We start from the raw sequence: 57,671 nt of genomic DNA on the forward strand, positions 1-57,671 counted from the left end.
TGCAAACTCCACCATAACGATGAACCCGGTGGCCACCAGCGACGCCGCATTCCGGGGTGGGGCATGCCCCACCCCGGAATACACCATCGCCTACACCGGAAATTACACCACGAGCGCGGACGCTAACACTATGTTTTGCAGGGGAACAATGGGAACATGGGAACAAGCTATCTCAAACAGACAGAAAGCCTTGTGTCCTGAGGTCGCCAGCCTGTTCCCAAGCCGTCTGGCCGGTCTGGGAACATGGGAACAGAATTGGCCGATCCCGATGCAGGAAAATCCGCGCGCGTGTGGCTACCCCCTGCCCCCTCCAGCCGGGGAGCGGCGGTAATGGCGGACGATTCCCAGCCTGATACGGAGGTCGGGCGGAAGCCTTGGGATGCTGATGATCCGGCAGAGACAGTGCGGCTGGCAATCGGTGTGCTGGCCAAGGGGCTTGGTGAATACGGCCTAGGGATGTCGGGCCAGTTGTCGGCAGCACAGTCGGCCGACGCGCTTGATGCTGCCAGCTCGCTCTTGGGCGGCATCGCGGCGGCGTTGCGGGAGCGGGCGGCAGAGGAACAGGCGGAAGCCGGTGACGACGCGCCAGAGCTGTTATCGCCCGCGATCCGGCAGGCATTCGCCAGGGGCTGCGCGCCTGCCTCGCCCGATGGGCTGGAAAGAGCAATCTGCGATTATCGCCTGGCGCACGTAGTCGTGCCGCAAATCGGCGCGCCACTGGTTGTTTGGGATGATCCTGCGGCGGGCACCCCTCCACCGTCCGCAGCCGTCCGCGCCGACATTGCGCGTGTTCTCAAGGCCGCCCAAGCATTGCGTGAGACCATGGCGGGCGTTTCAGGCGAGGCGCTTGGGCGAATTAGCGTCGTGGCCTACGAGGCCGGGAAGGGGGCGGGCTTTGCCAGCGCCGCATTCGATCTCACAGGCGAGTTGATAGGCCATGCCGAAGCGGCGCTGGACGAGTTGGGCGACAACGCCAGCCCTGGCCGCACAGTTTCCCCCAAGACACGACTGGCCCTGTGGCTGGGCGACTTTCTGGAGGACAGCGGGGTTCCGGTTGTGGTTGACGGCAGGCCCTCTGCCCAATGGGCTTTGGCCTATGATTTGGCGCTAGAGGCGGCTGGCGGTGGTCCCTGCCAACATGCCCGCAAGACGCTGCAAAACGCGATTGCCCTGCGCCGGAAGGAAAGAATGCCCCCAGCCGCCTAGGATTGTTCACACGCTCTTGTAGCGCCCAACACAACAGGATGTACATGAATGGCCCCCAGTGAAAACTGGGAGCCTATGAAATGAACGACACACTATCGGGCGCGCCTCTCGCCTATTCGATCAAAGAGGCCAGCCGCGCCACGTCGCTGGGGCGGACGCGGCTCTATCAGTTGATTGCCGCCGGGCGGCTGGAGGCCGTCAAGATCGGCAGCCGGACGTTGATCCCCGCCGATGCCCTGCGCAAGCTGCTGGCGGGCGACCGATGAACGGCGATAGCGGTGCCGTGCGATCCGGCAGGATTGACTTTGAGCGGGTCAATCGTTCGGCGTTGGCCCTCGCTGCGGCGATCGTGCGGGGCTTGCTGCCCGAAGGGCGGCTGGAGGGGCACGAATACGTTGCCCGCAACCCGCGCCGCCCTGACAAGCGGCTGGGCAGCTTCAAGGTCAATATCTCCACCGGGCGATGGGCGGACTTCGCCACGGGCGACGGCGGCGGCGATCTGGTGAGCCTTGCCGCCTTCGTTTCGGGCCTTCCCCAGCGCGAAGCCGCCATTCGGCTGGCGGAATCCATGGGGGTTTCCCCATGGGCGTGAACGACAGGCCGGATGATCCCTTTGCCAACGTCTCCAAGTCCATTGCCGCAGCTGACGACTCGCCAGCCGGGGATGTGCCAGAGACGAAACGCCCGGGCGCGCCCAAGCCCAAGGGCGACTGGGTGTCCCCGGTGCCCGCCGATGCGCCGGCCGCGCGGACCTCGCACAATCACCATGGCAAGCCCTCTGCATCTTGGGCCTATCGCGATGCGGCGGGCAGGACGATCCACTGGGTTTGCCGTTTCGACAAGCCGGACGGGTCCAAGGAAATCCTGCCGCAAACGCTGTGGCGTGAAGGCGGCCGGTTGGGCTGGCGCTGGGGTGCGCCGCCGGTCCCTCGCCCGCTCTACGGGCTGGACCGGCTGGCCTTGGCTCCAGCCGCGCCCGTGCTGATCGTGGAGGGCGAAAAGACAGCGGACGCGGCGACAGGTCTGTTTCCGGGGTTCGCGGTGGCGTCATGGTCCGGCGGGTCAAAGTCAGTCAGCAAAGCCGATTGGGCCGCGCTGGCGCGCCGCAGGGTGGCCATCCTGCCCGACGCCGACACGCCGGGGCGCGAGGCCGCGCAAGCCGTCCGCAAGGCCGCGCTGGCGGCTAGCGCAGAGGGGGCGGCTATTGTCCAGCTCCCCGCCTCGCTGCCAGCCGCATGGGATTGTGCCGATCCGTTCCCGCCGGGCTTCGCCCAATCGGACCTGCTGGGGTTGATCGGCGCGGCGCTGGAGGCCGCCAGCACCGGGCGGCTGAAAATGCCGCCGGGCTATACGCTCGATAACGATGGCCTCTATTGGCTGGAGCCGGGCAAGGATGGCGCGGACGCACGGGCTGTGCGGCTGTCCGATCCATTCGATATCATGGGCGAGGCGCGAGACGGCGATGGTGGCGATTGGGGCCTGTTGATTCGGTTCCGGGACCGCGACGGGGTGGAAAAGCGCAAGACCGTGAAGCGGGCGGCGCTGGCGTCCGATGCGGGCGCGGTGCGAGCCGAGCTTGCGGGAGCGGGAATGCTGATCCTCTCCGCGCCGGGCCAGAGAGATCGGTTCATTCGCTTCCTTCGGGAGGTGACGCATAGTGCTCGCCTCACCTTGGCGGAAAGGACCGGTTGGGTTGATACCAGCCGCTTTGTTCTGCCCCATGCAGTGATAGCGCCGCCTGGCGCGGAGCCGGTGCATTTCGACGGGGCGGCGTCTGCGCTGCACTATCGGGAAAAGGGCAGTCTGGACGGCTGGAAGCGCGCCCTGGCGGCGCTCGCACCGGGCAACAGCCGGCTCACCTTTGCCATATCTCTGGCCTTTGTCGGACCAATCATGCGCTGGCTCGATATGGAGGGCGGCGGCTTTCACTTTCGCGGGTCGTCCAGCACCGGCAAAACGTCGCTCGCCATGGCGGCTGGCAGTGTGTGGGGCGGGGGCGGCGCGCTGGGCTTCGCGTCGAGCTGGCGGGCAACTGGCAACGCCCTGGAGGGCGTCGCTCACGGTCATACCGAAACGCTGCTGATCCTTGACGAGCTGGCGCTTGTTGATCCCCAAGAGGCGGGCAATGCCGCCTACGCGCTCGCCAGCGGCCAAGGCAAGGCACGGGCCGGACAGACCGGGGCCTTGCGCCGCCGGGCAGAATGGCGGGTCATGGTGTGCAGCACCGGGGAAATCGGCCTTGCCGACCACATGAGAACCGCGAAGCGAGGCGAGCGGACGATGGCCGGGCAAGAGTTGCGCTTGCTCGATCTGCCGGCCGACGCTGGGGCCGGTTTCGGGGCATGGGAAGCGCTGCACAACATGGCCAGTCCAGCCGCCTTTTCCGATGCGATCAAGGCGGCCTGCGCCGCCCATTATGGCTATGCTGGGCCTGCCTTCGTGCGCGGCCTTGTTGCTGATCCTGCCCATTGGGAGCGTGAGGCCAAGCGGCTGGCCGAAGCGTTCGTGGGGAAGGCCAGGCAAGATGGGGATAGCGGGCAGGTGCATCGCGGTGCCTTGCGGTTCGCTGCCGTCGCGGCGGCTGGCGAGATGGCCATTGCGCTTGGCGTTGTGCCGTGGCGAGCTGGGGAGGCAGAGACGGCGGCGCTTGCTTGCTTCAATGCCTGGGCGGCAGGGTTTGGACGCGCTGGCCTGCGAGAGCATCGGCAGATTCTGGAGCGGGTGCGCAACGCCATACAATCCGGGCAGTCCCGCTTTGCCAGTGTGCCAAAGGCCAAGCGGCAATCGTTCTATGGCGACGATTCGGACGACAGTAACGGGGCGGCGAGCAATCGAGAGGGGGAAGCCCGCTCGCTTTCCACGTGGGGCTATCTGCACGACATTGAGCCGGGCAAGTCCTGCTATCTGTTCCACGATAGCGGCTGGAACGAAATCCTTGCCGGTTTCGCTCCGGCGGAAGCGGCAACGGTGCTGCAAGAACATGGGTTTCTGGTGCCCGGCGACGGCGGCCGGCTCAAGCGCAAGCAACGTGTCGGGAATCAAAGCCTGCGCTTATACACGGTGCGGGATACCATTCTGGAATGGGATGCAAGCGATCTGGCCAAAGCCGTCCCTTCGCCTGCCGACGCTCCAGCCGGGCCGGTAGACTGGCCAATGGATGGTCCAGCCGCGCCGGGTGCGGATGATTACGACTACGGCGGAGATCCCTTCGCCGATGATCTGGACGGCTGGTGATGGCCGTCCCGGATAGCCCGCCGCAATTCGATCTGTTCGAGGCGCTGTCCACTAAGGTGCACCCATAGGGAACGTGCACATACATCCTCAAAGATGTTCACTTAGGGTCAAAATGGAATTTAGTTGACACTTGCGAGAGAGGGTCTTAGACCTTAGTGCACACCGCGAACAGGGATGCACTTCAATGAGCATGATCGGATATGCCCGTGTGTCGACCGCGAGCCAGTCGACCGACATTCAGGTCGAGAAGCTGAAAGAGGCCGGTTGCAGCGTGATCCGTATGGAGAAGGTTTCCGGTCGCAGCCGCGAAGGTCGGAGTGAGCTGGAAACGGTAATGGACTTCATCCAAGCCGGCGACACTCTGGTCGTCGCCAAGCTCGACCGCCTCGGACGCTCTACTCGGGACGTGCTCAACCTGGTGCACGAACTGGAGCAGCGCGGAGCCGCCTTGCGCGTGCTCGAACCCGCCATCGATACCAATGGCCCTATGGGGAAGGTCGTGCTTACCGTCCTTGGCATGGTTTCAGAAATGGAGCTGGGCTTCATTCGCGAACGGCAGAAAGACGGTATTGAGAAGGCAAAGGCAGAAGGCCGTTACAATGGCCGGCCGGCAACGCTGGACGTTGGTGCAATTCAGAGCATGAAAGCTGGCGGGCTGGGCGCTACAGAGATCGCCCGCCGCCTGAACTGTTCGCGCAGCGCGGTCTACAAGATTTTGAATGCTACCCCTGCATAGGGGTGTTGGCCGCCAAACCTGCGTTGAGGGTGTAAGGCTGTTCCCAAGTGTTTAGGCCGGGAACAGCCTTCCTCATTCTCGGGAACACGGTTTCACTTATAAAACCAATACGTTGCCGGTTGTGTTCCCATTTTCCCGCTGTTCCCGACATTTGGAGAGCAACCCAACGACCTAGCGTGCCAGCCGAACCCGGATCGCTCTACAGGTGGGGTTGGTGCGGCAGCGCTGCCCATAGCTCCCAGTCTACCGTCACTCGAAACATTTGGGGGTATCTTTGGGGGTATGTACAAAAGGATGCGCGAGGGGAGTGGCTGAAATTAGCTATTATCATGGCGCTTTACGATTCCCATCACCTCCAGCCGCTTCCTTCCCCCCTGCCTGTGCGCCCGACCCGTTGGCCCACCGTGATCGTGACGACGACATGGGTGGCGGAGAATGTGGTGTGCTGCTTGACGTGGCGCAATCGGTCCGGCGAGCGACCGCGATAGGATGCCCTCATGAACGCCGGCCCTGAGCGCCTGCCCGCCCCGCCGGGCGGACGCGACGGCTGACGCCAAGGAAGGAGCTGCCCATGACCCGCATGATGAAGGCCGCCATCTTTGCCGAACCCGGCCGGATCGTGCTCGATGACAAGCCCGTGCCCGATGTCGGCCCGCTCGACGCGCTGGTTCGGATCACCACCACCACCATTTGCGGTACCGACGTGCACATCCTCAAGGGCGAGTATCCCGTGGCCCGGGGGTTGACCATTGGCCATGAGCCGGTGGGGGTGATCGAGAAGCTGGGGTCCGCCGTGGTCGGATATCAGGAAGGTCAGCGGGTGATCGCCGGCGCGATCACTCCCAGCGGCCACAGTGCCGCCTGCCTGTGTGGCTGTCACTCGCAGGACGGCGCGGGCACCCGCCACGGCTTCAAAGCCCTGGGCGGCTGGCGCTTCGGCAACACCATCGACGGGGCACAGGCGGAATATCTGCTGGTGCCCGACGCGATGACCAACCTGGCGCCGATTCCCGACGCACTGAGCGATGAGCAGGTGCTGATGTGCCCCGACATCATGTCCACCGGCTTTTCCGGCGCCGAGAGCGGGCAGGTGAAGATCGGCGACACCGTGGCCGTTTTCGCCCAGGGGCCGATCGGTCTTTGTGCCACTGCCGGCGCCCGGCTGATGGGCGCCACCCGTATCATCGTGGTCGATGCCGTACCGGCCCGGCTGGCCATCGCCAGGCAGATGGGCGCCGACGAGACGGTGGATTTCAGTCGTGTCGACGTGGTCGACGAGATCATGCGTCTGACAGACGGACGCGGTGTCGACGTCGCCATCGAGGCGTTGGGACGTCAGGCGACCTTCGAGGCAGCGCTGCGGGTGTTGCGGCCCGGCGGCACGCTGTCCTCGCTGGGCGTCTATTCCAGCGATCTGACCATCCCGCTCGATGCCTTCCGGGCGGGGCTGGGCGACAACAAGATCGTCACCACCCTGTGTCCTGGCGGCAAGGAGCGGATGCGCCGTCTGATGGCGGTGATCGCCGCCGAGCGTCTCGACACCCGCCCGCTGGTGACGCATCGCTTCAAGCTCGACGACATCGAGGTCGCCTACGACCTGTTCGCCCATCAGCGCGACGGCGTGTTGAAGATCGCCATCACACCGTGACGCCGCCGCCGCGCAAAACGACAACGGCGCCGACGCGGGCTTGCGTCGACGCCGTTGCGATCGCGGCGGCAGGAGGGGGTCAGGCCGCCGCGGCTTCCACCGGCGCCAGGCGGATCAGGTAATCGAAGGCCGACAGCGCCGCCTTCGAGCCTTCGCCCATGGCGATGATGATCTGCTTGTAGGGCACGGTCGTCGCGTCACCGGCGGCGAACACGCCCGGCAGCGAGGTCTGGCCCCTGGCGTCGATCTCGATCTCGCCACGCGGCGACAGCGCCAGCGTGCCTTTCAGCCACTCGGTGTTGGGCACCAGGCCGATCTGCACGAAGATGCCTTCCAGCTCGACCCGGTGCAGGCTGTCGTCGGTACGGTTCTTGTAGCTCAGCCCGGTCACCTTGCTGCCGTCGCCGTGCACCTCGGTGGTCAGCGCCGAGGTGATGACAGTGACGTTGGGCAGGCTGAACAGCTTGCGCTGCAGCACTGCGTCGGCGCGCAGCTGGGCGTCGAACTCGATCAGCGTGACGTGGGCGACGATGCCGGCAAGATCGATCGCCGCCTCGACACCGGAATTGCCGCCGCCGATCACCGCCACCCGCTTGCCCTTGAACAGCGGGCCATCGCAATGCGGGCAGTAGGCGACGCCCTTGTTGCGATACTCGTTCTCGCCCGGCACGTTCATCTGCCGCCAGCGCGCGCCAGTGGCCAGGATGACGCTCTTGGTCTTCAGCGAGGCGCCGCTTTCCAGCTTGACCTCGATCAGCCCGTCGGCGCCGGCCGGCACCAGCCCGCTGGCCTTCTGCAGGTTCATGATGTCGACGTCGTAATCCTTGACGTGCGTCTCCAGCGCCGTGGCGAGCTTCGGCCCTTCGGTGTGCGGCACCGAGATGAAGTTCTCGATCGCCATGGTGTCGAGCACCTGGCCGCCGAAGCGCTCGGCCGCCACGCCGGTGCGGATGCCCTTGCGCGCGGCATAGATCGCCGCGGCAGCGCCCGCCGGGCCACCGCCGACCACCAGTACGTCGAAGGCCTCCTTGGCCTTGATCTTCTCGGCGGCGCGCGCAACCGCGCCGGTGTCGATTTTCGCGAGAATTTCCTCGATGCCCATGCGGCCCTGCGCGAACGGCTCGCCGTTCAGCAGCACCGTCGGCACCGCCATCACCTTGCGCGCCTCGACCTCCGCCTGGAACAGCGCGCCATCGATGGCGACGTGGCGGATACGCGGGTTGATGCTGCTCATGGTGTTGAGCGCCTGCACCACGTCCGGGCAGTTCTGGCAGGACAGCGAGAAATAGGTCTCGAACAGATAGTCGCCGTCGAGCGCCTTGATCTGCTCGATGATTTCCGGCTCCACCTTGGGCGGGTGGCCGCCGACATGCAGCAGTGCGAGCACCAGCGAGGTGAATTCGTGGCCCAGCGGAATGCCGGCGAAGCGGACACCGATGTCGGTGCCGACGCGGTTGATCGCGAAGCTGGGCTTGCGGGCGTCGTCGTCGCGACGGGCGACGGACACCTTGTCCGATTGGGCGGCGATATCCTCCAGCAGGCCGAACAGCTCCTGGGACTTGGCGCTGTCGTCGAGCGAGGCCACCAGCTCGATGGGCTGCCGCAGATGGCCCAGATAGGCCTTCAGTTGGTCCTTCAGACTAGCGTCCAGCATGATACGCTCCAATCGGTACAGAATTTCGGGGGGCGAGACCGCCGCCGGGGCCAGGCCCGGCGGCGGATGCCCTTGATGGTCAGGCTTAGATCTTGCCAACCAGGTCGAGCGACGGCGCCAGGGTCTTGTCGCCTTCTTCCCACTTGGCCGGGCAGACTTCGCCCGGGTGGCTCGCCCAGTACTGCGCGGCCTTCACCTTGCGCAGCAGCTCGGTGGCGTTGCGGCCAACGCCTTCCGGGGTGATCTCGACGATCTGGATCACGCCGTTGGGGTCAACCACGAAGGTGCCGCGGTCGGCAAGGCCGACGCCGGCGCGCAGGATCTCGAAGTTGTTCGAGAGGTTGTGGTTCTGGTCGCCGAGCATGAAGTACTTGATCTTGCCGATGGCCGGCGAGGTGTCGTGCCAGGCCTTGTGGCAGAAATGGGTGTCGGTCGACACGCCGTAGATCTCGACGCCCAGCTTCTGGAACTCGGCGTAGTTGTCGGCGAGGTCTTCCAGCTCGGTCGGGCAGACGAAGGTGAAGTCGGCCGGGTAGAAGAAGAAGATCGACCACTTGCCCTTCACGTCGGCGTCGGTGACGTCGAGGAACTTGCCTTCCTTGAAGGCGGTCGCTTTGAACGGCTTAATTTCGGTATTGATCAAGGACATCGTTATCTCCTGGCCTTGGGTTGAACGCAGGGTCTCTCTAGCGGCTTGACGCTTGTTAAAGAAATTGATTTTTACGCCTATATACAGCGGTAAAATCGATTAGTTGCATCGGGCCGCGCAACGCCGCGCTGCTGCGCGCCTCCCGCTCGTGGTGGAGGCGCGCGGCGATGGCAAGCCACCCCGACACTGCGACGTTCGGTCGCAGTGTCGGGGCGGTGCGTGACTTGGGTTTTATTCCGCCGGGTTGGCGGCCGGCCGGCCGGCACCCACGGTCGCGGTGCGTGGCCGGTGATCGGCGGCGAGATAGGAATATACCACCGGCACGATAAACAGGGTGAACAGGGTGCCGATGGTCATGCCGCTGGCAATGACCAGGCCCATGGAAAACCGGCTGACCGCGCCGGCGCCGCCGGCCAGCAGCAGTGGCATCACGCCCGCCACCATGGCGGCGGTCGTCATGAGGATCGGCCGCAGGCGGATGGCGGCCGCCTCGACGATCGCGGCCCGCTTCTCCAGCCCGCGGGTTGCTTGCAGTTCGTTGGCGAAGGACACCATCAGGATGCCGTGTTTGGAGATCAGGCCCGCCAGAGTCAGCAGGCCGATCTGCGTGTAGATATTGATCGAGAAGCCGCTTGGCTGCGTCGGCCAGATACTGCCGATGTTGAGCACGAACAGGGCGCCGCACACCGACATCGGTACCGAAACCAGCACGATGATCGGGTCCCGGAAGCTTTCATACTGCGCTGCCAGTACCAGGAAGATGATGATGAGCGCGAAAACGAACGCTGTGGCCAGCGTCGCGCCCTCCTGCTTGAACTGGCGGCTTTCGCCCGCATAGTCGTAGGTGAAGCCCTCCGGCAGCATGGTCTTGGCCTTGGTTTCCAGGAACTCCAGCACCTCGCCCTGGGTGCGGCCGGGGAAGGGGACACCCGACAGGGTGGCGGAATTGAGCTGCTGGAAGGTCTTGAGGCCGTTGGGCTGGATCGAACGGCTGACGGTGACGAACGTCGACAGCGGGATCAGGTCGCCGCTGGCCGCGCGCACATAGTAGCTGCCCAGCAGCTCGGCATTGACGCGATAGCTGCGCGGCACCTGCGGGATGACACGATAGCTGCGGCCCTCAAGGTCGAACAGATTGACGTAGTTGCCGCCCAGCAGCGTCGACAGCGTGTTGCCGATGTCGGCCATGCTGACGCCGAGCTGGTTGGCCTTGGCGCGGTCAATGCGGATGTCGACCTGCGGCTTGTCAAAGCGCAGGTCGATGTCGGAGAAGATGAACAGCCCGCTCTTGTCGGCTTCAGCCTGCAACTGGTCCACCACCTTGGAGAGCGTGTCGTAACTCTCCAGCGTCTGGATGACGAACTGTACCGGCATGCCGCCACCGCCCGGCGTCGGCAGGGACGGAACGTTGAACACCGATGCCTGGACACCGGGCAGCTCGCGCAGCTTCGCCTGAAGCTCGGGCACAATCTCCTTGGGGCCGCGATCGCGTTCTTCCCAGGGCTTGGTCAGGAAGCCGCCGAAGCCCTGGGCGCCGCCTACGCCATTGATCATGAAGGTGGCCTGATATTCCGGGAAGGTCTTGAAGATCGGATGAAACTGCTCGGCATAGGTGTCGAGATAGTCCAGCGTCACCGATTCCGGTGCTCGCCACAGCATGAACAGGAAGCCCTGATCCTCGTCGGGCGCCAGTTCCTTGCGGGTGGCGTCGTAGAACATCACGCATCCGCCCAGCACCACCGCGCCCAGCACCAGCAGGGTGCGGCGGGCGCGCAGCGCCTGTTCCAGCACGCGGGCATAGCCGTCGTGCAATCGCTCGAAGCGTTCATCGAGCCAGCGGGCGAAACTGCCCTGGCTCGCCTGGCCGGCGTGGGGGCGCAGGATCCTGGCGCACATCATCGGCGACAGTGTCAGGGCGACGATGCCGGAGATGATCACCGCCGCCGCCAGCGTGAAGGCGAACTCCTGGAACAGAATGCCGGTCAGGCCGGAAACGAAGCCGATTGGCGCATAGACCGCGGCCAGCGTGACGGTCATGCCGATCACCGGCAGGGCGATCTCGCGGGCGCCCTGCAGGGCCGCCTTGTAGGGCGTCATCCCCTCCTCGATGTGGCGGGAGATGTTCTCGACGACGACGATGGCGTCGTCGACGACGAGGCCAATGGCTAGCACCAACGCCAGCAATGTCAGCAGGTTGATGGAGTAGCCGAGCACTTGCAGCAGGAACAGCACGCCGATCAGCGACAGCGGGATGGTGACGATCGGAATCAGCGTCGAGCGCACGTTGCCAAGGAACAGATAAACGATGACGATGACGATCAGCGCCGCTTCGGCGACGGTCTTCACCACCTCAAGAATCGCGCTGCGGATATACTCGGTGGCGTCGTAGTTGATCTCGATGTTGAGGCCCTTGGGGGCCTGCTGCTTCAGTTGCGCCACGACTTCCCGTACCTTGGGAATGACCGACAGCGCGTTGGAGGACGGCGTGTTCTGGATCTCGATGAACACCGCGCGCTCGCCGGTGGCGAACGCGGAGAAATCGTTGGACTCCGGCCCGAGGTCCAGTTCGGCGACGTCGCGCAGGCGCACCAGCGCGCCATCGCGCGATGCCACGACCAGTTGGGCGAACTCCTCGACACTCGCGAGGTCGGTCTTGGCGTCGATGGTCGCCTTGACGTACTGCCCCTTCATCTCGCCCGGCGCGGCGGTGAAGTTGTTGGCCTCCAGCGCCTGACGCACGTCGGTCGCCGTCACGCCCAGCGCCGCCATGCGGTCGGGCTTAAGCCACACACGCATGGAGAAGGTCTGGGCACCGAGAATATTGGCCTTGGCGACGCCATCGACCGTCTGCAGCGCCGGCTGCACCACCCGGGTCAGATAGTCGGTGATCTGGGCGGGGTTCAGCACCTTGCTGGAGAAGTCGATGTACATGATCCCGTTGCCCTCGCTGGACTCGCGGGTCACGGTGGGATCGAAGGCCTCGCGCGGCAGTTCGCTGCGCACCTGGTTGACCTTGGACATGGCGTCGGTCACGGCGCGATCGGCATCGGCGCCAAGGCGCAACTGGAGCGTGACTTCACTGAACCCCTGGCTGGACGACGAGCTGATGGTGTCCACGCCCTCGGTGCCGGCGACGGCCTGCTGGATCTTGGTGGTGATGAAGCTCTTGACCACCTCGGGGCTGGCACCCGTGTAAATGGTCTGGATGCGGATCTGCGAGTTCTCGACGAACGGGAACTGGCGGATCGACAGCGAGCTCAGTGCTTGCGCGCCCAGGAGCAGGATCAGCAGGCTAACGACGATCGACAGGACCGGGCGTCGAATGAACAGGTCGGTGAAGGTCACCGGGCTTCTCCTGGGGGCTTGGGCGCGAAGCCGCGCCCGGCTGGGCGTCAGTAGTTGGGCAGTTTGTCGGGGGTTGGCGTCAGCGGTATCCGGTTGCTGATCACCGCCTTGCCGCCGTCACGCAACTTGATCAGGCCGGCGGTGGCCACCAGCTCGCCGGCACGCAGACCGGACACGATGGCGACGCGACCGCCTTCGACCTCACCAGGTGTGACGGTGCGCCGTTCCACGGCATGGATCTGCCCGGCCGGTTTCTCCGACATCTGGTTGGCCAGCGGGGTCAGGACGAACACGGAGTCGCCGTAGAGGCTGTAGCTGATCGCGGTTTCCGGCACGGTGACCACGGACTCGACGCTTTGCCCGATGGCGGCGACATTGACGAACATGCCCGGCGTCAGCGCGCCATCCGGGTTGGGCAGAGTCGCCTGAACGCGGATGTTGCGGGTCGCCTCGTCGATGCGGGCGTCAATCGAGGTGATCGTGCCCCCGAACACCCGGCCGGGCGCGGCATCGGTGCGCGCCTCGATCTTCTGGCCGCCGCGCAGCGCGCGCAGCTTCTGCTCGGGCACGAAGAAGGTCACGTAGATCGGGTCCACCGCCTGCAAGGTGACGATGGCGGTGCCGGGGCTGACATATTGTCCGAGGTCTACCTGCCGGATGCCCAGCCGCCCGGCGAACGGCGCGCGGATGACCTTTTTCTGCAGGTCGGCGCGGGCGCGCTGCAGCTGTGCTTGCGCCTGATCGCGCGCGGCGATGGCATTGTCGACATTGGCCTGCGAAACGAAGCCCTTGCCCACCAGCGAGACGGCGCGGTCGAGATTCTGCTGGGCGTTCTTCAGGGTGGCCTGATACAGCCGGATGTCGGCTTCTTCCGACGTGGTGTCGAGGCGGAGGATGACCGCGCCCTTGGCCACGGCCTGGCCGGAGGCAAAAGCGATCTCGCGCACCACGCCACCGACTTCCGCCGCCACGTCGACGCCGTTGATCGCCTGCACCGAGCCGACTGCCGTAATGGCCGCGATGCGCTGTTCCGTGCGCGCGGCCTCGGCGCTGATCACCTCGGGTGGCTGTTCGGCGCCGCGGATGAACTTTTCCAGCAGCATGGGCTGGATGACGTAATTGTAGAGTCCCAGCAGGCCGAACAAGGCGGCGAGCACGATCAGGCCGATGTAGGACTTCCGCAGACGCATGGTGAGAGCCATCAATTGCAGGTGGGGGAGACGAAGAGACGCCGCGCCGGCGTGGCGCTGCACTGCAATAAAATTTCGCCGGTCGTCTGGCAACCCGGATTGCGCCCGCCGGTGACAGCGACAGGCGAACGTTCTGTGTCCGCCGCGCGCCCGGCCACGCGACGGTTTTCGCTTGCTCTCCTGCGGGCGCAATTCTATACGACGCGCCTTCGGACTCGCCGAAGGCATATGCCTGCGGTCGGAGGAGTGTAGCTCAGCTGGTAGAGCATCGGTCTCCAAAACCGAGGGCCGGGGGTTCGAGTCCCTCCACTCCTGCCATCCAATCTGATTGTGAAATCAATTGGTTGGCGGCGCGGGCGCGGCGGGCGAGTGCGGTTGGGACGGTCTGACGCCACGAAGTGAGGATGTGGCTGTTGGACTGTTTTGTTTTGCCTGAATCGTCCTTTGGGTGATTCGGGTGCGATTGATGCGGAGTGACGGCGCGATGGCGAGTGGCAGTGGGACGGAGGCCGGACGGCCGAAGGTCAGCCCTGGCGATTTCGTCCGCCAGGTGCGTCAGGAAACGCGCAAGGTTGCATGGCCGACCCGTCGGGAGACCATGGTGACCACCATCATGGTGTTCATCCTGACCACGGTGCTGGCGCTGTTTTTCCTGGGCGTTGACTGGGTGCTCGCGTCTATCGTCAAGTGGTTGGTTAATCTGGGTTAATTCGGTCAGGTGTCGCGGGGCATCCCGTGGCGTTCTAGCCAGAGCAGGACTTTCAAGGACCGAGATGACAGCGCGTTGGTACATCATTCACGCCTACTCCGGGTTCGAGAACAAGGTGCGTGACGCGATCAGGGCCGAGGCCGAGCGGCTCGGCCTGTCGGCACTCGTGCCGCAGGTGGAGGTGCCCACCGAGAAGGTGACGGAGGTGCGCCGTAACAAGAAGGTGGTGACGGACCGCACCTCCTTCCCCGGTTACGTGCTGGCCAAGATGGATATGACCGACGACGTCTATCACCTGGTGCGCAACACGCCCAAGGTGACCGGCTTCCTGGGGCCCAAGGGCAAGCCGCAGGCGATCAGCGAGGCCGAGGCCGCGCGCATCCTGCACATGCAGACCGCCGAGGCGGCGCCCAAGGCCAAGGCACGGGCCGAGTTCGAGATCGGCGATTCCGTGCGGGTGCTTGACGGTCCGTTCGCGTCGTTCAACGGCCTCGTGGAAGAGATCGATTTCGATCGCGCCAGGGTCAAGGTGTCGGTGTCGATCTTCGGTCGCGCCACCCCGGTCGAACTGGACTTCGAGCAGGTCGAGCGCGTCAAGTAAGAGCTTACCCGCCAGCCGCGCGGTTGGGCTGGCGGGCGAACGTGGGAGGCAGAGCCATCTGCCGTTATGAACCACGGCAACCGCACCTGCCGGCGGGGTTCGCCGGCGTGCAACGCCCATCGGCTCCTTGCGGGCCGGCGGGCATGGAAGGTTGGAACAATGGCCAAGAAGATTACGGGCTATATCAAGCTCCAGGTCGGCGCCGGCGCTGCCAATCCGAGCCCGCCGATCGGTCCGGCGCTCGGTCAGCGCGGTGTCAACATCATGGAGTTCTGCAAGGCGTTCAACGCCAAGACCGGCGACATGGAAAAGGGGATGCCGATTCCGGTCGTCATCACCGTCTATGCCGACCGCTCCTTCTCCTTCGAGATGAAGACGCCGCCGGCGACCTATCTGCTGTCCAAGGCTGCCAGCGTGAAGAAGGGCACGGCCACGCCGGGCCGTGGCTTCATCGGCAAGGTGACCAAATCGGACGTGCGCAAGATCGCCGAGACCAAGATGCCGGATCTGAACACGACCGACATCGAGGCCGCCATGCGCTCGATTGAAGGTTCCGCCCGGTCCATGGGCCTCGAAGTGGTGGAGGGCTAAACCATGGCCAAGTTGACCAAGCGCATGCAGAAGCTGGTTCCGACCGTTGATCGGAAGAAGCTCTACTCGATCGACGAGGCGATCTCGATCGTCAAGACCAACGCGGTCGCCAAGTTTGATGAGACCATCGAGGTCGCCATCAACCTGAATGTTGATCCGCGTCACGCCGACCAGATGGTCCGCGGCGTCACCACCCTGCCCAAGGGCACCGGCAAGACCGTTCGCGTCGCCGTGTTCGCCAAGGAAGGCAAGGCGGATGAAGCCAAGGCCGCCGGTGCCGATGTCGTCGGCGCGGAGGAGCTGGTGGACGCGGTGTCGAAGGGTGAAATCAACTTCGATCGCTGCATTGCCACGCCGGACATGATGGCGCTGCTGGGCCGCGTCGCCAAGATCCTCGGCCCCAAGGGCCTGATGCCGAACCCGAAGCTCGGCACCGTGACTCCCAACGTCGCCGACGCCGTCAAGGCGGCCAAGGGCGGTCAGGTGGAGTTCCGCGTCGAGAAGGCGGGCATCATCCACGCCCGCCTCGGCAAGGCGAGCTTCGCGGCGGAAGATCTGCGCGCGAACTTCGATGCCTTCGTCGATGCCATCATCAAGGCCAAGCCGTCGGGCGCCAAGGGTAAGTATCTTGAGAAGATCGCCCTGTCGTCCAGCATGGGCCCGGGCGTGAAGGTGGATATCGCCAACGTCAGCGGCGCCATCTGACGCTGACATGAACCGAATTCCCGCCGCGCGAGCGGCGGGAGGACGGCCGGTGCCGCCTCGCCAGAGGATCACCGGCCATCCGTCCGAGACTGCAGGCGCACGCCTTTCCCGGGAGTGCTTAAACGCCAAGCCTGCATAGACGGGGAAACGAGACTTTACGGCTCCGCGCGTGCGATGCGGGGCCGACCGCAAGAAGGCCATACGGCTCTTCGACCGGGTGTCGGGACTGACCCCACGGACGGGCAACGGGGCTCGGAGATTATTTCCGGGTTCCAGCTCAACCGGCTGTTGGGTCTTCCGATAGCCAAACAGGAGAAGAGCATGGACAGAGTCCAGAAAAAGGAGATGGTCTCCTCGCTCAACGCAACCTTCTCCGAGACGTCGGTGGTGGTGGTCGCCCGTAACAAGGGTCTGACCGTCTCCCAGGTGAACGATCTCCGGAGAAAGATGCGGGCAGCGGGCGCCAGCTTCAAAGTGGCGAAGAACAAGCTCGCTCGCCTGGCGCTTGAGGGCACGGACTACACCGGTATCAGCGACATGCTGACCGGTCCGACCGCGCTCGGCACCTCCAAGGATCCCGTGGCCGCGGCCAAGGTGATCGTCGCTTTCGCCAAGGATAACGAGAAGCTCGAAATCGTTGGTGGCGCGATGGGGGCGACCGTCCTCGACGTCAATGGCGTGAAGGCGCTGGCCGAACTGCCGTCGCTCGATGAACTCCGGGCCAAGCTGCTCGGCCTCATCAATGCGCCGGCGACCAAGGTCGTCCGCGTCGTCAGCGAACCGGCGGCGAAGCTCGCCCGCGTGTTCGCCGCCTATGGCGATAAAGCTGCTTAACCTTAGAAAACTTTTTGCGGCGCCGCTGTGCGCCCATTTGGAGATGAACAATGGCTGATCTTGCGAAACTGGTTGATGATCTGTCGGCGCTGACCGTGCTGGAAGCCGCCGAACTGGCGAAGATGCTCGAAGAGAAGTGGGGCGTTTCCGCCGCCGCTGCCGTCGCGGTTGCCGCGCCGGCCGCTGGTGGCGCCGCTGCGCCGGCCGCTGAAGAGAAGACCGAGTTCGACGTCGTTCTGGTGTCGGACAACGGCAAGAAGATCAACGTGATCAAGGAAGTCCGCGCGATCACCAACCTCGGTCTGACCGAAGCGAAGGCCCTCGTCGAGGGCGCGCCGAAGGCGATCAAGGAAGGCGTCAGCAAGGACGAGGCCGAGAAGATCAAGAAGCAGCTTGAGGAAGCCGGCGCGACCGTCGAACTCAAGTAAGCTTGCGCCTTCACGGCAAGTTACGGGCAAGGGCGGCGCCTCCGGGGGCCGCCCTTTCTCTTTGGCGCCCGGTGCTGATCGCGCCGGAGCGTTTGACATGCGGAATGCGGCCCCCTATACCGCCCGCACACCCGGAGTCGATCGGGACATGGCGCGCCGTTGCGCAGCGCGCTGAACGCATGGATCGGCCCGGAACCGAAGACGCGGCAAAGCGGCGGCCTCCCGCTAGGGAGGCTTGCGGCTTTTTTCCGCGTCCGCGCCTGTTGAGACAGTGACGAGCGAGGACGAACACACCCATGGCCACCCAGGCGACGTCGTTCACCGGACGCAAGCGTATCCGCAAGACCTTCGGACATATCCGCGAGGTCGTGGAGATGCCCAACCTCATTGAAGTGCAGCGGGAATCCTACGAGCAGTTCCTGCGTTCGCGCCCCGACTACGTGTCGGGTCTGGAAAAGACCCTGCGGTCGGTGTTCCCGATCCGTGATTTCGCCGGCACCGCCGAGCTGGACTTCGTCCGCTACGAGCTGGAAGACCCGAAGTACGACGTCGACGAGTGCCGCCAGCGCGGCATGACCTACGCCGCGCCGATGCGCGTCACCCTGCGGCTGATCGTGTTTGAAGTCGATCAGGACACTGGTGCCCGCTCCGTGCTCGATATCAAGGAGCAGGACGTCTACATGGGCGACATGCCGCTCATGACCGAGAACGGCACCTTCATCATCAACGGCACCGAGCGCGTCATCGTCTCCCAGATGCACCGCAGCCCGGGCGTGTTCTTCGACCACGACAAGGGCAAGACCCACTCGTCGGGCAAGTACCTGTTCGCCGCGCGGGTCATTCCGTATCGCGGTTCGTGGCTGGACTTCGAGTTCGACGCCAAGGACATCGTCAATGTCCGCATCGACCGCAAGCGCAAGCTGCCGGTGACGACGCTGCTCTATGCGCTGGGCCTGCACTCGGAAGAGATCCTCAACCATTTCTACGGCCGCGTGACCTGGGTGCGCGACCAGAATGGCTGGAAGACCCCCTACGTCGCCGACCAGTGGCGCGGCATCAAGCCGGCCTACGACGTGCTCGACGCCGCCACCGGCGAGGTGGTGTTCAAGGCGGGGGGCAAGATCACCCCGCGCGCGGCGCGCAAGGCCGCCAACGACGGCCTGAAGGAGCTGCTGATCCCCACCGAGGAGATCTACGGCCGCTACGCCGCGTTCGACATGATCAACGAGAAGACCGGCGAGATCTACATCGAGGCCGGTGACGAGGTGAACAAGGACAACCTCGCCAAGCTCGACAAGGTCGGCTTCGACCAGCTCGACGTGCTCGACATCGATCACGTCAACATCGGTCCGTGGATCCGCAACACCCTGATGGCCGACAAGGTCGAGGAGCGCGACCACGCGCTGGCCGAGATCTATCGCGTCATGCGCCCCGGCGAGCCGCCGACCCGCGAGACCGCCGAAGGCCTGTTCCACGGCCTGTTCTTCGACCCCGAGCGCTACGATCTGTCGGCCGTCGGCCGCGTCAAGATGAACATGCGCCTGGACCTCGACTGCGCCGACGACATCGTCGTGCTGCGCAAGGAAGACATCCTCACCGTCATCAAGACGCTGGTCGACCTGAAGGACGGCAAGGGCGAGATCGACGACATCGACAACCTCGGCAACCGCCGCGTGCGTTCGGTGGGCGAGCTGCTGGAAAACCAGTACCGCGTCGGCCTGCTGCGCATGGAGCGCGCGGTGAAGGAACGCATGTCCTCGGTCGACATCGACACGGTCATGCCCAACGACCTGATCAACGCCAAGCCGGCGGTGGCGGCGGTGCGCGAGTTCTTCGGTTCCTCGCAGCTGTCGCAGTTCATGGACCAGACCAACCCTCTGTCGGAAGTCACCCACAAGCGTCGCGTCTCGGCGCTGGGCCCGGGCGGCCTCACCCGCGAGCGCGCGGGCTTCGAGGTCCGCGACGTTCACCCGACCCACTATGGACGTATCTGCCCGATCGAAACGCCGGAAGGGCCGAACATTGGTCTGATCAACAGCCTTGCGACCTACAGCCGCGTCAACAAGTACGGCTTCATCGAGACGCCGTACCGCCGTGTCGTCGACTGCAAGGTAACCGACGAGGTGATCTATCTGTCGGCGATGGAAGAGGCCAAGCATACCATTGCCCAGGCCAACTCGCCGACCGACGCCGAGGGGCGGCTGATCGACGAGCTGGTGTCTGCCCGCGAGGCCGGCGAGTTCCTCGTGGCGCCGCGCGAGCAGATCACGCTGATGGACGTCAGCCCGAAGCAGCTGGTGTCGGTGGCGGCCTCGCTCATTCCGTTCCTGGAGAATGACGACGCCAACCGCGCGCTGATGGGCTCGAACATGCAGCGTCAGGCCGTGCCGCTGGTGCGCGCGGAAGCGCCGTTCGTCGGCACCGGCATGGAAGCGACGGTCGCCCGTGACTCCGGCGCCGCCATCGCCGCCCGCCGCGCCGGCATCGTCGACCAGGTCGACGCCACCCGCATCGTCGTGCGCGCGACTCAGGAGGTCGAGGCCGGCAAGTCGGGCGTCGACATCTACAATCTGCTGAAGTTCCAGCGCTCCAACCAGAACACCTGCATCAACCAGCGGCCGCTGGTGAAAGTGGGTGACGTGGTGGCCAAGGGTGACATCATCGCCGACGGTCCGTCGACCCAGCTCGGCGAGCTGGCGCTGGGCCGCAACGCGCTGGTCGCCTTCATGCCGTGGAACGGCTACAACTTCGAGGACTCGATCCTGATCTCGGAGCGGATCGTCAAGGAAGACATCTTCACCTCGATCCACATCGAGGAATTCGAGGTGATGGCCCGCGACACCAAGCTCGGGCCGGAGGACATCACCCGCGACATCCCCAACGTCGGCGAGGAGGCGCTGCGCAACCTCGACGAGGCGGGCATCACCTACATCGGCGCCGAAGTGAATCCAGGCGACATCCTGGTCGGCAAGATCACGCCGAAGGGCGAGAGTCCGATGACGCCGGAAGAGAAGCTGCTGCGGGCGATCTTCGGCGAGAAGGCGTCGGATGTGCGCGACACGTCGCTGCGGCTGCCGCCGGGCGTTTCCGGAACCGTCGTCGAGGTGCGGGTGTTCAACCGCCACGGCGTCGAGAAGGACGAGCGCGCGCTCGCCATCGAGCGCGAGGAGATCGAGCGCCTGACCAAGGACCGCGAGGACGAACGGGCGATTCTCGACCGCTCGACCTACGCGCGTCTGAAGGACATGCTGGTCGGCCAGGTCGCTGCGTCGGGCCCCAAGGGTTTCAAGAAGGGCAGCGAGATCACTGACGCGGTGCTGGCGGAAACCCCACGCCACGAGTGGTGGAAGTTCGCGGTCTCCGATGATGTCCGTCAGGCTGATATCGAGGCGGTCAAGGGTCAGTGGGAGGAATCCCGCAAGGGCCTGGAGAAGCGCTTCGAGGAGAAGGTCGAGAAGCTTCAGCGCGGCGACGAGCTGCCGCCGGGCGTGCTGAAGATGGTCAAGGTGTTCGTCGCGGTGAAGCGTAAGCTGCAGCCGGGCGACAAGATGGCCGGCCGTCACGGCAACAAGGGTATCATCAGCCGCGTACTGCCGAGCGAGGACATGCCGTTCCTCGAAGACGGCACCCCGGTTGACATGGTGCTGAACCCGCTGGGCGTGCCCAGCCGCATGAACGTCGGTCAGATCTTCGAAACCCACCTTGGTCTGGCGGCGCGCGGTCTTGGTCAGCAGATCGAGGCGGCGCTCCAGCAGTGGCGCGACGCCAATCCCGATCCGGTGGCGGCGCCACCGCCCCAGGCTGTCGTCGAGCGGTTGAAGGACATCTACGGCGAACGCTACCACGAGGAGATCGAAAGCCGTTCGGCCGACGAAGTCGTCGAACTGGCGGAGAATCTCCGACCGGGCGTGCCGATGGGGACGCCGGTGTTCGACGGTGCGCGCGAGGCAGATGTCTCCGCGATGCTGGCGAAGGCGGGCTACGACACCAGCGGCCAGGTCACGCTCTACGACGGGCGTACCGGCGAGGCGTTCGATCGCAAGGTGACCGTGGGCTACATGTACATGCTCAAGCTGCATCACCTGGTCGACGACAAGATCCACGCCCGCTCGATCGGCCCGTACAGCCTGGTGACCCAGCAGCCGCTGGGTGGCAAGGCGCAGTTCGGCGGTCAGCGCTTCGGTGAAATGGAAGTCTGGGCACTGCAGGCCTATGGCGCGGCATACACGCTCCAGGAAATGCTGACGGTGAAGTCCGACGACGTGGTCGGCCGCACCAAGGTCTACGAAGCGATCGTCAAGGGCGACGATACCTTCGAGGCCGGCATCCCCGAAAGCTTCAACGTGCTGGTCAAGGAAATGCGGTCGCTCGGCCTGAATGTCGAGCTGCAGACCAGCGACGAGGAGTAGGTGACGCGCCCCGTTGCGTCGTCCCGACGCGGATGACGGAGCGGGGCCTGCTCACCCTGCTGATATTTCGGCCCTGAAGCCAAGGAACAGGCGCATGAACCAGGAACTGGTGAATTTCTTCAACCCGGCCCAGAAGCCGGAGACGTTCGACAAGATCAAGATTTCGATTGCCTCGCCCGAGCGCATCAAGTCCTGGTCGTTCGGTGAGATCAAGAAGCCGGAAACCATCAACTACCGCACCTTCAAGCCGGAACGGGACGGTCTGTTCTGCGCCCGTATCTTCGGCCCGATCAAGGACTATGAGTGCTTGTGCGGCAAGTACAAGCGCATGAAGTACAAGGGTATCACCTGCGAGAAGTGCGGCGTTGAAGTCACCGTCTCGAAGGTGCGTCGCGAACGCATGGGGCATATCGACCTCGCCGCGCCGGTCGCGCACATCTGGTTCCTGAAGTCGCTGCCCAGCCGTATCGGCCTGCTGCTCGACATGCCGCTCAAGGATCTCGAGCGGGTGCTGTACTTCGAATATTACATCGTCGTCGAGCCGGGCCTGACGCCGATGAAGAAGTATCAGCTGCTGTCGGAAGATCAGCTGCTGGAAGCCCAGGACGAATATGGCGAGGACGCCTTCACCGCCGGCATCGGCGCGGAAGCGATCCGCGAGCTGCTGATCGCGCTCGACCTTGAGGCCGAGCGCCTGCGCCTGCGCGAGGAACTGGAGCAGACCAAGTCCGAGCTGAAGCCGAAAAAGATCATCAAGCGGCTCAACGTGATCGACAGCTTCATCGAGTCCGGCAACAAGCCGGAATGGATGATCCTGACCGTCGTGCCGGTGATCCCGCCTGAACTGCGTCCGCTTGTGCCGCTCGACGGTGGCCGCTTCGCGACCTCGGACCTGAACGACCTCTATCGTCGCGTCATCAACCGCAACAATCGCCTGAAGCGGCTGATCGAGCTGCGCGCGCCGGATATCATCGTGCGCAACGAGAAGCGCATGCTGCAGGAAGCCGTTGACGCGCTGTTCGATAACGGCCGGCGTGGCCGCACCATCACCGGCGCCAACAAGCGGCCGCTGAAGTCGCTGTCCGACATGCTCAAGGGCAAGCAGGGCCGTTTCCGTCAGAACCTGCTCGGCAAGCGCGTCGACTATTCGGGTCGTTCGGTCATCGTGACCGGTCCGGAACTCAAGCTGCACCAGTGCGGCCTGCCGAAGAAGATGGCGCTGGAGCTGTTCAAGCCGTTCATCTACTCGCGCCTCGACGCCAAGGGTCTGTCGATGACCCTGAAGCAGGCCAAGAAGTGGGTGGAGAAGGAGCGCAAGGAAGTCTGGGACATCCTGGACGAGGTGATCCGCGAACATCCGGTGATGCTCAACCGCGCGCCGACGCTGCACCGCCTGGGCATTCAGGCGTTCGAGCCGGTGCTGATCGAGGGCAAGGCGATCCAGCTGCATCCGCTGGTCTGCGCCGCGTTCAACGCTGACTTCGACGGCGACCAGATGGCCGTCCATGTGCCGCTGTCGCTTGAGGCGCAGCTGGAAGCGCGCGTGCTGATGATGTCGACGAACAACATCCTCAGCCCCGCCAACGGCAAGCCGATCATCGTGCCGTCGCAGGACATCGTGCTCGGCATCTATTACCTGTCGATGGAGCGCAAGGGCAGCGTCGGCGAAGGTATGCTGCTGGCCGACATGAAGGAGGTGCACCAGGCGCTCAACGCCAAGGCGGTGACGCTGCACTCCAAGATCACCAGCCGTGTCGAGCAGGTCGACGAGAGCGGCAACGTCTACATCAAGCGCGTCGTCACCACGCCGGGCCGGATGCTGATTGGCGAATGTCTGCCCAAGTCGCACAAGGTTCCGTTCGAGACCATCAACCGCCTGCTGACCAAGAAGGAGATCGGCGACGTCATCGACACCGTCTATCGCCACTGCGGCCAGAAGGAGACGGTGCTGTTCGCCGACGCCATCATGGCGCTGGGTTTCCGCCATGCCTGCATGGCCGGCATTTCCTTCGGCAAGGATGACATGGTCATCCCCGCCGAAAAGGAGCAGCTGGTTGCCGAGACCAAGGCGCTGGTGAAGGAATATGAGCAGCAGTACCAGGACGGCCTGATCACCCAGGGCGAGAAGTACAACAAGGTCGTCGACGCCTGGGCCCAGTGCGGCGACAAGGTCGCCGAAGCGATGATGAAGCGCATTTCGGCGATGCCGGTGTCGTCGGAAGGCCGCGAGCTCGACATCAACTCGGTGTACATGATGGCTCACTCCGGCGCCCGCGGCAGCCAGGCACAGATGAAGCAGCTCGCCGGCATGCGCGGCCTGATGGCCAAGCCGTCGGGCGAGATCATCGAAACGCCGATCATCTCGAACTTCAAGGAAGGCCTGACCGTCCTTGAGTACTTCAACTCGACCCACGGCGCCCGCAAGGGTCTGGCCGACACCGCGCTCAAGACCGCGAACTCGGGTTACCTCACCCGTCGTCTGGTCGACGTCAGTCAGGACTGCGTCATCACCGAGGACGACTGCGGCACCGAGAACGGCCTGGAGATGGCGGCGATCGTCGAGGGCGGTCAGGTCATCGTCAGCCTGGCCGAGCGCATCCTTGGCCGTACCGCGGCACTGGACGTGCTTGATCCCAAGACCGGCGACGTCATCGTGCCGGCCGGCACGCTGCTGAGCGAGGCTGAAGTGGACCTGATCGCCAAGGCCGGCGTTCAGTCCATCAAGATCCGGTCGGTGCTGACCTGCGAGACCGAGCAGGGCGTTTGCGGCAAGTGCTACGGCCGTGACCTCGCGCGCGGTACGCCGGTCAACATCGGCGAGGCGGTGGGCGTGATCGCTGCCCAGTCGATCGGCGAACCGGGTACCCAGCTCACCATGCGCACCTTCCACATCGGTGGTGCGGCGCAGGTGTCTGAGCAGTCATCGCTGGAAGCGTCGGCTGACGCGACCGTCGTGCTGAAGAACGAGCATGTGGTTGAAGACAGCCGCGGTCGTCTGATCGTCATGAGCCGCACGCTCGAACTGGCGCTCGTCGACGGCGAGGGTCGCGAGCGGGCCAGCCACCGCGTGCCGTTCGGCGCCCGCCTGCTCAAGAAGGCCGGCGACAAGGTGACCAAGGGCGAGCGTCTGGCGGAGTGGGATCCCTACACCCGGCCAATCATCACCGAAAAGGGTGGTGTGGTGAAGTACCAGGACCTCATCGAGGGCGTGTCGCTGAAGGAGGAAACGGACGAAGCCACGGGCATCACCAACAAGGTGGTGAGCGACTGGAAGTCCCAGCCGAAGTCCGGCGACCTGCGGCCGCGCATCACCCTGCTCGACGAGAAGGATGGCACGGCGGAGGCCGCCCGCTACTTCCTGGCGGTGGACGCGATTCTGTCGGTCAACGACGGCGACAAGGTGCACAGCGGTGACGTGATCGCGCGTATTCCGCTGGAAGCCGCCAAGACCCGCGACATCACCGGCGGTCTGCCGCGTGTCGCCGAACTGTTCGAGGCGCGCAAGCCGAAGGACCACGGCATCATCGCCCAGGCCACCGGCCGGGTCGAGTTCGGCAAGGACTACAAGACCAAGCGTCGCATCATCATCCGTCCGGAAGATGGCGCGGAGCCGGTCGAGTATCTGATCCCAAAGGGCAAGCACGTCTCGGTGCAGGAAGGCGACTTCATCCAGCGCGGCGAGTATCTGCTCGACGGCAACCCGGATCCGCACGACATTCTGGACGTGCTGGGCGTCGAGGCGCTGGCCGCCTACCTCGTCAACGAGATCCAGGAGGTCTATCGCCTGCAGGGCGTGAAGATCAACGACAAGCACATCGAGGTCATCGTGCGCCAGATGCTGCAGAAGGTGGAGATCACCAAGTCCGGTGACACCACGCTGCTGCCGGGCGAGCAGGTCGACCGCGAGGAGATGGACGAGATCAACGCCAAGGTGCTGAAGGAAGGTCGCGAACCCGCCGAGGGTAAGCCGATCCTGCTTGGCATCACCAAGGCGTCCCTGCAGACCCGCTCGTTCATCTCGGCGGCCTCCTTCCAGGAGACCACCCGTGTGCTGACCGAGGCTTCGGTGCAGGGCAAGATCGACCGGTTGAACGGTCTCAAGGAGAACGTGATCGTTGGTCGCCTGATCCCGGCTGGTACTGGTGCTGGTGTCAACCGTGTCCGTGTCGCGGCGAATGCCCGCGATGTTGCGTTGCGCGCCAGCCAACAGGCCAAGGGGCTGCCCTCGCCGGAGGGCGAGGCGGCCTGAGGCACGCCGAACGGCATTGGCCCGAGAAAGCCGCCCGGTCCCGCCGGGCGGCTTTTCTCATGAAGTGTCGGTGTTCGTTTGTCACTGGTCCGACTGTTTCTTTCGTTTGGTCGAGGTTCCGTCCATGTCCGTTGTTGCCATCCTCGCTTCCGGCGACATGATGCCGGGTGCTGCCGATCGCAGGGTGGATGCCTGGGAAGGCGACGCGCAGGTGGCCGTGGTGGCCGCTGCGTTGGCCCGCCATGGCTACGCCACCGAACTGCGACGCTGGGATGACGCCGAGGCCGATTGGTCAGCCTATGCGGCCGCCATCGTCTCGGTGACCTGGGATTACGCGGCCCGTCCCGACGCCTTTTTAGCCGCGCTGGAGCGCATCGCCGCCGCGACGCGGCTGGTCAATCCGCTCGAAGTCATCCGCTGGAACATGCGCAAGACCTATTTGCGCGACATGGAGGCGCGCGGCGTCACCGTGGTGCCGACGGTATGGGTGGACGCGGCGACGCCGGCACAGGCCGCCCGTGCCTTTGCTGATTTTGCCACCGACCGACTGGTGATCAAGCCGCAGGTCGGCGCCGGCGCCTGGCGCCAGGTGCGGCTGGGCGCGGGCGATCCCTGGCCGGCGGCCGAGGCGCTGCCGCCCGGTCCGGCGATGATCCAGCCTTATCTCGCCTCGGTGGCGGCGGAGGGGGAGTACAGCTTCCTCTACTTCGGCGGCCGTTTCAGCCATGGCGTGGTCAAGCGGGCGGCGCCCGGCGACTACCGCATCCAGTCGAGCTTCGGCGGTACGACGCAGGTCTATCACCCCAGCGCCGAGGAACTGGCGGTTGGCGTGGCGGCGCTGGCGGCGGTCTCGGCGCCCTTGTTTCATGCCCGCGTCGACCTGGTGCGGCTGGACGATGGCCGGCTGGCGCTGATCGAGCTGGAGCTCATCGAGCCCTATCTCTATGTGGTCGGCGTCGCGGGTCTGGAGGATGTGCTGGCGGACGCCTGGGCGGGGCTGATCGAGACTTTCACCCCGTCCGCGATGCCCGTATAAGCGGCGGCTGTTTCAGGAGTTCAAGCCGATGTCGAAACTTCAGCCGGTGCGCGGCACGCGGGATCTGTTCGGGGAAGACGCCGAGCGTTTCGCCCATGTGGTGGCGACGTTCGAGCGGCTGGCTCGTGCCTATGGCTTCCGCGGCGTCGACACGCCGATTTTCGAGTTCACCGAACTGTTCGCGCGCGGCATTGGCGAGACTACCGACATCGTGTCGAAGGAAATGTACACGTTCGAGGATCGCGGCGGCGAATCACTGACGCTGCGCCCGGAATTCACCGCCGGGCTGTGCCGGGCCTATCTGTCGAACGGCTGGCAGCAGCTCAGCCCGCTGAAGCTCGCCGCCCACGGCCCGGTGTTCCGCTACGAGCGGCCGCAAAAGGGGCGCTACCGCCAGTTCCACCAGATCGACGCCGAAATCATGGGGGTGGCCGAGCCGCAGGCGGATATCGAGCTGCTGGCGCTGGCGGCGCACCTGCTGGACGAGCTGGGGCTGGCCGGCAAGGTCCAGCTGGAGATCAACACGCTGGGCGACACGCCGAGCCGGCTGGCCTGGCGCGAGGCGCTGGTGGGCTATTTCGGGCGCCATGAGGCGGCGCTGTCGGAGGACAGCAAGACCCGGCTGCACAAGAACCCCATGCGCATTCTCGATTCCAAGGACGAGGGCGATCGTGCGCTGGTGGCCGATGCGCCGCTGCTCGACCGCTTTCTCTCCGCCGAGGCCGGCGCGTTTTTCGAAACGGTGCTCAAAGGCCTGGAGTCGGTGGGCGTGCCCTATGTCGTCCAGCCCCGGCTGGTGCGCGGGCTGGATTATTACTGCCACACCGCCTTCGAGTTCACGACCACCCACCTGGGCGCCCAGGGCACGGTGCTGGCCGGTGGTCGCTACGATGGTCTGATCGAACAGCTCGGCGGCCCGGCGACGCCGGCGATCGGCTGGGCCGGCGGCATCGAGCGGCTGGGCATGCTGGTCGACCTGCCGGCGGCTCCGCGCGGACCGATCACCGTGGTGCCGATGGGCGAGGCGTCCCAGCTGGCGGCGGTCGGGCTCACGGCCCGGCTGCGGCGGGCGGGCTTCGTGGTCGAGCAGGCGTTTCGTGGCAACCTGAAGAAGCGGCTGTCGCGGGCTAGTGACATGGGTGCGCCGGCGGTGTTGATTCTCGGCGAGGACGAGCTGGCGCGCGGCGAGGTGATACTGAAGGATCTGGCGACCGGCGCCCAGCAGGCGGTGGCGCTGGACCAGGTCGAGACGGCGCTGGCCGTCTACCGGGACTGAGCGATGGTCGGCATCCCACTGGCCAAGCTGGAGCGCATTCGCGCCCGTCATGCCGAGCTGTCGCATACCATGGCCGACCCTGGTCTGGCCGCCGACCGGTTCGTCAAGCTGTCGCGCGAATACGCCGAGCTGGCGCCGGTGGTGGAGGCCGCCAACGCATTGACGCGGCTGGCCGATGATATCCGGGAGGCGGAGCAGATTCTCGCCGATCCCGGCGCCGATGCCGACATGAAGGAACTGGCGCGCGACGAACTGGACGCGGTCAAGGACCGGTTGCCGGAGGCCGAGCGCCAGCTCAAGATCATGCTGCTGCCCAAGGACGTGGCGGACGAGAAATCGGCGATCCTCGAAATCCGCGCCGGCACCGGTGGCGATGAGGCGGCACTGTTCGCCGGTGACCTGTTCCGCATGTATTCGCGCTATGCGGAAACCCAGGGCTGGCGGGTGGAGCCGATTTCCGCCTCGCCGTCCGACATGGGCGGCTACAAGGAAGTGGTGGCCTCCATCACCGGCCAGGGGGTGTTCGCCAAGCTGAAGTTCGAATCCGGCGTGCATCGGGTGCAGCGGGTGCCGGTGACGGAGTCAGGCGGGCGCATCCACACCTCGGCGGCCACCGTCGCCGTGCTGCCTGAAGCGGAGGATGTCGACATCCAGATCGACGACAAGGATCTGCGCATCGACGTGTTCCGCTCGTCCGGGCCCGGCGGCCAGTCGGTCAACACCACCGATTCGGCGGTGCGCATCACACACCTGCCCACGGGGCTGGTGGTCAGCCAGCAGGATGAGAAGAGTCAGCACAAGAACAAGGCCAAGGCGCTGAAAATCCTGCGTGCCCGGCTGTACGAGATGGAACGCGAGAAAGTGGCGGCGGCGCGTGCCGACGCGCGCAAGAGCCAGGTCGGCTCCGGCGACCGTTCCGAGCGCATCCGCACCTATAATTTCCCGCAAGGGCGCGTCACCGATCACCGCATCAACCTGACGCTGCACAAGCTCGATGCGGTGCTCCAGGGCGAGGCGCTGGAGGAGCTGGTGCAGGCACTGATCGCCGAGGATCAGGCGGAGAAGCTTGCGTCGCTGGACGAGCAGGGCTGAATGGGCGAGGGCGCGACCCGCAGGGCGGTTGTCCTGCGCGCGGCGGCGACGCTGGCGGCGGCCGGTATCGACCAGCCCCGGCTGGATGCCGAGGTGCTGCTGGCGGAGGCGCTGGGCCTGCCCCGCCTCGCCATGCTGGTGGACCTTGACGCGCCGGTGCCCGATGACGTGCGCGCTCGTGTCGAGGCATGGGTCGCCCGCCGGACCATGGCCGAGCCCGTCGCCTATATTGTTGGTCATCGCGAGTTCTGGTCGCTTGATTTCACGGTCACGCCGGCGACGCTGATTCCCCGCCCCGACAGCGAGACGCTGGTGCAGGCGGCGGTGGCCGCCTGGCCGCGCCAGACGCCACTGCGCGTGCTCGATCTGGGCACGGGCAGCGGCTGCCTGCTGCTGGCGGTGCTGCATGAGTTCCCGCGTGCGACCGGACTGGGTGTCGATCGCAGCGCCGCGGCGTTGGCGGTCGCCGCCGGCAATGCCAGGGTGCTGGAACTTGAGGATCGGGCGACGTTCGTTACGGGTGACTGGGGGTCGGCGATCGCCGGGCCGTTTGACTGCATCCTCGCCAACCCGCCCTACATCGCCACCGGCGAGGTTCTGGCACGCGATGTGGCGGCCCACGAGCCGGCGACTGCCTTGTTCGCCGGCCCGGACGGGCTGGACGATTACCGGCGGATCATCCCGGACCTGCCGCGCCTGCTGGCGCCGGCGGGGCGGGCGTTTGTCGAGGTCGGCGCTACCCAGGCGGCGGCGGTGTCGGCACTGGCGCGGTCGGCCGGCCTGACGGCGGTCACGCATCCCGATCTGGCGGGGCACCCGCGCTGCGTCGAACTGAGCGGGCCGCAGAATCCCCTTGGAATGGTCGCACGAAGCGATTAGAGACAAAGGCGGACGGGGTCGATGGTCTCCCCCCTCCACCTGATTTCCGATATGGACGGATCGCAGGGAAAGGCGACGCCACTGGCGCGCCGGTAACGGGGCGAACAGCCTGAGGGCGACAGAAGAAGAACGGAATTGATGAGAAACGGTCAAGGCGGGCGTCGCAGAGGTCGCGGCGGTGGCAGCGGGCGTCAGGTCCAGACGGGCGGGCGTCCCATGGAATCCGGTGGACGCAATGACGCCCGGGTGCGTGGCAACGCCCAGCAACTGCTGGAGAAGTACAAAGGCCTGGCGCGTGACGCGGCGTCGGCCGGGGATCGTATCCTGGCCGAATATTACATGCAGCATGCCGACCATTACCATCGTGTCCTGGCGGAGTTCCGCTCCCGGTTCGAGGACAGCCGGCCGCAGCGCGAGCGCGACGGTCAGGAAGGCGATGCCGGACCGGAACCTGATCCGATTGACATCCAGCCCCAGGGATTTGCTGCTTCCGCCTCGGTGCAGACCTTCGGTGTCGAGGGTCCGGCCGCTGAGTCGGCGCCGCCCCCGGCTGAGCCCGAAGCCGGCGAGACCGAGGTCGCCGAGGTGACGCCGGCAGCCGAGGCCGACGCAGGCGAGGAGCCGCGCCGTCGCCGTCGCGGACGACCGCGCAAGACGGCAGAGCCTGCCGACGCCTGAGCCTGCCAGCCTCAGGGCAGGCGTTGAGACATGACAATCCCCGGCCTCTCATTCGAGGGGCCGGGGATTGTCATGTCGGGGTCTTGTCAGCCGGCTACAATGCCGGCGGACAATCGGTAATTGGGCGTTTTCCACTGTTGTGTGGGGTCGGACGGCCGGAAAGGTGACCGGCAGTCATCATTCTGCAATATTTTTGCAGTTTAACCGTCACCACATCCTCATTAGCCAGATGGTAAACAGATGCCGCGCACACAGTCATTCATGATCAGCCGTCCACTCTCGCGTGGACTCATGCTCGCGGCCGTGGCCGGCATCGTGCCGCTGGCGACGCCGGCGCTGGCGCAGGACATCTCGGAGGCCGATGCGGAGCGGGCGATGCTGCAGGCGCAGCTCGACGCCCTGCAGGAGCAGATCAAGGACCTCAGTGCCCGGCTGGCCAAGGCCGAGAAGGCCACCAGCTGGAAGGGCGCGCCGCAGCAAGCCGGCGGCGGGTTCGATTTCAAGATGCGCGGTCGCATACAATATGACATGGGCACGGCGAGCAGCGGCGCCCAGGGTGACGATAAGCTCCCGGCCGCCGACCAGCCGGCGTTCAACAGCGATTTCCGCCGTCTGATCTTCGGCGCCGCCGGCAGTCTGCCGGGTGGCTTCAAGTACAAGGCGGACTTCGATTTCGCCGGCAGCAAGGTGAATTACGAGGATGTCATCCTCACCTGGGCGCCGGCTGACTCGCCGTTCAGCGTCACGCTGGGCAACCATTACAGCTTTTCCGGCCTGGAGACGATGACCAGCTCCGGCGCCATTACCTTCATCGAACGCAGCCAGGCCAACGAGGCGTTCAATCACAGCCGGCGGCTGGGCGTCTCGGCGGGCTTCGCCCAGGGCGATTTCATGGTCAATGCCGGCGTGTTCCCGGATTGGACCGGATCTTCGACGCCCAATGGCGCGATCCCCGGTGTGGCTGACGACTCGCTGGTGATCGGCGCCCGCGCCGTTTACTCGCCGAAGCTCGGTGAGAACCAGCTCCACGTCGGTGTGAACTATCAGCACCGCGAGAACGACGACACCAAGCATACCAATCAATACAAGACCCGGCCGTTCACCCGTGTCACCGATACCCGGCTGGCCGACACCGGCGGTCTCACCGCCGATGGCGATGCGGTATACGGCGCTGAGCTGGCGGGTGTGTTCGGGCCTCTCTATGCGGCCGGCGAGTATCAGCGGCTGACGGTCAGTGGCTCCAATCTCGCCAACAGGCCGTCGTTCAGCAGCTGGTACGTCGAAGGCGGCTACGTGCTGACCGGCGAGTCCCGTGGCTACAAGAACGGAGCCTGGCTGGCGCCCAAGGTCGCCAATCCGTTCGACAAGGGCGGGCCCGGCGCGATCCTGGTCTCCGCCCGCATCGACCAGCTGGACCTCAATGACGGCACGGTGCTCGGCGGCAAGCAGACCGGCTATGGCCTGTCGATGACCTGGCTGCCGATCGACTATGTCAAGTTCCTGGCCCAGTATGTCCGGGTCGAGGCAACGAAGAACAGCGTCGACACCGACGCCGACATCTTCGGCCTGCGGGCGCAGGTCGAATGGTAGCGCGCGGGGCTGATCCGGCTGGAAGATATCGGGCTCGAACGACAGGGGTCTGACAGGAGTTCAGGGGGCGACGCCAGCGTGGCGCCGCCCCTTGTCGTGCGTGCGGGCTGTCCGGTGGTTTCAGAGGTCGCCGGGCGCCAGATCGGGCCGGTCGACCGGGCGCGGGCGCTGGTTCTTGTCCAGTGCCACGAAGGTGAACACCCCCTCGGTGACCTTGAGTTCTTCCGGCGCCGAACGCCGTCGCGCCCAGACGTCGATCTGCACCGCCAGCGAGGTCCGGCCGACCCGGATGACCTTGGCGTAGAGCGACAGCACGTCGCCCAGCAGAATCGGCTTGTGGAAGGTCATGCTCTCGATGGCGACGGTCGCCACCGGCCCCTGGGCGTGGGTATGAGCGGTCATGCCGCCGGCGATGTCCATCTGCGACAGAATCCAGCCGCCGAAGATATGGCCGTTCATGTTGATGTCGGCAGGGCGGGGGACCACCCGCAACACGGGATCACGCACTTCCATGGTTTGATGACCTCTCCTTGTCACGCCCCGGGTCCGCGCCGGGGGTCGGCGCGATTCGCGGGCCACTGATATGCACCCTTTCCTTTTGTCCCGCGAATCGTGATCATCGCAAGATCAGTCGTGGTGTGGCGTAACCGTGGGCGAAACAAGCACAAGGAGAGGAGCCATGACCATTGCGGCCATTCTGGCCCAGAAAGGCGGAGACGTTATCCTGGTATCCGAGGAGGCGGCGGTCAGCGCCGTGGTGGAAGTGCTGCACGCCCGGCGGATCGGCGCGGTCCTGGCGGTCGACGCCAACGACGATGTGACGGGCGTGGTTTCGGAACGCGACGTCATCCGTGGCCTCGCCACCCATGGCGCTTCGGTGTTGCAGCAGCCGGCACGCACCATCATGAGTTCGCCCGTCATCACCTGCCATCCGCGTGACCGGGTGCAGGACGCCATGGCGCTGATGACCAGCCGCCGCTTCCGCCACCTGCCGGTGGTGGCCGACGGCCAGTTGCTGGGCATCGTCTCCATCGGGGATCTGGTGAAGCGGCGGATCGAGGATGCCGAGCACGAGGCCGAGGCGCTGAAGATCTACATCACCAGCTGACGGGGCGGTGTACTAATCGGCCGGCGCGCCCTTGCGCCGCAGTGCCTTCACTGTGCCGCGCCGGGCCTTGTCATCGACGCGGCGGCGCTGGGAGGCACGCGTGGGCTTGGTCTCGCGCCGGACGGTCGGACGGTGGCTGGCCTCCTGTATCATTGCCAGTAGCCGGGCCAGGGCATCCTCGCGGTTGCGTTCCTGGCTGCGGAAGCGCTGGGCCGTGATGACGATGACGCCGTCGTGTGTCATCCGCCGGCCGGCGATGGTGCGCAGCCGGTGAAACACGTCGTCGGGCAGATTGGGGGAGCGCGCGGCGTCGAAGCGGATCTGCACCGCGGTCGCCACCTTGTTGACGTTCTGGCCGCCTGGTCCCGAGGCGCGGATGAACGACTCCTCGATCTCGGCGTCGTCGATCCGGATGTGGCGTGTCACCTGCAGCATGAACGTTCCAGACTCCGGCAATATCGGACAGTGGCCATGTGCGCCATGGACATCGTTCGCTCAACCCTTAGGGTTGTGCCATGAGCGCACCGCTTGATCCATCCGCCTTCAAGGAAACCCTGATCGTACTCGGAGGGGCGGGGATCGTCATTCCCGTCTTCTACAAGCTCAAGATCAGTCCGGTGCTGGGCTTCATCCTGATCGGCATGGTGGTCGGGCCTTTCGGGCTTGGCGCCCTGGCGCACAGCATACCCTGGCTGGCCGCCGTCACCATCATCGACCGCTCGGAGATCGAGGCGGTGGCCGAACTGGGTGTGGTGCTGCTGCTGTTCATGATCGGGCTGGAGCTGTCGTTCGACCGCCTGATGGCGATGCGTCGGCTGGTGTTCGGCATGGGCCTGTCCCAGGTACTGCTCAGCGCCGCGATCATCGCCGGAATCACCGTGCTGTTCGGTCAGGCGTTTCGCACGGCGGTGGTGATCGGTCTGGCGCTGGCGGTGTCCTCGACCGCGATCATCGTTCAGGTATTGTCCGAGGAGAAGGCGCTGACCTCGGCCGTCGGTCGTTCCAGCTTCGCGGTGCTGCTGTTCCAGGACGTCGCGGTGGTGCCTATCCTGTTCGCGGTCAGCGTGCTGGCCAAGGGCAATAGCGGTTCCGCCATGGGCGAGCTGGGCGTGGCACTGGCCCAGGCGGCGATTGCCGTCGCCGTGCTGGTGCTGATCGGTCGCCGTCTGCTGCGCCCCCTCTATCGCATGGTGGCGGCGACCCGCAGCGAGGATCTGTTCATGGCCGCTTGCCTGCTGGTGGTGCTGGCGGCCAGCCTCACCACCGCGCTGGCCGGGCTGTCGATGGCGATGGGGGCGCTGATCGCCGGTCTGATGCTGGCGGAGACCGAGTATCGCCGGCAGGTCGAGGTCACCATCGAGCCGTTCAAGGGGCTGATGCTGGGTGTGTTCCTGATCTCCATCGGCATGAGCATCGATCTGGGCCGGGTGGTCGCCCAGCCGCTGGCGGTCGGCGGCGCGGTACTGGGTCTGCTGGTGGTCAAGGGCGGCGTGGTCTTCGGCCTCGGTCGCCTGTTCCGGCTCGGCCGGCTGACCAGTCTGCGGGCGGGCCTGCTACTGGCACCGGGCGGCGAGTTCACGGTGGTGATCATCGGTCTGGCGACCACGCTGGGCCTGATCTCGCGCAAGGTCTCGGATTTCGTACTGATCATTGCCGTGTTGACCATGACGCTGATTCCCTTGCTGTTCCGGGCTGGCCGGCGGCTGGAGAAGCGGGCGGCGCCGGCGGTTGGCGCCAGTGATGAAACGCAGTTGCCGGAACCTGCCGCCGACGCGGCACGGGTCATTCTGGCCGGTTTCGGTCGCGTCGGCCGGGTCGTGGCGACGATGCTGGATGCCCATGACATTCCCTATATCGCCATCGACGCCGACGCCGAACTGGTGGCGCGCCAGCGCCGCGCCGGCCGCCACGTCTACTATGGCGACATCACCCGGCCGGATTTTCTCCGCCGGGCCGACCTCGCCCATACGCCGGCGCTGGTGGTGACAATGGATGACTCCGCCGCGGCTGACCGCATGGTGGCCATGGCGCGCGCCGAGCGACCAGACCTGCTGATCGTGGCGCGCGCGCGCAACGCCGATCACGCGGCCCACCTCTACCGGCTGGGGGTGACCGAGGCGGTGCCGGAGACGGTGGAGTCCAGCCTGCAGCTGTCGGAGACGCTGCTGGTCGAGCTGGGCGTACCGATGGGGCCGGTGATCGCCTCGATTCATGAGCGCCGCGCCCAGTTCCGTGCCGATATCCAGGCTTCCGCGCCGGATGCCGTCGTGCGCTTGCGGTCGCGCAGCCGGCTGCGTGACTATCAGGCGATGGCCGCCGGCGAGGAGTGAACCAGGCCTGTCGCGCGGGCGGTCCCGGTCGGCTCAGCGGCAGCGCAGATCAGGCGCGGTGCCTTCCAGACGCAGCCGCTCGGTGATGGCGTCGAGCGCCACCACTTCCTGCTTCTCGTCCGAGCCCAGCCGGCGCACGGCGACCGTGCGTTCCTCGGCCTCGCGCTTGCCCACCACCAGCAGGTAGGGGACCTTGGCCAGGCTGTGCTCACGGACCTTGTAGTTGATCTTCTCGTTACGCACGTCCAGCTCTGCGCGCAGGCCGGCGGCCCTGAGTGCCGCCACCACGTCGGCGGCATAGGCGTCGGCGTCGGAGACGATGGTGGCGACCACCACCTGCACCGGCGCCAGCCACAGCGGGAAGCGGCCGGCATGGTGCTCGATCAGAATCCCGATGAAACGCTCGAACGTGCCCAGAATGGCCCGGTGCAACAACACCGGACGGTGACGTTCGCCGTCCTCGCCGATGTAGGACGCGTCCAGCCGCTCCGGCAGCACGGTGTCGGCCTGGATGGTGCCCACCTGCCAGGTGCGGCCGATGGCGTCGGTGAGGTGGAACTCAAGCTTGGGCGCGTAGAAGGCGCCTTCGCCCGGCAGTTCCTCCCAGCCATAAGCTGGCGTGTCGCGGCCGGCGGCACGCACGGCGTCGCGCAGCGTCTGCTCCGCTTTGTCCCACATGGCGTCGTCGCCGAAGCGCTTTTCCGGCCGCAGCGCCAGCTTGATGGCGTAGTGCTCGAAACCCAGGTCCTTGTAGACCGAGTCCAGCAGGTCGCAGAAGTCGCGGATCTCGTCGATCAGCTGATCCTCGCGGACGAAGATGTGGGCGTCGTCCTGGGTGAACTGGCGTACCCGCATGATGCCGTGCAGCGCGCCATGGGGCTCGTTGCGGTGGCAGCAGCCGAATTCGGCCAGACGCAGCGGCAGGTCGCGGTAGCTCTTGATGCCCTGGCGGAAGATCAGCACGTGCGCCGGGCAGTTCATCGGCTTCAGGGCCATCAGGTCGGCGGCACCGGAGAGTACGGGCGCATCCTCCTCGGTGCCGGGGATCTCGTCGGGCACCACGAACATGTTCTCACGGTATTTGCCCCAGTGACCGGACTGTTCCCACTGGCGGGCGTCCATCAGCTGCGGCGTCTTGACCTCGACATAGCCGGCGGCATCCTGCCGGCGGCGCATATAGGCCTCCAGCTGCCGCCACAGGATATAGCCCTTGGGGTGCCAGAACACCGAGCCCTGTGCCTCCGACTGGAGGTGAAACAGGTTCATCTCCTGGCCGATCTTGCGGTGGTCGCGCTTGGCGGCCTCCTCCAGCCGGGTGAGGTGCTCGTCGAGCTGCTTCTTGGTCAGCCAGCCGGTGCCGTAGATGCGGCTGAGCATGGCGTTGTTCTGGTCGCCGCGCCAGTAGGCGCCGGAAACGCGGGTCAGCTTGAAGGCGTCGACCGGCACCTTGGCCGTCGAGGCCAGGTGCGGCCCGCGGCACATGTCCAGCCAGTCGTCGCCCGACCAGTAGACGGTGAGTTCGTCGCCATCCGGCAGTTCGGCGGCCCATTGCGCCTTGAACGTCTCGCCCTGCTCCTGCCAGCGGCGGATCAGGTCCTCGCGGCGCCACACCTCGCGCCGGAGCGGCTTGTCGGCGCGGATGATGCGGCGCATCTCCTCCTCGATCGCCGGCAGATCCTCCTCGGTGAAGGCACGATCGCGCGGCGCGAAGTCGTAGTAGAAGCCGTCGTCGGTGGCCGGCCCGAAGGTGATCTGGGTGCCGGGGAACAGGCTTTGCACGGCTTCCGCCAGAATGTGCGCATAGTCGTGGCGCACCAGCTCCAGCGCGTCCTTCTCGTCGCGGGCGGTGACGATGGCCAGCTGGACGTCACGCTCCAGCGGCCGGTTGATGTCCCACAGCGTGCCGTCGACGCGGGCGGCCAGCGCCGCCTTGGCGAGGCCGGCGCCGATGCTGGCCGCGACGTCGGCCGCCGTCGTCCCGCGCGGCAGCTCTCGCTGCGAGCCATCGGGGAGCGTTACGCGGATCATCTCGGGCATCGGGGCCATCCTAAAGTTCAACGGGCCGGCACCCTATAGCAGCCTGGTCGTTTGCGAGGGAAGCCGGGAAGCGGCCTCGCGGGCGTGAATCAGGCTGCCAGTTCTGGCCTGGTCGTTTGCGAGGGAAGCCGGGAAGCGGCCTCGCGGGCGTGAATCAGGCTGCCAGTTCTGGCCTGGTCGTTTGCGAGGGAAGCCGGGAAGCGGCCTCGCGGGCGTGAATCAGGCTGCCCGCTCAGGATTTGCGGCTCAGTAGTTGTAAACCACCGAGAAGCGCGTCGTGGTGTCCGTGCGGGCGAGATCCGCGATCGGGTCCGACTCGTGGATCACGTCGTAGGACAGCCGGGCCGACACCGCGCCGATCAGTTTGCTCGTCAGTGATGATGTGGCGGTATAGGTGTTGGAGCCGTCGAGCACCAGGGCCGCCACCTGGGCGAATTCCACCGCCGGGTGGATCTGCCAGCGGTAGGACAGCGCGCCGCGACCGGCGATCTCGTTTTCGCGGCTGCCATCGACGAAGCGGATCTGACGGAAGGCAGGACCGGCGGTCAGGTTGAGTGTCATTGTCTCCCGGTCGAGCGGGCGATAGCCGACGCCGACGGACTCGGTGAAACGCCGGCTGTAACCGGCGAAACGGTCCCGCTCCCAGCCCACCAGGCCGTACAGCGACAGGGGGCCGTCGAATTTGTAATCGAACTGCAAGTCGGCCAGCGTGCGGGCTCGGGTGAGTTCGCCGTCGCTCTTCTTGCGATCGAGCAGGGCGTTGAGCTTGTGCCGCCAGCGGTCGCTTTCGCGGCTGGCGGTGCCCTTCAGCAGCAGGCCGACGTCCTTGCTGTTACCGGTGGAGCGGCTGGCCCCTGCCTCCAGGGTGCCGGTCCAGTCGGCCAGCCAGCCACGATCCGGAGCCGGTTCCGGCGCTTGCGGGGCCTCGTCGGCCGTGGCGACCACGACGGGCGTTGACTGCGCCCTCACGCCGGCGAGGCTGGCGACCAGCGTGTCGATCTCCGCCAGCGACCGCGGGTTGGTGGCGCGGGCCACCGACGTCACGACGTCGAGCTTGGCGGCGTCGCCGCTGGCCGCGCGGATCATCGCCGCCACTGGCTCCGGCAACGGGTCGGCGTGTGCCGGCGTCGTGCAGATCGCGGCCACGAGGCTGGCGGCGATGCCGGTGCCGCACAGGGATTGGAAGAGATGCGGGCCGGGCGTAACGCGGCGCATGGCGATATCCTTGACTTCTCGGGGAGCGGTACCCGATTGCGCGGGGCGCTGCGTGATTGCCAAGTCTAGGCGGAGCAGGTGGCCCAGGGCAAGGTCATCACGGTGGGCTGGCTATGCAGCCGCTCCCATCTGGTGCCCGGTCCGTCGTGTCACTATCGTCATCGACCTTGGTTACTTGCCGGCTGGCGCCGGCATGATGGACGGGAGCGACAAGTGATGATGCGCGATCCGGCGACGGCTGACATCCAGCGGCTCGACCGCGGCGACGGCGTGGCGCTGGCCTACCGCCGCCAGCCCGGCGACGGCCCGACGGTGGTGTTCCTGCACGGCTTCATGTCGGACATGGGCGGCGGCAAGGCCGAGGCGCTGGCGGGCCATCTGGCGGCACGCGGCCAGGCCTATGTCCGGCTCGACTGCTCCGGCCATGGCGCCTCCGGCGGCGCCTTCACCGACGGCACCATCGGCCGCTGGCGCGACGACGTGCTGGCGGTGCTGGACGCGGCCACCACCGGGCCGCTGCTGCTGGTGGGGTCCAGCATGGGTGGCTGGCTGGCGCTGCTGGTGGCGCTGGCCCGACCGGAGCGGGTGGCGGGCCTGGTGCTGCTGGCGGCGGCGCCGGACTTCACCGACTGGGGACTGTTCGCCTCGCTCGACGAGGCGCAGCAGGCGCGGCTGGCCCGCGATGGCCAGGTGGCGGTACCCAGCGCCTATGGCCCCGACCCCTATGTCTATACCCGCGCCCTGTTCGAGGATGGCGCCCGCCACCGGCTGCTCGACAAGCCGATCCCCTTTGCCGGCCCGGTGCGGCTGTTGCAGGGCCAGCGCGACCCGGACGTGCCATGGCGGCTGGCGCTCGACATCGCCGACCGGCTGACCAGCGACGACGTGCGCATCCAGCTGCTCAAGGATGGTGACCACCGGCTGTCGCGCGAGGCCGATCTCGCCCTGCTGTGCGCCACCGTCGACGAGCTGACGGCGACTCTGCGCGGCTGACCTGCTACACCGGCGGCATGACCAGATGTCCGCCGTTGCCCGCCCTGCTGGCGCTTGCCGCTGTCCTCGCCACCGCCCTTGGCACCGCGACGCCCGCCGTCGCGGCGGCCGCGGCGATGGAAGCCGCCAGTCCGGCCGCCCGTCGCTACGCGGCCTGTCTGGCCCAGGCGCGCACCGACCCCGCCCAGGCGATCGCCGCCGCCAGTCGCTGGCGCGACGAGGGCGGCGGGGTGGCCGCCAAGCACTGCCTGGCGCTGGCGTTGCTGGCGCAGGGGCAGCCCAAACGGGCGGCGGCGGCGCTGGAGCAGGCGGCCCAGGACATGGAGGCCGGCCGGGGCCTGCCCGAGGGCATGGCGCGCGGCGCGGTCACGTCGGCCGATCTCTACGGCCAGGCCGGCAACGCCGCGCTGCTGGCCGGTGATGGCGCCCGGGCCTACGAGCTGCTCAGCCGGGCGGTGACGCAGGCCGAGGCCCGCCCGGGCCTGCAGGGCGACCTGCTGATCGACCGGGCCCGCGCGGCGGCGGCGATGAGCGACTTCGCGGCGGCGACCAAGGATCTCGACCGGGCGGTGGGGCTGCTGCCGGGCCGGCCGGACGCCTGGCTGCTGCGGGCGACCGCGCGGCGCAAGACCGGCGATCTCGCCGGCGCCCGCACCGACATCGACGCGGCGGTGCAGCTGGCGCCGGACGAACCGCTGGCCTATCTCGAACGGGCGACCATCGCGGCGCTGGGGCAGGACATGGCCACCGCCCGCGCCGACTGGACCCGGGTGATCGCGCTGGCGCCCGACGGCCCGGAAGCGGCGATCGCGCGGGAGAATCTCGTCAACGCCGGCCCGGCCGAGGCAGCGGCTCCCGCCGGCGTGTCAGCGACACCGGGCGCTACCCCGCCGCAACCCTGATCCGTCATGCGCGGGCTTGACCCGCGCATCCACGCGAACACCGCCGGCGCCGACGCGAACGCCGCCAGTCGTGGATGGCCGGGACACGCCCGGCCATGACGTTGGTGGTGGCGCCGCAGGATATATCCTTGGGCTGAGCCGCGAAAGCTGTCTCCCCTCGCGGCTGAGCCGCGAAAGTTGTCTCCCCGCGGCTCAGCCGCGAAATGAATCTTTTGCCGCGCGCCGGAGGGCGAACTCGTCAACGGTGCGGGCGGTCAGGAACGGGTTGGTCGCCTTGTCCAGTCCGAGCGGGAACGGCACCGTCGGCCGTCCCTGGTCGCGCAGGCGGACGATCTCGGCCATGCGGGCCTGTAGCGCGGCGTTGCCCTCGTCGACGGCCAGCGCGAAGCGGCCGTTGCTCTGGGTGTATTCGTGCGCGCAGTAGACCGTGGTGTCGTCGGGCAAGGCGCGGATCTTGGCCAACGAATCCCACATCTGCGCCGGCGAGCCCTCGAACAGCCGGCCGCAGCCCAGCGCGAACAGCGTGTCACCGGAGAACAGCACGCCGGCCTCGGCGAAATAATAGACCACGTGGCCGCCGGTGTGGCCCGGCACGTCCATCACCACGGCTTCCGATTTGCCGATGCGGACGCGGTCTCCTTCCCCGACCGCCCGGTCGAGGCCGGGAATCCTGTCGCCTTCCGCGCGCGGGCCAATGATCTGGCAGCCGGTTGCATCCTTGATCGCCTGGTTGCCGCCCACATGGTCGGGGTGCCAGTGGGTGTTCAGGATATGGGTAATGCGCCAGCCGCGACGATTGGCCTCCTCCAGCACCGGTACCGAGACGGCCGGGTCGATGACCGCGCAGGCGCCGCTGGCGGCATCGTGGGCGAGATAGACATAGTTGTCATCCAGCACCGGAAGCTGGGCGATGGTGAGCGTTGCCGTGGCGGTACTCATGGGTCATCCTCATGCGGCTGCCGAAGACGAGGAACGTGGCCACCCGTTTGCCGGGGGGTGAACCATCAATGTTATGCCCGCGCGACCGGAAGTCCAGCCGGCGTTACCAGCTGCCGGTATTGGGCATTGATGCCCACGGCTCGGCCGGCGGCAGCGCCTTGCCCGCCTGCAGCAGTTCCACCGAGATGCCGTCGGGCGAACGCACGAACGCCATGTGGCCATCACGCGGCGGCCGGTTGATGGTGACGCCGCCGTCCATCAGCCGCTGGCAGGCGGCGTAGATGTCGTCCACCTCATAGGCCAGGTGGCCGAAGTTGCGGCCGCCGTCATAGCCCTGCTGGTCCCAGTTGTAGGTCAGCTCCACCTGCGCCAGCTCGTTGCCGGGGGCGGCGAGGAAGATCAGGGTGAAGCGGCCGGCCTCGTTTTCCATCCGCCGCAGTTCGCGCAGGCCCAGCAGGTCGCAGTAGAAGCGCAGCGAGGCATCGACGTCCGACACGCGGACCATGGTGTGCAGGTATCTCATGCGGAAAACTCCATCTGGCGCAGGGTACGGCCCTCGAACTGCTCGATGCGGGCGACCACCCAGTCGGGAATCGGCTGTGAGGTGCTGTAGTCGGGGCTGACATGGACGTGGATCATCTCGCCGCTCGCCCGCAGGTCTTCTCCGCCGGGGCCGTGAATCTCGTAGGTGGTGTGGATGCTCGAACGGCCGATGCGGCTGGTGCGCATGCAGATGGCGATCACTTCGTCGAAGACGATCGATCTCTTGTACTCGACCACCGCCTTGACCACCTGGAAGTCGACCATGTCCGGGCCGGGCAGGGTATGGATGCCCATCTCGCGCCAGTATTCGGTGAGCCCGATGTCGACATAGTCAAGATAGCGGGCGTTGAAGACCACCGCCTGGGCGTCGATCTCGGCGTAACGCACCCGCTTGTCGTAGGAGAACCTGAAATCGCCCCGTGCCACGCTGGCTCCTTTCCGGCGTCACTTGCTGTATGTCCGGCGAACGACCCGCTCGTTGACGGAAAATGATCCGCACGCCGACAGGCAGGTCTAGCCATGGCGGGGATGACTGGAAAGAGGCAACAGAGCACTGCTGCGTCGTCACCGTCGCGACAATCGCCTTGACGGCGGGCGGCGTGCTTGGCGGCGGGGCGCACGGACTAACCGTAGAGCTGTTCCAGCCGGGTACCGTAGGCGCGCTTGATGACATGGCGGCGGATCTTCAGCGTCGGCGTCATCTGCTCGTTCTCGACAGAGAAGGGCGCATCGGCGATCGCGATGCGCCGGACCCGCTCGATCACCGACAGCCGGGCGTTGACCCGGTCGACCGCCGCCGCCAGCGCCCGCTTGAAATCCGTATCCGCATGCAGGGCCTGCAGGTCGCTCGTCTTGCCATGGGCAGGAGCCCAGTCACGCGCCCAGTCGGGGTCGGGCACCACCAGACCGACGAGATGCGGGCGCTTGTCGCCATACACCATCGCCTGCAGGATTTCCGGCTCCAGCGTCAGCATCCCCTCGACCCGCTGCGGCGAGACATTGTCGCCCTTGTCGTTGACAATGATGTCCTTCTTGCGGTCGGTGATCACGATGTGGCCGGCCTCGTCTATATGGCCGATATCGCCGGTATGCAGCCAGCCATCCACCAGCACCCGCGCGGTCTCCTCGGGGTTCTGCCAGTAGCCCTGGGTGACCAGCTCGCCGCGTACCAGGATTTCGCCATCCTCGGCGATCCTGACCTCGACCCCGGTCATCGGCGGGCCGACGCTGTGCATCCGCACCCCCCGCGACGGCCGGTTGCAGGAGATGATCGGCGCGGCCTCGGTCTGGCCATAGCCTTGCAGCAGCGGCAGTCCGATGGCGAAGAAAAAGATGCCGACATCGGGCGTCAGCGGCGCGCCGCCGGACACCATCGCTTTCAGCCGGCCGCCGAAGCGGGCCTGGGCGCGCTTGCGGATGGTGCGGTCAAGCAGCCGGTCAAGCCAGCCCTCCCACCAGGCCAGCGGCTCGCCGGCGTAGCGTCGGGCGCCCAGTCGCAGGGCCTGGTCAAGCAGCAGCGCCGGCAGCCGCCCCTGCTTCTCGATCGCCTTGGAGATGCGGGTGCGCAGCACCTCGAACAGGCGGGGCACCACCACCATGATGGTCGGCCGGGCTTCCTCGATGTTGGCGGCGAGTTTTTCGAGACCCTCCGCATAGTAGATCTCGGCCCCCAGCGACATCGGCAGGAACTGGCCGCCGGTGTGCTCATAGGCGTGGCTGAGCGGCAGGAAGGAGAGGAACACGTCGTCGCTGGGCGGAAAGTCCTCGCGGACGATGGCGCCGGCTCCCGCGACATTGTGCAGGATGGCGCCGTGATGCTGCATCACCCCGCGCGGCGCGCCGCCGGTGCCGGAGGTATAGATCAGGCAGGCGATATCGGTGCGCTGGAAGGTGGCCCAGCCGCGCGCTTCCTCGACGCTGGTGGCGCTGGCGGCCAGCAGGGAGTCGAGGTCATGAATCTGGGCGACCGAGGCCTGGCCGATGCGCAGCGGCTCCATGCCGATCACCATCCGGCAGGTGGCGGTCTGGTACACCGCCGGCAGCAGGGTTTTGGCGAGCTTCGGGCCGGAGACGAAGGCGGCGACGGCACCCGAGTTCTCCAGGATGTGCAGGTGGTCGCGCTCGGTATTGGTGGTGTAGGCCGGCACGGTCACGGCGCCGGCGGCCATGATCGCCATGTCGGCGATCAGCCATTCCGGCCGGTTTTCGGAAACGATCACCACCCGGTCGCCGGGACGGATGCCCAGCGTTTTCAGGGCGCCGGCCAGCTTCGCCACCCGCCGGGCGGTCTCCGCCCAGCTGATCGGCTGCCACGCTTCGTCCTGCTTCGACCACAGGAACGGCCGCTCGCCCTTCGTCGCCGCCTGGTCGAACAGCATCTCGACCAGGTTGTTCCACTTGTCCGGTGTCTTCACGCCCGAACCTCTCCCAGGGACATCCTTATGATTACGTCTAATAAGGGCATCATTGTCATGAAAGAGCAACAGGTCTGCGCGGGGGGCGTCGCCTTCAGTCGCCGCTGATCTTGCCTTCAGTCGCCGCTGGCGATGCCTTCCCGGCGCGGATCGACGCCGCCGAGGTAGTGCGCCGCGCCATCGGCGTCGTGGACGACCTGTATGCCGGTCAGGCCGGAGATGTTGGCCCGCGTCACCACCGTGTGGCCCATGGCCTCCAGCGCCGGGGTCAGTGCCTCCAGTGGGGTGCCGGCCTCCACCTCGATGCGCGGATTGTCGCCGTGCAGGTTGGGCAGGCTGATGGCCTGCTGCACGTCGAGCCCCCAGTCGAGCACGCCGACGACGGTTTTCAGCACATGGCCGATGATGCGGCTGCCGCCGGCCGAGCCCAGCGCCAGCACCAGCCGGCCCTGGTCGTCGAACACCAGCGTCGGCGACATCGAGCTGAGCGGCCGCTTGCCGGCCTCGGCGCGGTTGATGACGGGGGTGCCATTGGCTTCGGGGCGCATGGCGAAGTCGGTCAACTCGTTGTTGAGCAGATAGCCGTCGACCATGATGAAGCTGCCGAAACCGGACTGGATGGAGCCGGTGAAGGTGGCGGCGTTGCCGGCCTTGTCCACAACTGCCCAGTGGCTGGTCGAGGGCAGGTCGGCGCTCCGGCCCGGTGCCCATGCGCTTTGCACCAGCCCCGGTGGCGTGCCGGCGGTCGCTGGCGGTCCGGCCTTGTCGGGGTCGATCAGCCGGCCGCGCCCCCGCAGGTAGCCGGGGTCGGTGAGGCCGGCCACCGGCACCTCGGCGAACGCCGGATCGGCGAGGTACATCTCGCGGTCGGCGAAGGCCAGCGCGGTCGCCTCGGCGATCAGGTGGACGGCCTGGGGTGACGTCGGTCCCAGCGCCTTGAGATCGAAGCGCTCCAGCATCTTCAGCTCACCCAGCAGGGTGGTGGCGCCGGACGATGGCGGCCCCATGCTGCACACCGTGTAGACGCGGTAGCCGCCGCACACCGCCGGTCGCTCGATGGCGCGGTAGCCGGCGAAGTCGGCGGCCGTCACCGGCACCGGCGACAGCGGTGCGGTGCTGATGGCGGTGGCGGCGCGGGCGGCGGCGGGGCCGACATAATAAGCGTCCGCGCCACCGGTGGCGATCTCGCGCAGCAGCTGGGCAAGCTCGGGGTTCCTGAGCACCGTGCCTACCGGCTTGGGCGTGCCGTCGGCCTGATAGTAATGACTGTGCATCGCCGGGAACTGGCGGGCGATGTCACGGGCGCTGGTCAAGGCTGCGTTGAGGCGTGGCGAGATGGCGAAGCCGTCGGTGGCGATGCGGATCGCCGGTTGGAACAGCCGCACCCACGCCAGCTTGCCGTGGCGGCGGTGGGCCATCTCCATCATCCGCAACATGCCGGGCACGCCCACCGTATGGCCGCCGACATAGCCTTGCGGGAACGGGCGCTGCTTGCCGTCGGCGTCCAAGAACAGCGCCGGCGTCGCCGAGGCCGGCGCTGTCTCGCGGCCGTCGAAGCTGGTGATCTCACGGCTGGCGGCGTCGAAGGTGAGCAGGAAGCCGCCACCGCCAATGCCCTGCGACTGCGGTTCGACGATGCCCAGCACGAGTTGCATGGCGATGGCGGCATCCACCGCCGAACCGCCGGCGTCGATGATCTCCCGACCGGCGGCGGTGGCGATAGGGTTGGCCGAGACCACCATCGACGTGCGGCCCGGCACCGCCGCCTTCGGCGCGTCGCGGCTGACCTGGGCCTCGTAGGCGACCTGGGCCCGCGCGGGGGGGGCGGCCAGCGCCAGCATGGCGAGCGCCGCCGTCCTCACCCAATCAAGCCGCCGTCCCTGCATGCCCAACTCCACTGCTCAACACCTGTCCCGGCCGTGACCAGCCGTGGCGGCGAGTTTAGGGCGCTTTGCCGGCCTGTCCAGCAAGGGCCTTGTCGCCTGTCCCCTAAGGCGCGCGGTGCCGAGCACGCACGGTGCGTTTCCCCTGACGGCGGACTTGGGCTAGGGAGGCGCCATGGATACCCTGCCAACCGCCGCGACAACCCCCGCCCCGCCCGCCGGCGGCGATGCCCGCTGGGTCGCCGTCGTCGGCGGTGGCCCGGCCGGGCTGATGGCCGCCGAGACACTGGCGCGCGCCGGCCTGGTGGTCCGGCTGTACGAGCGCATGCCCTCATTGGGCCGGCGACTCCTGATGGCCGGGCGCGGCGGTCTCAACCTCACCCACAGCGAGCCGCTGCCGGCCTTTCTCGCCCGCTACGGCCCGGCGGCCGGCCCGGTGGCGGCGGCGGTCGAGGCTTTCCCGCCCGCCGATCTCGTCGCCTGGTGCGAGGGGCTGGGCCAGCCGACTTTCGTCGGCTCCAGCGGCCGGGTGTTCCCCCGCGCCCTCAAGGCCTCGCCGCTGCTGCGGGCCTGGATCGCCCGGCTGCAGGCCCTGGGGGTGGCGATCAATCTCCGCCACGACTGGCGCGGCTGGGACGAGGGGGGGCGTCTGCTGGTGGCCGGCCCCGACGGCGCGGTGGCGACGCTGGAACCGGCGGCGACCATCCTGGCGCTGGGTGGGGCGAGCTGGCCCCGGCTTGGCGCCAATGGCGACTGGGTGGCCCCGCTCGCCGCCGCCGGCATGGCGGTGACGCCGCTCCGACCCGCCAACTGCGGCTTTGTCGTCGGCTGGACACGTGACTTCGCCGCGCGCTTCCAGGGCCAGCCCCTCAAGACCATCGCGCTGACACTGGGCGCGCGCACCGTAAGAGGCGAGGCGGTGGTGACCGCCACCGGTATCGAGGGGGGCGCGGTCTATGCCCTGTCGGCCCCGCTCCGGGACACCATCGCCACTGAGGGGCGGGCGTGTGTCGCGATCGACCTCAAGCCGGACCAGCCGCTGGACGCGCTGGCGGCGAAGCTCGCCAAGGCGCTGGCCCGCCCTGGAGCCTCGCTGGCGACGGTGCTGCGCAAGGCAGCGGGCCTGTCGCCGCTGGCGGTCAACCTGCTGCGTGAGGCCCATGGCGTGGCGTTGCCACGCGAGGCAGGCGCGCTGGCGGCGCTGGTGAAGGCGGTGCCGCTGACGCTGCTCGCGGCGCAACCGATCGCGCGGGCGATCTCCACCGCCGGCGGGGTGAATCTTGGGGCGCTCGATGGAAGCCTGATGGTTCGTGATCGCCCGGGTTTGTTCCTGTCTGGTGAAATGCTGGATTGGGAAGCGCCGACGGGCGGTTATCTGCTGCAAGCTTCGTTCGCCACTGGCCGGGCGGCGGCGCGGGGCGTGAGCGCGTGGCTGGCGTCGCGCTGAAATAATCTTGCGTCGATCCCCGCACGCGTTAGCCTGCCGCCATTCAGGCCGGGGGCGCGTGTCTGCGCCGGGGGTACGGCCGTGCAACAAGGAGGGTTCATCATGCGCGCTTTCCGCGCCTTCGCCACGTCATTCGCCCTGGCTCTCGCCACCACCACTGCGATGGGCTCGTTGAGCATCCTGGCGGCGCCTGTCGAGGCGGCCGAGGACGAGACCAGTCGTTTCAATGCCTTTCTGGAGCAGGCCTTCCAGGCCGAGGTCGCCAGCTCGCCGACCTTCCAGACCCAGCTCGGCATCAAGACCGACTATGGCAAGTGGGACGACATGTCGGAGGCCGGTGCGATCGACGACTATGCGCGGCGCGCAAAGACACTTGCAGTGATGCGCGAGAGCTTCGATTTCGCCAAGCTGTCGCCGGACGCGCGGCTGTCGTGGCGGATCATGGAATCCAACGCCCGCCGCGAGGAAGCGGCCCTGCGCTTCCGCAACCATGACTATGTGTTCGACCAGATGAACGGCGCGCAGAGCCAGCTGCCGGCGTTTCTCATCAACCTGCATCGCATCGATACCAAAGCGGACGCCGAGGCCTACGTCTCGCGCCTCAACGGCTTGAAACCGCTGATGGCGACGTTGCTCGCCGAGACCCGCAAGCGGGCGGCACTGGGCGTGATGCCGCCCAAGTGGGTGTTCCCCTACGTCATCGCGGATGCACGCAACATCATTACCGGAGCACCCTTCACCAAGGGCGCGGACTCGACGCTGCTGGCCGACTTCAAGGCCAAGGTCGCCAGGCTGAAGCTGCCGGCGGCCGAGGAGAAGGCGCTGGTGGACGCCGCCAGTGCCGCGCTGCTGGGCGCGGTCAAGCCCGCCTATGAGGAACTGATCGCGCTGATGCAGGCTCAGGAAGCGCGGGCGACCAATGATGACGGCGTGTGGAAGCTGCCCGATGGCGCCGCCTATTACGCCGAGCGGCTGGCCAACTACACCACCACCAGCCTGACGCCTGACGAGATCCACAGCTTTGGCCTGTCTGAAGTCGCCCGCATCCACCAGGAGATGGCGGCGGTGATGACGCGTGTCGGTTTCAAGGGTGACCTCAAGGCCTTCTTCAAGGCCGTGCAGGACGATCCGAAGCAATATTACCGGAACGACGCCAGGGGTCGTGCCGCCTATCTCGCCGAGGCGACGCGGGTGATCGACGCCGCCCGCGCCAAGCTGCCGGCCTATTTCGGTCTACTGCCCAGGGCGGAGATGGTGGTGAAGCCGGTGGAGGCGTTCCGCGAGAAATCCGCCGGCAAGGCCTTCTACCAGCGGCCGGCGCCGGATGGCTCACGGCCGGGCGTCTATTACGCCAACCTCTACGACATGAAGGACATGCCGAAATATCAGCTGGAGGCCCTGGCCTATCATGAGGGCATTCCCGGCCACCACCTGCAGCTGGCAATCTCGGGTGAATTGAAGGATGTGCCGAGCCTGCGCAAGTTCGGCCGCTTCACCGCCTATTCCGAGGGCTGGGGGCTTTACGCCGAGCGGCTGGGCAAGGAGATGGGTTTCTACACCGACCCCTATGCCGAATTCGGCCGGCTGAGTCAGGAGCTGTGGCGGGCGGTGCGGCTGGTTGTCGACACCGGCCTTCACGCCAAGAAGTGGACCCGCGAGCAGGCGATCCAGTATCACCTCGACAACACGCCAAATTCCGTGGGCGAAGCGACCAAGGCGGTCGAACGCTACATCATCTATCCCGGTCAGGCGACCGCCTACCAGATCGGCATGACCGAGATCGTCAAGGCCCGTGAATCGGCGCGCGCCATCATGGGTGACCGCTTCGACATCCGCGGCTTCCACGATGTGGTGCTGGGGGCAGGCCCGGTACCGCTTGATATCCTGCACGAGAATGTCGCGGCCTGGGCTCGCGGCGAGAGTGGTGCCCCCGGCACCCGCTGACGGCAAGATCGATGCTGTCCGCCCGGTTGCGCGTTCAGCGCTGCCGGGCGGCAAGCCGCAGCAGCGCCAGGCCGCCCAGTGCCGAGATCAGTGATCCGGTCAGGATGCCCAGCCGGATGTCGTCGGCGTGCAGCCCACCGGGGAAGGCCAGCCCGCCGATGAACAGGCTCATGGTGAAGCCGATGCCGCAGATCACCGACATGCCATAGAGGCCGGTCCAGTTGGCGCCGTCCGGCATCCGCACCCAGCCGGCCTTGATCATCAGCCAACAGGCACCGAACACGCCGATCTGCTTCCCGGCCACCAGACCGGCGGTGATGCCCATGGGGATGGGGGCGGCGAGATCGGCCAGCGAAAGGCCGCGCAGGTCGAGGCCTGCGTTGGCGAAGGCAAAGATAGGCAGGATCGCGAAGGCGACCCAAGGGTGCAGGGCGTGTTCCAGCGTCTCCAGCGGCGACACATCGGCACGACGTGGCAGCCGCAGCGGGATGAACAGCGCCGTCACCACGCCGGCAATGGTGGCATGCAGGCCTGATTTCAGAACGAACACCCACATTGCCGCACCCACCAGCAGGAATGGCCACAGTCGCTTGGGGTAGAAGCGGTTGAGCGCTGCCAGCACCACCATGCAGACAACGGCGCCCAGCAGGTAACCCAGGCTGAGTTTGGCGGTGTAGAACAGGGCGATGATGATGATCGCGCCCATGTCGTCGACCACGGCGATGGCGGTCAGCAAGACCTTCAACGTCAGGGGAGTGCCCTTGCCGGCCAGCGAGAAGATGCAGATGGCGAAGGCAATGTCGGTGGCCGACGGGATCGCCCAGCCATGGACGGCCGAGGCGTCCTGGTGGTTGAACAGCACATAGATGATCGCGGGCACCACCATGCCGCCCAGTGCCGCCACCATTGGCAGGATGATCTGGTCGCGGCTGGACAGCTGGCCCTGGACGATCTCGCGTTTGATCTCCAGCCCGACGAGCAGGAAGAAGATCGCCATCAAGCCGTCATTGATCCAGAGAATCAGCGGCTTGGTCAGGCTGGCACTGTCGATGCCGAGCGTCAGACGATGTTCCTGGAAGGCGTCATAAAGGGGCGCCGCCGGTGAATTGCGCATGATGATGGCGATGGCGGCGGCAATGAGAAGCATGATGCCACCGGCGGCCTCCAGGCGGAAAAACTCCCGTAACATCGTTGCCGGGGCTCGCCATACCGGTGCACGCATCATTCACTCCTGCGGTTCGTCAACGTGGCGATCGGGTCGGTCCGGCTAAAGGCGGTACACCTCGGTCCAAAGCCGGCTGCCCGCCGCCACGTGCGGCGTCACGTCAACTCGTTGACCCTTCTAGATAAGGGGCTGACAGGGGGGGTCAACCGAAACCGGTCGCGGCACGGCGCGACGGATGCTCAATCCGTCGGTGCCGCGGTGTGGCTGGCGGTCGTGATCAGGCGATTCAACATGCCGATAAGCGCACGCAGTTCGTCGGGCGTGAACAACGCCCGGTATTTCTCTTCCTGGCGGAAAACCGCCTCGCGCATCTGTGTCAGCGTTTCCCGGCCCCTGTCGGTTGCGTGCAGGCAATGGCGGCGGCGATCGTCAGCGGACTGGCGCCGCTCCGCCAGACCCTCGCGTTCCAGCAGGTCGATCAGCGACACGATGGTCGCCTTGTCGATGTCCAGCTCGCGCGAGAGTTCGATCTGGGAGATGCCGGGGTTGGCGACGATCAGCGCGAGCGTGCTGAACTGTCCGGGGCGCAGTTCTCCCTGGCCAACCTCGCTGGCGAAGTCGCGCCAGAGGTGCAGTTGCGCCCGCCGGACACTATGCTGAAGCAGGTCCGGCAGAAAACTCAGATTTACCCTTGCCCCTTGCGATGTGGCGTGTTGGCCCGACTTGCGCCTCATGCTCATATCGGCGTGCCTTTGTTTTTATTTTCAGGCGGTTCCGCTGTATGGAATGCGCCCTCCCCCATGCCTGAGCAGCGGTCCGGTTCCGGCTTCCGTAACGTCAGGCACCCAATGATTCGCAACGTAACCAATCCGCAGCATCTGGGCTAGACCCTGATCGCGTCTGCTGCTTGGCGCCCTGACGCACCTATCAGGTGCGATGGAGCGTGACAGCGATGCGCTGGTGGGTCAGTTCCCGCCGTGGAGCGCGGCGCGCAGCTGCGCGCGGGTAAATGGCTTGGGCAGGGCGGCACAATTGGGTTCGGAGAGTTGATCGGCGTCTGTCAGGCTACCCGACATCAAAACGACGCGAATGGTGGGGTGACGGGCGCGCACATGCGTCAGCAGCCCCCGGCCATCCATGCCGCCATGCAGATTGAGGTCGGTCAGCACGGTGTCCACTGGTGAACCGGTGGCCAGGATCGCGCAGGCCGCGTCGCCACTCTCGGCTGTGATCACCGTGCAGCCGAGGCTTTCCACCTCGGCGCTGATGGAGTCGAGCACCAGATCGTCGTCATCGACGATCAGCACGTGCAGCGACAAGGGGGTGTCGGACGACGCGACTGTCATGGCCTGCTCCTGCTGGGGTGTCCGCTGCTGCGGCGCACCACCGGATGCAGGCCATGTTAGCCCATTTCTCCCGCAAGGCGAGGGGATTGCGTCAATTTCCCGGGCGCCGGCTCAACTGTCGTGGCCGATATCGCGGTCTTTCGTTTCCGGCAGGAACAGCAGACTCACCACCAGCGCCATGGCGACCACGCCCCATGTGTACCACAAGCCGGCGTATACATCGCCCGACTTCACGATGATGTACTGCGACACGAAGGGCAGGAAGCCGCCGAAATAGCCGGTGCCCAGGTGATAGGGGACGCTGAGCGAGGTATAGCGGACGCGCGCCGGGAACAGTTCCACCAGCAGCGCCGCCACCTGTCCGTAGGTCATGCCTGACAGCCAGGTCATGGCGACGACGATGGCGATGATAAGTGCCGGTTTCATCTGCGCCGGATCGGCCTTCAGCGGATAGCCGGCGGCTGCCAGCGCGTCGGCTAGTGCCGCCTCGTCATAGCCGGTCACCAGCTGGTCGCCAGCGCTTACCGTCAGCGTCGTGCCCTCGGCCTTGGTGTAGCTGATGCCGCGCTTGGTCAGATAGTCGATGGCGCGGGCGCAATCGGTGGCCTGGCCTTTCTGGGCGAATACATTGTACTGGCAGTCGCTGCCCGTCACCGTGACCGGGGCGGCTTTCATCGCCCGCGCCAGTGCCGGGTTGGCGGCATCGGCCAGCTGATGGAACAGCGGGAACAGCAACGCCAGCGTCAGGGCGTAGCCGGCAATCAGCAGCTTCTTGCGGCCAACCTTGTCGGACAGCCAGCCGAATACCACGAAGGCTGGTGCGCCGAGGATGACCGCCAGGGCGATCAGTTCCTGTGCGTGGCTGGGTTCCATCTGCGCGGTCTGCTGCAGGAAATAGAGGCTGGAGAACTGGGCAGTGTACCAGATGACGGTCAGGCCGGCCGACACGCCGAACAGCGCCACCAGCACCAGCTTGGTATTGGCCCAGGTCGAGAAGCTTTCCTTCAGCGGATTGCGCGAGGTCTCGCCGGCGGCCTTCATGGCCTGAAATACCGGGCTCTCCTTGAGCTTCAGCCGAATGTAGAGCGAGATCGCCAGCAGGAACAGCGAGAAGATGAACGGAATCCGCCAACCCCAGGCGTTGAAGTCATCCGCCGGCAACATCGCCCGGCAACCTAGCACCACCGCGAGCGACAGCAGGAAGCCGCCAACCACCGACACATCTGGATCCAGCTGGTGTAAAAGCCGCGCCGCCCCCTGGGGGCGTGCTCGGCGACATAGATGGCGGCACCGCCATACTCACCGCCGAGCGCCAGCCCCTGCAACAGCCGCAGCGTCACCAGCAGCACCGGTGCCCAGATGCCGATTTCGGCGTAGGTGGGCAGGATGCCGACCGCGGCCGTTGCAACGCCCATCAGGGTGATGGTGACAAGGAAGGTGTATTTGCGGCCGATCATGTCGCCGAGGTGCCCGAACACCACCGCGCCGATGGGGCGCACGCCGAAGCCGGCGCCAAAGGCGGCCAGCGACGCGAGGAAGGCGGCGGTCGGGTTCTCGACCGGGAAGAACAGGCTGCCGAGCAGGGCCGCCAGCGTGCCGTACATGAAGAAGTCGTACCATTCGAACACGGTGCCCAGCGACGAGGCGACGATGACCAGCCGGTCGCGTTTGCCGATGACGTGGGCATCCATCTCGTGATCCGTCACGTCCTGCCCAACGCCCTGTTCCTGCGCCATCGACTGTGTCTCCCCGTGTTTGTTATCCGTCGCCTGTCCTGCCGGAAGGCGGCGCTTGTCAGTCATGCCGTCCGTCTCCCCTTGCTGGCAAGGCCTGACCATAGCGGGTGATCGTCTGGCGTGAAAAGGAGCCAAAATCAACAAGGCGTTGCCGGCGTGCCGGGGGGCGGCCACCAAGAAAATCGGGGCCGCGCTGGCGGCGCGGCCCCGGGGAGGCGCAGAACTCTGGACGAGGTTCGTTACTGGTACTTGGCGTCGTGATGGATCTCGCGATCCTTGGTCTCGGCGAGGAACAAACCGCCGACGATCAGCGACATCACGGCGATGCCGATCGGATACCAAAGGCCAGCGTACATGTTGCCGGTGACGGCGACGATGGCCAGCGAGATGAACGGCAGCAGGCCGCCGAACCAGCCGTTACCGAAGTGGTAGGGCACCGACATCGACGTGTAGCGGATCCGCGCCGGGAACAGCTCCACCAGGAAGGCGGCGATCGGGCCATAGACCATGGTGACGTACAGCATCAGCACGGTGAGGATGACGACGATCATCGGCTTGTTCATCTGCGCCGGATCGGCTTTGGCTGGATAGCCGGCCTGATCGAGCGCGGCCTTGTACTCGTCCTCGTTGAAGCCCGAGAGCATGATGTCCGGGCCGATATTGACCGTCACCTGAGAGGCCGTGCCCTCCTGTTTGGTGTACTGGATGCCCTTCTTCGACAGGAAGTCGAGCGCCTTGGCGCAGTCGCTGGCCTGCTTGCCCCACATGTTGAACTGGCAGTCCGGCGTCACCTGTACCGTCACCGGCGCCCGTTCCATGGCGTCGAACAGCGCCGGATTGGCGAAGTTGGCCAGCCCCTTGAACAGCGGGATGGCGGTCAGCGCGGCAAGCAGGAAGCCAGCCATCATGATCTTCTTGCGGCCGATCCGGTCGGACAGCGTGCCGAAGAACACGAAGAAGGGCGTACCGATGGCCAGCGCGATGGCGATCAGCGTGTAGGCGGTCGTGTAGTCGACGCTCAGCGACTTCTCCAGGAAATAGAGCGCGTAGAACTGGCCCATGTACCACACCACGCCCTGACCGGCGGTGGCGCCCAGCAGGGCCAGCAGCACGTACTTGAGATTATACCAGTGGGCGAAGCTTTCCTTGAGCGGGTTCTTGGAGACCTTGCCCTCGGCCTTCATCTGCTTGAACACCGGGCTTTCCGACAGTTTCATGCGGATGTAGACCGAGATCGCCAGCAGCACGACCGAGACCAGGAATGGAATGCGCCAGCCCCAGGCCTTGAACGATTCCGCGTCCATGACGCCGCGAATGCCGCCGATGACCGCCAGCGACAGGAAGAAGCCCAATGTCGCCGTGGTCTGGATCCAGCTGGTGTAGAAACCGCGCTTGCCGGCCGGCGCGTGCTCGGCCACGTAGGTTGCGGCACCGCCGTACTCCCCGCCCAGGGCGAGGCCCTGCAGCAGGCGCAGCACCAGCATCAGGATCGCGGCCCAGATGCCGATCTGTTCATAGGTGGGCAGCAGGCCGACGGCGGCAGTGGAAATGCCCATCAGCAAAATGGTGATGAGGAACGTGTGCTTGCGGCCAATCACGTCGCCCAGATGGCCAAAGACGATGGCGCCGAACGGACGCACCAGGAAGCCGGCGCCGAAGGTCGCCATCACGGCGAGCAGGGCCGCCGTTTCATTGCCCTGCGGAAAGAACAGCACCGAGAAGAAGGTCGCCAGGGTGCCGTAGAGGTAGAAGTCATACCACTCGAACACCGTGCCGAGGGATGACGCGAAAATTACCATGCGATGGTCCTTGTCGCCCAGTTCATCCTGAACTGGGCCGGACGCACCGGTATTGACTGCCGAAGTCGCCATGATCCAACCCTATGTATGTTTCGTTGATCCCCATGTCGGCATGACGCGTCTCCCCCGCCTGCTCCGACATCGGTCACAGCATCCCTGTTTGTGCGCCGCACAACCAATTAGACTTTCGGGTCAGAGTGTAGCGGCGGCTATTTCAACCGGCTGCCGAGGTTTTTCGCCAGATATTCCAGCGTGGCGATGCGCTTCAGAAGCCCGGGGTCGAGCGGCCGTTCGACGCGGAAGAACGCGCGCATGGCCGGAAAGTCGAGGTCGATGACCCGGCCGAGATAGTCGGGCGCCATGAAGCCCGAGGGCGCTGCGGGCCGGCGCAGGCGGTGGCGCAGGCGGTTGCTCCAGCGGCGCATGGCCGGCGTGCGGTACAGGCTCACCGCGTCGTCCAGCCGGTGGGCGAGGCCGGGCTGTTCAACGAAGCTGTGGCCATAGGCCGATGGATAGGCGGCCAGCCGGCGGTCGATGGCGGCGAGCAGCTGACTCTGGAACACGCCGTGGGTGCGCAGCGACACCGGCAGTGCAACGCTGTGCTCGACGATGGCATGCTCGAAGAATGGCACGAAATAAGCGCCAAAGCGGCCGACCATGCTGATCTCGCGACCGAAGAACGGCGGGCAGCGGAACAGCGGATAGGCGGTTTCCACCTGCTGGCGGGTCAGTCGGTCGTCCTCGACGCCCAGGGACGTCCGCAACTTGGCGTCCAGGTTGGCGAAATAGCGGCTCTCGTCGAATGTCCCGGTGCAGTCGCGCGGATCAAAGCCGGCATAGAAGGCGTCGAGGATGTCGCGACTGCGCCATGGGCGGTCGCGCAGGTAAAAATAGTTGCGGAAAATTTCGCCCGCCGCCCCCGAGACCGCCAATGCGCCGCCGCGCGCGCGCGCGTGCCGTGCCGCCGAATTGCAGCCGTTGTCGAACAGGCCGCCATCGATGGGCGTTGCATCCATCTCATGGAAATTGTGCGCCACGATGTCGGCGAAGGCGTCCGGGGTGATCTGGCGATAGGCTACCTTGTCGAAGACCTCGACGTCGAAGCCTTCCGCCGCGCCGATATGGCGGGCC

The 57,671-nt window shown here is 66.3% G+C and carries 44 protein-coding genes, 1 tRNA gene and 1 pseudogene (1 of these 46 running past the window's edge); 27 read left to right on the forward strand and 19 right to left on the reverse strand.

The window, feature by feature from the left end:
- The first annotated feature begins 330 nt into the window (after positions 1-330).
- From ABU113_RS10085 to ABU113_RS10110, 6 genes are all read left to right on the forward strand, one after another.
- The gene (locus ABU113_RS10085; RefSeq protein ID WP_454559387.1) at positions 331-1,206 is read left to right on the forward strand and encodes a hypothetical protein; all 876 of its coding nucleotides are present in this window, start codon (positions 331-333) and stop codon (positions 1,204-1,206) included.
- 80 nt (positions 1,207-1,286) lie between these two features.
- Complete coding sequence (locus tag ABU113_RS10090; RefSeq protein ID WP_454559388.1) at positions 1,287-1,472, forward strand: helix-turn-helix domain-containing protein; 186 nt, start codon at positions 1,287-1,289, stop codon at positions 1,470-1,472.
- On the forward strand, positions 1,469-1,798 hold the full coding sequence (locus tag ABU113_RS10095; protein ID WP_454559389.1) for a hypothetical protein: 330 nt from the start codon (positions 1,469-1,471) through the stop codon (positions 1,796-1,798). The genes ABU113_RS10090 and ABU113_RS10095 overlap by 4 nt, the downstream gene beginning before the upstream one ends.
- Complete coding sequence (locus ABU113_RS10100; RefSeq protein ID WP_454559390.1) at positions 1,789-4,440, forward strand: DUF927 domain-containing protein; 2,652 nt, start codon at positions 1,789-1,791, stop codon at positions 4,438-4,440. The genes ABU113_RS10095 and ABU113_RS10100 overlap by 10 nt, the downstream gene beginning before the upstream one ends.
- Before the next feature lie 184 nt (positions 4,441-4,624).
- Positions 4,625-5,176, forward strand: a complete 552-nt coding sequence (locus tag ABU113_RS10105; RefSeq protein ID WP_454559391.1) for a recombinase family protein — start codon at positions 4,625-4,627, stop codon at positions 5,174-5,176.
- A gap of 571 nt (positions 5,177-5,747) precedes the next feature.
- Positions 5,748-6,824: an NAD(P)-dependent alcohol dehydrogenase gene (locus ABU113_RS10110; protein WP_454559392.1), complete on the forward strand. Its 1,077-nt coding sequence runs from the start codon at positions 5,748-5,750 to the stop codon at positions 6,822-6,824.
- A 79-nt stretch (positions 6,825-6,903) separates the two neighbouring features.
- Here ABU113_RS10110 and ahpF read toward each other — a convergent pair whose 3' ends face one another.
- From ahpF to ABU113_RS10130, 4 genes are all read right to left on the reverse strand, one after another.
- Positions 6,904-8,478, reverse strand: a complete 1,575-nt coding sequence (ahpF, locus tag ABU113_RS10115) for an alkyl hydroperoxide reductase subunit F (protein WP_454559393.1) — start codon at positions 8,476-8,478, stop codon at positions 6,904-6,906.
- Between the two features lie 85 nt (positions 8,479-8,563).
- Positions 8,564-9,127: an alkyl hydroperoxide reductase subunit C gene (ahpC, locus tag ABU113_RS10120; protein ID WP_454559394.1), complete on the reverse strand. Its 564-nt coding sequence runs from the start codon at positions 9,125-9,127 to the stop codon at positions 8,564-8,566.
- Between the two features lie 231 nt (positions 9,128-9,358).
- The gene (locus ABU113_RS10125) at positions 9,359-12,472 is read right to left on the reverse strand and encodes an efflux RND transporter permease subunit (protein WP_454559395.1); all 3,114 of its coding nucleotides are present in this window, start codon (positions 12,470-12,472) and stop codon (positions 9,359-9,361) included.
- Between the two features lie 47 nt (positions 12,473-12,519).
- Positions 12,520-13,662 carry an efflux RND transporter periplasmic adaptor subunit gene (locus ABU113_RS10130; RefSeq protein ID WP_454559396.1) on the reverse strand — a complete coding sequence of 381 codons (1,143 nt, stop codon included), beginning with the start codon at positions 13,660-13,662 and terminating at the stop codon, positions 12,520-12,522.
- A 242-nt stretch (positions 13,663-13,904) separates the two neighbouring features.
- On the opposite strand from ABU113_RS10130, the gene ABU113_RS10135 reads away from it, so the two are divergent.
- The 15 genes from ABU113_RS10135 (at position 13,905) to ABU113_RS10205 (ending at position 32,739) form a co-directional block, all read left to right on the forward strand.
- A tRNA-Trp gene (locus ABU113_RS10135) sits at positions 13,905-13,980 on the forward strand.
- 166 nt (positions 13,981-14,146) lie between these two features.
- The gene (gene secE / locus ABU113_RS10140) at positions 14,147-14,371 is read left to right on the forward strand and encodes a preprotein translocase subunit SecE (RefSeq protein WP_454559397.1); all 225 of its coding nucleotides are present in this window, start codon (positions 14,147-14,149) and stop codon (positions 14,369-14,371) included.
- A 64-nt stretch (positions 14,372-14,435) separates the two neighbouring features.
- Complete coding sequence (nusG, locus tag ABU113_RS10145) at positions 14,436-14,972, forward strand: transcription termination/antitermination protein NusG (RefSeq protein WP_454559398.1); 537 nt, start codon at positions 14,436-14,438, stop codon at positions 14,970-14,972.
- A 159-nt stretch (positions 14,973-15,131) separates the two neighbouring features.
- Positions 15,132-15,563 carry a 50S ribosomal protein L11 gene (rplK, locus tag ABU113_RS10150; protein WP_454559399.1) on the forward strand — a complete coding sequence of 144 codons (432 nt, stop codon included), beginning with the start codon at positions 15,132-15,134 and terminating at the stop codon, positions 15,561-15,563.
- 3 nt (positions 15,564-15,566) lie between these two features.
- Complete coding sequence (gene rplA, locus ABU113_RS10155; protein WP_454559400.1) at positions 15,567-16,268, forward strand: 50S ribosomal protein L1; 702 nt, start codon at positions 15,567-15,569, stop codon at positions 16,266-16,268.
- A 321-nt stretch (positions 16,269-16,589) separates the two neighbouring features.
- Complete coding sequence (rplJ, locus tag ABU113_RS10160; protein WP_454559401.1) at positions 16,590-17,102, forward strand: 50S ribosomal protein L10; 513 nt, start codon at positions 16,590-16,592, stop codon at positions 17,100-17,102.
- Between the two features lie 50 nt (positions 17,103-17,152).
- On the forward strand, positions 17,153-17,530 hold the full coding sequence (gene rplL, locus ABU113_RS10165; protein WP_454559402.1) for a 50S ribosomal protein L7/L12: 378 nt from the start codon (positions 17,153-17,155) through the stop codon (positions 17,528-17,530).
- A gap of 296 nt (positions 17,531-17,826) precedes the next feature.
- Positions 17,827-21,939 carry a DNA-directed RNA polymerase subunit beta gene (gene rpoB, locus ABU113_RS10170; protein ID WP_454559403.1) on the forward strand — a complete coding sequence of 1,371 codons (4,113 nt, stop codon included), beginning with the start codon at positions 17,827-17,829 and terminating at the stop codon, positions 21,937-21,939.
- 94 nt (positions 21,940-22,033) lie between these two features.
- Positions 22,034-26,188 (forward strand): DNA-directed RNA polymerase subunit beta', encoded by a 4,155-nt coding sequence (gene rpoC / locus ABU113_RS10175; RefSeq protein ID WP_454559404.1) that lies wholly within the window; start codon positions 22,034-22,036, stop codon positions 26,186-26,188.
- Between the two features lie 124 nt (positions 26,189-26,312).
- Positions 26,313-27,224: an ATP-grasp domain-containing protein gene (locus ABU113_RS10180; protein WP_454559405.1), complete on the forward strand. Its 912-nt coding sequence runs from the start codon at positions 26,313-26,315 to the stop codon at positions 27,222-27,224.
- A gap of 28 nt (positions 27,225-27,252) precedes the next feature.
- Positions 27,253-28,500, forward strand: a complete 1,248-nt coding sequence (hisS, locus tag ABU113_RS10185; RefSeq protein WP_454559406.1) for a histidine--tRNA ligase — start codon at positions 27,253-27,255, stop codon at positions 28,498-28,500.
- Positions 28,501-28,503: 3 nt separating this feature from the next.
- A complete protein-coding gene (prfA, locus tag ABU113_RS10190) occupies positions 28,504-29,592 on the forward strand; it encodes a peptide chain release factor 1 (RefSeq protein WP_454559407.1) in 1,089 nt (362 codons plus the stop codon).
- Positions 29,593-30,471 (forward strand): peptide chain release factor N(5)-glutamine methyltransferase, encoded by an 879-nt coding sequence (gene prmC / locus ABU113_RS10195; RefSeq protein ID WP_454559408.1) that lies wholly within the window; start codon positions 29,593-29,595, stop codon positions 30,469-30,471.
- Positions 30,472-30,609: 138 nt separating this feature from the next.
- Positions 30,610-31,149: a DUF4167 domain-containing protein gene (locus ABU113_RS10200; RefSeq protein WP_454559409.1), complete on the forward strand. Its 540-nt coding sequence runs from the start codon at positions 30,610-30,612 to the stop codon at positions 31,147-31,149.
- A 291-nt stretch (positions 31,150-31,440) separates the two neighbouring features.
- A complete protein-coding gene (locus ABU113_RS10205; RefSeq protein ID WP_454559410.1) occupies positions 31,441-32,739 on the forward strand; it encodes an OprO/OprP family phosphate-selective porin in 1,299 nt (432 codons plus the stop codon).
- Positions 32,740-32,859: 120 nt separating this feature from the next.
- On the opposite strand, the gene ABU113_RS10210 is transcribed toward ABU113_RS10205, so the two are convergent.
- Positions 32,860-33,252 carry an acyl-CoA thioesterase gene (locus tag ABU113_RS10210; RefSeq protein ID WP_454559411.1) on the reverse strand — a complete coding sequence of 131 codons (393 nt, stop codon included), beginning with the start codon at positions 33,250-33,252 and terminating at the stop codon, positions 32,860-32,862.
- 166 nt (positions 33,253-33,418) lie between these two features.
- Here ABU113_RS10210 and ABU113_RS10215 point away from each other — a divergent pair, with 166 nt between their 5' ends.
- Positions 33,419-33,847: a CBS domain-containing protein gene (locus tag ABU113_RS10215; protein WP_454559412.1), complete on the forward strand. Its 429-nt coding sequence runs from the start codon at positions 33,419-33,421 to the stop codon at positions 33,845-33,847.
- 12 nt (positions 33,848-33,859) lie between these two features.
- On the opposite strand, the gene arfB is transcribed toward ABU113_RS10215, so the two are convergent.
- Positions 33,860-34,282: an alternative ribosome rescue aminoacyl-tRNA hydrolase ArfB gene (gene arfB, locus ABU113_RS10220; RefSeq protein ID WP_454559413.1), complete on the reverse strand. Its 423-nt coding sequence runs from the start codon at positions 34,280-34,282 to the stop codon at positions 33,860-33,862.
- 80 nt (positions 34,283-34,362) lie between these two features.
- On the opposite strand from arfB, the gene ABU113_RS10225 reads away from it, so the two are divergent.
- Positions 34,363-36,177 (forward strand): cation:proton antiporter domain-containing protein, encoded by a 1,815-nt coding sequence (locus ABU113_RS10225; protein ID WP_454559414.1) that lies wholly within the window; start codon positions 34,363-34,365, stop codon positions 36,175-36,177.
- A 33-nt stretch (positions 36,178-36,210) separates the two neighbouring features.
- Here ABU113_RS10225 and thrS read toward each other — a convergent pair whose 3' ends face one another.
- Both thrS and ABU113_RS10235 read right to left on the reverse strand, forming a co-directional pair.
- Positions 36,211-38,214 carry a threonine--tRNA ligase gene (gene thrS / locus ABU113_RS10230; RefSeq protein ID WP_454559415.1) on the reverse strand — a complete coding sequence of 668 codons (2,004 nt, stop codon included), beginning with the start codon at positions 38,212-38,214 and terminating at the stop codon, positions 36,211-36,213.
- A 246-nt stretch (positions 38,215-38,460) separates the two neighbouring features.
- Complete coding sequence (locus tag ABU113_RS10235; RefSeq protein ID WP_454559416.1) at positions 38,461-39,429, reverse strand: DUF481 domain-containing protein; 969 nt, start codon at positions 39,427-39,429, stop codon at positions 38,461-38,463.
- 219 nt (positions 39,430-39,648) lie between these two features.
- Here ABU113_RS10235 and ABU113_RS10240 point away from each other — a divergent pair, with 219 nt between their 5' ends.
- Both ABU113_RS10240 and ABU113_RS10245 read left to right on the forward strand, forming a co-directional pair.
- Positions 39,649-40,422 carry an alpha/beta hydrolase gene (locus ABU113_RS10240; protein ID WP_454559470.1) on the forward strand — a complete coding sequence of 258 codons (774 nt, stop codon included), beginning with the start codon at positions 39,649-39,651 and terminating at the stop codon, positions 40,420-40,422.
- Between the two features lie 17 nt (positions 40,423-40,439).
- A complete protein-coding gene (locus ABU113_RS10245) occupies positions 40,440-41,324 on the forward strand; it encodes a tetratricopeptide repeat protein (protein WP_454559417.1) in 885 nt (294 codons plus the stop codon).
- A 192-nt stretch (positions 41,325-41,516) separates the two neighbouring features.
- Here ABU113_RS10245 and gloB read toward each other — a convergent pair whose 3' ends face one another.
- The 5 genes from gloB to ggt all read right to left on the reverse strand — a co-directional run bounded on the left by gloB (position 41,517) and on the right by ggt (position 47,106).
- Entirely contained in the window at positions 41,517-42,263 is a 747-nt protein-coding gene (gloB, locus tag ABU113_RS10250; RefSeq protein ID WP_454559418.1) for a hydroxyacylglutathione hydrolase, read from the reverse strand.
- Between the two features lie 103 nt (positions 42,264-42,366).
- Positions 42,367-42,786 carry a VOC family protein gene (locus ABU113_RS10255; protein WP_454559419.1) on the reverse strand — a complete coding sequence of 140 codons (420 nt, stop codon included), beginning with the start codon at positions 42,784-42,786 and terminating at the stop codon, positions 42,367-42,369.
- Positions 42,783-43,232, reverse strand: a complete 450-nt coding sequence (locus ABU113_RS10260) for an acyl-CoA thioesterase (protein WP_454559420.1) — start codon at positions 43,230-43,232, stop codon at positions 42,783-42,785. Before ABU113_RS10260 ends, ABU113_RS10255 begins: the two co-directional genes overlap by 4 nt.
- A gap of 197 nt (positions 43,233-43,429) precedes the next feature.
- Complete coding sequence (locus ABU113_RS10265; RefSeq protein WP_454559421.1) at positions 43,430-45,220, reverse strand: AMP-dependent synthetase/ligase; 1,791 nt, start codon at positions 45,218-45,220, stop codon at positions 43,430-43,432.
- A gap of 116 nt (positions 45,221-45,336) precedes the next feature.
- Complete coding sequence (gene ggt, locus ABU113_RS10270) at positions 45,337-47,106, reverse strand: gamma-glutamyltransferase (protein ID WP_454559422.1); 1,770 nt, start codon at positions 47,104-47,106, stop codon at positions 45,337-45,339.
- A gap of 172 nt (positions 47,107-47,278) precedes the next feature.
- Between ggt and ABU113_RS10275 the strand changes: the two genes are divergently transcribed.
- Both ABU113_RS10275 and ABU113_RS10280 read left to right on the forward strand, forming a co-directional pair.
- The gene (locus tag ABU113_RS10275; protein ID WP_454559423.1) at positions 47,279-48,550 is read left to right on the forward strand and encodes an NAD(P)/FAD-dependent oxidoreductase; all 1,272 of its coding nucleotides are present in this window, start codon (positions 47,279-47,281) and stop codon (positions 48,548-48,550) included.
- Between the two features lie 102 nt (positions 48,551-48,652).
- Positions 48,653-50,494, forward strand: a complete 1,842-nt coding sequence (locus ABU113_RS10280; protein ID WP_454559424.1) for a DUF885 domain-containing protein — start codon at positions 48,653-48,655, stop codon at positions 50,492-50,494.
- Between the two features lie 34 nt (positions 50,495-50,528).
- Here the strand turns inward: ABU113_RS10280 and nhaA are convergent, their stop codons facing one another.
- The 6 genes and pseudogenes from nhaA to ABU113_RS10310 all read right to left on the reverse strand — a co-directional run.
- A complete protein-coding gene (nhaA, locus tag ABU113_RS10285) occupies positions 50,529-51,683 on the reverse strand; it encodes a Na+/H+ antiporter NhaA (protein ID WP_454559425.1) in 1,155 nt (384 codons plus the stop codon).
- 215 nt (positions 51,684-51,898) lie between these two features.
- Entirely contained in the window at positions 51,899-52,399 is a 501-nt protein-coding gene (locus ABU113_RS10290) for a MarR family winged helix-turn-helix transcriptional regulator (protein ID WP_454559426.1), read from the reverse strand.
- Between the two features lie 225 nt (positions 52,400-52,624).
- A complete protein-coding gene (locus ABU113_RS10295) occupies positions 52,625-53,005 on the reverse strand; it encodes a response regulator (protein WP_454559427.1) in 381 nt (126 codons plus the stop codon).
- A gap of 111 nt (positions 53,006-53,116) precedes the next feature.
- Positions 53,117-54,696 (reverse strand): annotated as a pseudogene (locus ABU113_RS10300) (MFS transporter).
- Between the two features lie 284 nt (positions 54,697-54,980).
- The gene (locus tag ABU113_RS10305; RefSeq protein WP_454559428.1) at positions 54,981-56,612 is read right to left on the reverse strand and encodes an MFS transporter; all 1,632 of its coding nucleotides are present in this window, start codon (positions 56,610-56,612) and stop codon (positions 54,981-54,983) included.
- Positions 56,613-56,749: 137 nt separating this feature from the next.
- Positions 56,750-57,671, reverse strand: the 3' portion of a protein-coding gene (locus tag ABU113_RS10310) for a hypothetical protein (protein ID WP_454559429.1). Its footprint extends 809 nt past the window's final position; the window shows 922 of its 1,731 coding nt (coding positions 810-1,731); the start codon falls outside the window, past its right edge — the gene reads right to left on this strand; the stop codon is at positions 56,750-56,752.

Source organism: Parapedomonas caeni, assembly GCF_041060555.1.
GTDB lineage: Bacteria > Pseudomonadota > Alphaproteobacteria > Sphingomonadales > Sphingomonadaceae > CAUJIW01.

Excerpts from the sequence above, each read along its gene's own strand:
- ahpC (WP_454559394.1), bottom strand. The coding sequence starts at position 9,127 with ATGTCCTTGATCAATACCGAAATTAAGCCGTTCAAAGCGACCGCCTTC.
- ABU113_RS10215 (WP_454559412.1), top strand. The coding sequence starts at position 33,419 with ATGACCATTGCGGCCATTCTGGCCCAGAAAGGCGGAGACGTTATCCTG.
- ABU113_RS10205 (WP_454559410.1), top strand. The coding sequence starts at position 31,441 with ATGCTCGCGGCCGTGGCCGGCATCGTGCCGCTGGCGACGCCGGCGCTG.
- ABU113_RS10245 (WP_454559417.1), top strand. The coding sequence starts at position 40,440 with ATGACCAGATGTCCGCCGTTGCCCGCCCTGCTGGCGCTTGCCGCTGTC.
- ahpF (WP_454559393.1), bottom strand. The coding sequence starts at position 8,478 with ATGCTGGACGCTAGTCTGAAGGACCAACTGAAGGCCTATCTGGGCCAT.
- nusG (WP_454559398.1), top strand. The coding sequence starts at position 14,436 with ATGACAGCGCGTTGGTACATCATTCACGCCTACTCCGGGTTCGAGAAC.
- ABU113_RS10100 (WP_454559390.1), top strand. The coding sequence starts at position 1,789 with ATGGGCGTGAACGACAGGCCGGATGATCCCTTTGCCAACGTCTCCAAG.
- rplL (WP_454559402.1), top strand. The coding sequence starts at position 17,153 with ATGGCTGATCTTGCGAAACTGGTTGATGATCTGTCGGCGCTGACCGTG.
- ABU113_RS10085 (WP_454559387.1), top strand. The coding sequence starts at position 331 with ATGGCGGACGATTCCCAGCCTGATACGGAGGTCGGGCGGAAGCCTTGG.
- ABU113_RS10110 (WP_454559392.1), top strand. The coding sequence starts at position 5,748 with ATGACCCGCATGATGAAGGCCGCCATCTTTGCCGAACCCGGCCGGATC.
- rpoB (WP_454559403.1), top strand. The coding sequence starts at position 17,827 with ATGGCCACCCAGGCGACGTCGTTCACCGGACGCAAGCGTATCCGCAAG.
- rplA (WP_454559400.1), top strand. The coding sequence starts at position 15,567 with ATGGCCAAGTTGACCAAGCGCATGCAGAAGCTGGTTCCGACCGTTGAT.
- rplK (WP_454559399.1), top strand. The coding sequence starts at position 15,132 with ATGGCCAAGAAGATTACGGGCTATATCAAGCTCCAGGTCGGCGCCGGC.
- ABU113_RS10180 (WP_454559405.1), top strand. The coding sequence starts at position 26,313 with ATGTCCGTTGTTGCCATCCTCGCTTCCGGCGACATGATGCCGGGTGCT.
- prmC (WP_454559408.1), top strand. The coding sequence starts at position 29,593 with ATGGGCGAGGGCGCGACCCGCAGGGCGGTTGTCCTGCGCGCGGCGGCG.
- arfB (WP_454559413.1), bottom strand. The coding sequence starts at position 34,282 with ATGCTGCAGGTGACACGCCACATCCGGATCGACGACGCCGAGATCGAG.
- nhaA (WP_454559425.1), bottom strand. The coding sequence starts at position 51,683 with ATGTTACGGGAGTTTTTCCGCCTGGAGGCCGCCGGTGGCATCATGCTT.
- ABU113_RS10290 (WP_454559426.1), bottom strand. The coding sequence starts at position 52,399 with ATGAGCATGAGGCGCAAGTCGGGCCAACACGCCACATCGCAAGGGGCA.
- hisS (WP_454559406.1), top strand. The coding sequence starts at position 27,253 with ATGTCGAAACTTCAGCCGGTGCGCGGCACGCGGGATCTGTTCGGGGAA.
- ABU113_RS10225 (WP_454559414.1), top strand. The coding sequence starts at position 34,363 with ATGAGCGCACCGCTTGATCCATCCGCCTTCAAGGAAACCCTGATCGTA.
- ABU113_RS10295 (WP_454559427.1), bottom strand. The coding sequence starts at position 53,005 with ATGACAGTCGCGTCGTCCGACACCCCCTTGTCGCTGCACGTGCTGATC.
- ABU113_RS10130 (WP_454559396.1), bottom strand. The coding sequence starts at position 13,662 with ATGCGTCTGCGGAAGTCCTACATCGGCCTGATCGTGCTCGCCGCCTTG.
- secE (WP_454559397.1), top strand. The coding sequence starts at position 14,147 with ATGGCGAGTGGCAGTGGGACGGAGGCCGGACGGCCGAAGGTCAGCCCT.
- ABU113_RS10275 (WP_454559423.1), top strand. The coding sequence starts at position 47,279 with ATGGATACCCTGCCAACCGCCGCGACAACCCCCGCCCCGCCCGCCGGC.
- ABU113_RS10280 (WP_454559424.1), top strand. The coding sequence starts at position 48,653 with ATGCGCGCTTTCCGCGCCTTCGCCACGTCATTCGCCCTGGCTCTCGCC.
- ABU113_RS10105 (WP_454559391.1), top strand. The coding sequence starts at position 4,625 with ATGAGCATGATCGGATATGCCCGTGTGTCGACCGCGAGCCAGTCGACC.
- thrS (WP_454559415.1), bottom strand. The coding sequence starts at position 38,214 with ATGCCCGAGATGATCCGCGTAACGCTCCCCGATGGCTCGCAGCGAGAG.
- rplJ (WP_454559401.1), top strand. The coding sequence starts at position 16,590 with ATGGACAGAGTCCAGAAAAAGGAGATGGTCTCCTCGCTCAACGCAACC.
- rpoC (WP_454559404.1), top strand. The coding sequence starts at position 22,034 with ATGAACCAGGAACTGGTGAATTTCTTCAACCCGGCCCAGAAGCCGGAG.
- ABU113_RS10240 (WP_454559470.1), top strand. The coding sequence starts at position 39,649 with ATGCGCGATCCGGCGACGGCTGACATCCAGCGGCTCGACCGCGGCGAC.
- ABU113_RS10200 (WP_454559409.1), top strand. The coding sequence starts at position 30,610 with ATGAGAAACGGTCAAGGCGGGCGTCGCAGAGGTCGCGGCGGTGGCAGC.
- gloB (WP_454559418.1), bottom strand. The coding sequence starts at position 42,263 with ATGAGTACCGCCACGGCAACGCTCACCATCGCCCAGCTTCCGGTGCTG.
- prfA (WP_454559407.1), top strand. The coding sequence starts at position 28,504 with ATGGTCGGCATCCCACTGGCCAAGCTGGAGCGCATTCGCGCCCGTCAT.
- ABU113_RS10255 (WP_454559419.1), bottom strand. The coding sequence starts at position 42,786 with ATGAGATACCTGCACACCATGGTCCGCGTGTCGGACGTCGATGCCTCG.
- ABU113_RS10210 (WP_454559411.1), bottom strand. The coding sequence starts at position 33,252 with ATGGAAGTGCGTGATCCCGTGTTGCGGGTGGTCCCCCGCCCTGCCGAC.
- ggt (WP_454559422.1), bottom strand. The coding sequence starts at position 47,106 with ATGCAGGGACGGCGGCTTGATTGGGTGAGGACGGCGGCGCTCGCCATG.
- ABU113_RS10305 (WP_454559428.1), bottom strand. The coding sequence starts at position 56,612 with ATGGCGACTTCGGCAGTCAATACCGGTGCGTCCGGCCCAGTTCAGGAT.
- ABU113_RS10235 (WP_454559416.1), bottom strand. The coding sequence starts at position 39,429 with ATGCGCCGCGTTACGCCCGGCCCGCATCTCTTCCAATCCCTGTGCGGC.
- ABU113_RS10090 (WP_454559388.1), top strand. The coding sequence starts at position 1,287 with ATGAACGACACACTATCGGGCGCGCCTCTCGCCTATTCGATCAAAGAG.
- ABU113_RS10095 (WP_454559389.1), top strand. The coding sequence starts at position 1,469 with ATGAACGGCGATAGCGGTGCCGTGCGATCCGGCAGGATTGACTTTGAG.